Raw genomic sequence first — 55,712 nt, 5'->3', positions numbered from 1 at the left:
CGGTCAGAAGGGTGCGCAGACGATGAGCAGTGACGCAGATCACCAGGTGTGTGGCATGAGCCTGGCCATCGACGTGGTCGGTGGCAAATGGAAACTGCACCTGATGTGGGTGCTCGGCGAAGGGCCGCAGCGATTCGGGAACATCCGGCGGCTGCTCGACGGTGTGAGCGAGAAGGTACTCACCGAGAACTTGCGCCATCTCGAGGCGGCCGGGGTGGTGCGTCGTGAGATCTTCCCGGAGATCCCGCCGCGCGTCGAATACTCGCTGACCCCGCTCGGCGAAACGCTGCGCGACGCGCTCGCCCCGCTCGAGGCGTGGGGCGACCGGCATCGCGCCGTGCTGGTGTGACCGGCGGCTACAGGTATTCGCGGGCGATGCGCTCGCCGATGCGTTCGAGTAGTTTCCCGGCGGTCAGCATCGACCGCGCCGCGTCGGGTTCCAGTTCGCTGAGCGGATAACAGGCGGCGAACCCGGCGGCGCGAATCTCGCCCGGCGACAGCATCGTTCGGCCAACCGCCGCCACTACCGGTACCCGCGCCGCGTTGGCCGCCGCCGCGACCCCCACGGGCGCCTTGCCGTGCATGCTCTGGTGATCGAGCGACCCTTCACCCGTCACCACCAGCGCCGCCCCCTTGACCAGCGCGGTGAATTCGAGCAGCTCGAGCAGCACGTCGATGCCGCTGCGCACCTCGGCGCCGAGGACGGCAAGCGCACCGAAACCGGTGCCGCCCGCCGCGCCAGCGCCCCCGATCTCGGCATAGCCGGTGCCGAGGATGGCAGCCCAATTGGTGAGTGCCGCTTCGAGTTTCACCATCATGTGCCGGTCGGCGCCCTTCTGCGGCGAGTACACCGCCACCGCACCGGCCGGGCCGAGCAGCGGGTTGTCGACATCGCAGGCAAGGGTGAAGCGTGCCCGCGCGACAGCGGGATGCAGGCCGGCCCGATCGACGGCCGCCACCCGGCTCAGCAGGGTGACGACATCCATCGCGGTGCCGTCCAGTTCGTCGTTGTTCTCGTCGAGCAGGCGCAGGCCGAGCGCGCGCAACAGCCCAGACCCGCCATCCGTCGACGCACTCCCACCGAGCCCGAGCACGATCTCGCTCGCCCCCGCGTCCAGCGCGTGCGCCACCACGACGCCGAGACCGAAGGTGTCGGCCCGCAACGGCGCGAGCCTGCCACCGGGAAGTTTCACCAACCCCACCGCCGCGGCCAGCTCCACCACCGCGGTCTCGTCGCGTATCGCGTACACCGCCCGCGAAGGCTCGCCCGTCGGCCCCGGCGCGTCGATCTCCACCCGCTGCCAACCGGCTGCGGCGAAGGCCTCGACCATTCCGTCCCCACCGTCGGCCACCGGCACCGCCCGCACATCGGCCCCGGGCGCCCGGCGCCTGATTCCCACCCCCAACGCGGCCGCCACCTCGGGCGCGGTCAGCGAACCCTTGAACTTGTCAGGGGCAAGCACCACTCGAGGACCACTCATCCCGACATTCTCCGGGCAAACCTCCGAACCCGCCACCGTCTTCGACAACCCCACTGCGCGAGTACGCACCACCCCCGCCTTCCCGGCCCCGCACTCCCCGACCTCGAGGAGGGGACGTCGCGAAGCGGCGGTTCGCGACGGGACCGGCGGGGCCGCGAACTCGAGCGCGCCAGCGCTCCAACAAACACTGTAGCTTCTACACATGGCGACCGAGGTCCGCGAAAATACCGCGCTTGAGCGGTTCGAACTCATCTCCGACGGTACCCCCGCCGGCTATATCGAATACCAGGACACCGGTGCCGAACGCGCCCTCGTCCACACCGAGATCTACCCGGAGTTCCAGGGCCGCGGGTTGGGGAACACGCTGGTCGAGTCGGCGCTCACGACCAGTCGCAAGGAAGGGTTCGAGGTGCTGCCGATGTGTTCGATGGTGCTGCACTTCATCACCGAAAACCCCCGCTACATCTCCCTGGTCCCACAGGGAGCCAGGGAGATGTTCGGGCTGCCTCAGTAGTTGGCGACGGCCCCGTCGACGGCGGCTTGCAGTTCGTCCTTGACAAGGCGGGCGATATCGCCCGGTCGCGCGGGTAGCTCGAGCACGGGTGTTCGGAAGTAGAAGCTCGACGACACCACCTCGTCGGCGCCGGGTTCGATCGCGTCGGCGGGGCGCGGCCCGTAACTCAAGCCGATGGCGACGAGGGCGGGCGGGGCGCCGAGTTTGGCGGCGCGGAAGGCGATGTGCCCGATACCGCTGCCGACCGGCTGCACCGTCTTGTGGTCGACGAGGTTGCAGGTGCCCTCGGGGAAGACCGCGAGGTGGTCGCCGTCGGCGAGGCGCTGGGCGCACACGTCCATCATGCGCTGACCTGCCGCGTTCACCGCGCGTATGCCGTGGTCCTTGCCCCGGAACACCGGGATCCCACCCATCATGTCGACCTTGCGGCGCTGTTCTGGATCGGCGAACAGTTCGTCCTTGGCCAGCACACGTACCCGGCCGATCTTGGCGCGCAGCGGTGACCGCCAGGCCGCGGCGGCGACGGTGTACGGGTCGCTCGTGGACAGGTGGTTGATGGCGTAGATGATCGGCCGCTTGCCGCGCACCAGCGCGGCGACCTGCGCCTTGGCGCCCTCGGCGTAGCTGATCCTCGGCCGGAATCGCCGGGCGAGCACCGCGTAGGAAGCCAGCGCCTTCCACCGGTTCTGCCGATGTCGCAGGTAGTAGTCGTACACGGCGTCGCTGTCGTCGAGCAGGACTTCGGGCGTGTGCATGCCGCGACCCTACCGGGCATCGCCGGGCCGGTCGGGATGAGATATTTCCGGTTCTCCCCGGGTCGAGGGAAGCGCGGGACACCCATCCAATGCGATGATGGGCCGGTGGCACGCGGAGACGACCCGGACGAACGCCGGACTCGCGACGGGCACGGCGACGACCGACGGCGCGGACAGCTCGGTGCCCGCATCCGTGCCGGTAACCTGCTGGTGTCCGCGATCGACCTGGTAGAACCTACTTTTCGGCGGACAGTCGTGTACGTCATCGAGCACAACGACGCGGGCAGTCTCGGCGTGGTACTCAACCGCCCGAGCGAGACCCCGGTGCGCGATGTGCTGCCGCTGTGGGCGGATCTGGTGGCCGAGCCGACCGAGCTCTACATCGGTGGACCGGTGAAACGCGACGCCGCGCTGTGCCTCGGCGTGCTCCGGGTCGGCGCCGAGATCGGCGAGGTGCGCGGGCTGCGCCGGGTGGACGGGCGGGTGGTGCTCGTGGACCTGGACGCCGATCCCGCCGAGATCGCCCCGCTGGTGGAGGGCATCCGCGTGTTCGCCGGGTACGCGGGCTGGTCGATGGGGCAGCTCGAGGGCGAACTCGACAACGACGACTGGGTGGTGGTGTCGGCATTGCCCTCGGACCCGGTCGCGACCGATCGCCACGACCTGTGGGCAGGGGTGCTGCGGCGTCAGCCGCTGCCGCTGTCGCTGCTGGCAACCCACCCGATCGAGCTGGAACGCAACTGAAGTCCGGCCACCCCTGGCGAGGTGGCCGGATCTTGCTGTCTCTCAGCGGGTTTGTTTGCGGAAGATCGACTTCGACCAGAGGAACCCGCCACCGGCGATCGCCGCGCACCAGGCCAGCGACACCCAGCCGTTCACCCCGATCTCGGTGCCCATCAGCAGTCCGCGCAGGGTTTCGGTGATGGGGGTGAAGGGCTGGTACTCGGCGAACTGACGCAGGCCGACCGGCATGGTGTCGGTGGCGACCAGGCCACTGCCGAGGAACGGCATCATCACGATGGGAAACGGTGCGTTGCTGGCACTTTCGGCGTTCGGTGACAGCAGACCGAGGGCGATGGCGAGCCAGACGAAGGCGAAGGTCACCAGCGCGAGCAACCCGAAGGCCGCCACCCATTCCAGAGCGTTGGCGTTGGGCCGGAATCCGATCAGCAGCGCCACAGCGGTCATCACCGTGATGCCCGCCATCGCTTGGATGAGCGCGCCGAGCACATGGCCGGTGAGCATCGAGGATTGCGAAATCGCCATCACCCGAAAGCGGTTCACGATGCCTTTACTGGCGTCGGTGGCTATCGACACCGCCACCGACACCGTCATGTAGGCGGGCAGCAGCAACAGCATGCCGGGGGCCAGGTAGTCGATGTACTCACCGCCGGAAGACTTTTCGAGCGCGCCGCCGAACACGTAGTTGAACACGAGCAGCAGCACGATCGGCATGATGATGATGCTGAACGTCATGCTCGGGTAGCGCTTGGCGTGGGTGATGTTGCGGCGCAACATCGTCATGGTGTCGGCGAACGTGTGATCGCGCCGGACGGTCTGGGTGGTCATCGCACGGTCTCCTGGATGGTCGGCTTGCCGGTGAGGGTGAGGAATACGTCGTCGAGGTTCGGGGTGTGCACCGAGATGCCACCCGCCTCGATGTGATGGGCGTCGAGCACATCGAGCACCGCGCGCAGCGAACGCACGCCGCCGTCGCCCGGCACGGCGAGAGTGAGGCCGTCGCTGCCTTCGAGCACCTGCGCCGAGGAACCGAGGGCGAAGCGCGCCGCGTCGAGGCGGGCACGGTCGGCGAAGTCGATGCGGATGTGTCCGCCGGGAATGAGCCGTTTGAGTTCTGCCGCAGTGCCTTCGGCGACGATGCGGCCCTGATCGAGCACCGCGATGCGGTCGGCCAGCTGGTCGGCTTCCTCCAGGTACTGGGTGGTGAGGAAGACGGTGACGCCGAGGTCGTCGACGAGCGTGCGGATGATGTCCCAGATGGAGCGGCGGCTGCGCGGGTCGAGACCGGTGGTCGGTTCGTCGAGGAAGATGATGCGCGGATTGCCCACGAGGGTCATGGCCAGGTCGAGCCTGCGGGTCATCCCGCCGGAGTAGGTGCTCGCCGGCTTGTCGGCGGCCTCGACGAGGTCGAACCGTTCCAGCAGTTCGGTGGCCAGACTGCGGATCTCCCGCTTCGGAAGGTGGTTCAGGGCGCCCATGAGCTCGAGGTTCTCGCGGCCGGTGAGCAACTCGTCGACGGCGGCGAACTGACCGGTGACGCCGATGAGTTCCCGCACGTCGTCGACCGAGGCGCGCACGTCGTGGCCGCCGACCCGGATCTCGCCGTCGTCGGCGCCGATCAGGGTGGTGAGGATCTGCACGGTGGTGGTCTTGCCCGCGCCGTTGGGGCCGAGCAGGGAGAAGATCGTGCCCTCGGCGACGGTGAGGTCGATGCCGTCGAGAACCGTGTGCTCGCCGTACGCCTTACGCAGGCCGCGGGCGGTGATGGCCGGGTGAACCATGGTCGTCCCTTTCCAGAAGATTGCATTCATTGGTGCGAATAAGTGCATGTTTTAACCACACCGCCCCCTCGGGGCTGCGGTGTCGGTGGGAGTTGTTGTGGTGCGCTAGATGTCGAGGTCTTCGATGCGCGGGTGCGCGGTGACTTCTTCGACCTTGCGGTACAGGTTGTCGGGGATGCGGTCCTTCAGGTCCTTCAGATCGTCGAGGATCTCGTACTCGTAGTCGCCCCAGTCGGTGGCCTGCTCGCCGATGCCGAGCAGGCGCCGCCAGTTCTTCCAGTCCTTCAGATCGCCGAGGTCGTCGGACGGGTAGTCCTTCCACTTCGCGGTATGGGTGGCGAGCACGAACTTGCCCTTGCGGCTGCGATACACCTGCTGATGCAGCGTTCGCTTGTCGGTCATATCGCGCCATTCGCCCAGCAGAACGCCCTGGAAGCGCACCTGCCGCACGCCGTCGCGACCGACCCGGAGCACGACCTCGTCGAACCCGGCCGCACGACCCTCCTCCGACTCGATGAGTTTGCGCAGTGCGCTGACCACCGTGCTGGAGAGGTTGCCGCCGACGAGCTCCTGTGCCCGCTGGAACACCGGCAGATCGTCGTCGGATACGTAGATCGTCTTGTTGGGCATGAACTCAATATACATAGATGTATACGTACACACAAGGGTTGGTATTCGCCCACCCTCTGAACTCGGCGTCGGCGTGCCACGTAATCCCAGGTGACAGCGGTGATCACCGCTGTGGATCTTCGTGGCGGAGAAGGAGTGCCGATGCCGGACCGTGTGGTGGACTACCTGGTGCGGGCGGTGGCCGACCGGGGCATCGGCCAGATCTTCGGCGTCGACGGCGCCAATATCGAAGACCTCTACGACGCGATCTTCGACGCGGGCGGCCACCCGGCCGGAATCATCGCCAAACACGAGTTCTCGGCGGCGACCATGGCCGACGGGTACGCGCGCAGCACCGGTGGACTCGGAGTCGTCGCCGCGACCTCGGGCGGCGGGGCAGTGAATCTTGTTGCCGGGCTGGCTGAGTCGTTCGCATCGCGGGTGCCGGTACTCGCGCTGGTCGGTCAGCCGCCGACAAGCCTGGAAGGTCGCGGCGCGTTCCAGGATTCCAGTGGACTGGCCGAATCTCTCGACGCGGCAGCATTGTTCGCGACCGTGAGCCGATACTGCGCGCGGGTCACCGAACCGGCGCAGGTGCCTGGGCAAATCGCCGAGGCAATCGCGGCAGCCGAGTCCGGTGGGCCTGCGGTGTTGTTGCTACCCAAGGATATTCAGCAGCAGATGATGCCGGACCTGATCGCGGCACACAGCAATGGTCAACGGCCCGCGCCGGTCGACCGGGCAGTCACGGTACCGACCACCTCGGCCATCCACCAGCACAGCGCCCTTGCCGAGGTCGCCACTCAGCTCGCCGCCGCCCGCAGGTTGGGAAAGGTCGTGGTCATCGCGGGCGATCAGGTCGCCCGCGACAATGCCCGCATCGAACTCGCGGAACTGGTCGAGGCACTCGATGCCTCGATCGGTGTGGCACCGGACGCGAAGGACGTGTATTCCAACACCGGCCCCGGCTTCTGCGGTGTCGCGGGCAGCATGGGTCACGCCGACCTGCTCGATGCGCTCGAATCGGCGAGTGCCTGCCTGCTGGTCGGCACCCGCCTGCCGGTGACCACCCGTGCGGGCCTCGGCACCGCTCTCGCGGGGCTTCCCCTGCTCAGCGTGGGCGCGCTCGCGCCCCATTTTCCCGCCACGCACGCCACCAGCACCGACCTCGCCACCGCGCTGACCGTCCTTCGTCCCGAGCGACACCGCCCCGTGGTCGGCCACGACTCAGCCGTAACCACACGCACCGAACCGCACAACACCGACCTCACCCTCATGTCCGTTCCGGCCGCCGACGGCCCCGGCCTGCGCTACCGCGCAGTCGTGGAGGCGATTCAGCGCGAACTCCCCGAGGGCGCCGACATTTTCGCCGACGCGGGTAACACCGGCGCCTCGGTGGTGCATTACCTACGGGTGCCCGAGGGTGGACGATTCGTCGTCGCGCTCGGCATGGGTGGCATGGGTTACGCGTTCGGCGCCGGAATCGGTTCGGCGTTCGCCCGCGGTGCCGCCCACCGCACCGTCGTGATCGCCGGCGACGGGTCGTTCTTCATGCACGGCATGGAGATCCACACCGCCGTCGAATACGACCTGCCGATCACCTTCGTGGTGTTCAACAACAACGCGCACGCCATGTGCGTCACCCGTGAACAGATCTATTACCGAGATCGGTACAGCTTCAACCGTTTCCGCACCACACATCTCGGGGCGGGCATCGCCGCCATGTTCCCCGGACTACCCGCCCACACCATCGACGAACCAACCGAACTCGACGCGACCCTGCGCCGTTGCCTGACCATCGACGGGCCGTCGTTCGTCGAAATCCGCTGCGACCCCGACGAAATCCCGCCGTTCCTGCCCTTCCTTTCCTGACCGACGAGGAGAACACCGTGACAACAAGTGCCCTGCCCGCACTCAGCGACATTCCCGACCGAATGGTGCCCGGCGTGCTACGCATCGAGAACTCGGATCGGGAGGCGACCACTCCGATCATCATGGACATGCTGCGTTCGGTGTACCCGCACGACCAGATCTTCGGTGACTACTGCCCGGTCCAGACCTATATCGACGCACCGCCACGCGAGGTCTTCGAGTACCTCGCCGACACCCGCTCGCTCGTGGAATGGACCTACAGCCTGCGTGGATTCACCGAAACGGCCGAACCGGGGCTGTGGCTTTCCTACGACCGGCTCGGTGACGAGACGAAGTGTTTCACCCGCACCGTCGCCCACGCCGACGCGATGACCGTCGATTACCACTGCGCGTGGGACCAGTCCGAACACCTGTGGATGATCTACCTGATGCGGGTGGTCGACGCGAAACTGGTGTTCGACAAGCCCGGTTCGGTGGTGCTGTGGGTGAACTGCAAGCACCCCTTCTACGACGAGAACGGTTATCCGGAGACCGCGCCGCCGAAGCGGCCGGTGTGGGTCGGCGATTTCTGGGAGATGTTCTCCGCCGGTCACCAGCTGGAGCTGGACAACCTCAAGGCCATTTGTGAATACCGCGCGGCCAACGGGCTGCCGATCAAGCCGGAGTGGATGCAGTGAGTATGCCGTCAGTGAGTCTGGTCGATGTCGCGAGTTACCTGCCCGGTGACCCGGTGCCGACCGAATACTTCACCCAGTTCTCCCGCTCGGAGCGGATGGCCAAGAACGTGATGTTCCGTTCGCCAACCGGCCGCCACCATGTGGGGCGCGACGAAACCGCCGTCGACATGGCCGAACGGGCCTTCGACGTGCTGCGCGAACGCCACGGCGCCGACCTCGCCGCCGAGATCGACATCATCATCACCCACACCCAGCTGCCCGACAATCCGGTGCTCGGCGCCGCACCCGAGCTGGCCCGCAGGCTCGGTGCGCGCCCCACCCAGGTGCTCGACGTGCACAACAGCGGCTGCGCGGCCTTCGTGCACATGATGGCGATGGCGCGGATGATGATGGCGACCAGCGACGCGAAGACCGCGCTGATCGTCGCGGCCCAGAATTGCGCGGGCCCGGTGTTCACCCAGCCCGATATCCGCAAACTCGCCCAGGCGCCGGTGCCCGGCGACGGTTGCGGAATCGGCCTGCTGCGCAAGGACGATTCGGCGCCGATTCTGGATATCGAATGCCGCACCTACCCCGAATTCGCCGGCGACATGGACTTCACCACCAACGGCACCCGCAAGTACTGGGAACCGGGCGAGGGCCAGGGGTGCGTGAGTTTCTCCGAATCGAAGATCACCAAGGTGTTCGCGCGCGGCAACCGGCTCGTCCCGGAAGTGGCGCTCGCGGTGTGTGATCGGATCGGGGTGAAGAGCCGCGATATCGATACCTTTGTCACCAATCAGCCCAATCGGCTGTTCCTGCGCAATTGGCACGACGCGCTGGAATTGCCCGCCGAACGCCACCCGGACACCTTCGACCGGTGCGGCAACCTTTTCGCCGCGGGCATTCCCGTGACGCTCGATGTGGAGAACCAGGCCGGACGATTGCGCAACGGTTCGGTTGTTCTGCTGTCGGCGTTCGCGCACGCGGGTGACTTCGCCGGTGCCGCGGCGGTGCGCTGGGGAGCGGCGCGATGAGTGTGCGGTTGGTCGAGCCGACCATCCCGTCGCAGCGGTTCGGCAGCGAACCGGTACCGACCACGTTCGACCTAGGACTCAGCGAGAATCCCTTTCCGCCTTTGCCTTCTGTTCTCGCGGCGGTGAAAGAGACGCTCGCCCAGGCCAATCGGTACCCCGAGTTTCTGCCGCAGGAACTGCCCCGGATCATCGCCACGCATCTCGGTGTCTCCTCCGCCGACGTGGTGGTCGGTGCCGGGGCCACCGGGGTCGCGATGCAGGTGATGCGTGCCCTGGGTGGCGGTGAACTCGTCACTGGCACACCGACATTCGACGGGTATCCGATCATGGCGGAGATGGCCGGGATGGCGGTCGTCCCGGTGCCGCTCGATCTCTCCGGCAACCAGGATCTCACCGCCATGCGGCGGGCGGTGAACCGGCGGACGGCGCTCGTCGTGCTGTGTAGGCCGCACAATCCGACCGGAACGGTGCTCGACGCGGGCGCCGTTCGCAAGTTCGTCGCGGCGGTGCCGCAGCGGGTGCCGGTGTTGCTCGACGAGGCCTACGTCGAATTCCTCGCGGCGGGCGATCGGCTCGATCTGCATGCTCTGCTGGCCCGGCATCCGAACGTGCTCGTTCTTCGCACGTTCTCCAAGGCGTACGGGCTCGCGGGGCTGCGTATCGGCTACTGCGTCGGGCGCGGTGCGCTCATCGAGCGGGTCCGCGCGCAGCAGTTGCCGTTCGGCGTCACCACCGCCTCGGTCGCCGCCGTGCGGGCCGCCTACGCGGCAGGCGAGGAACTGCGCGAGCGGGTGGAGCGCATCAACCGGGAACGCGATGTGTTGCGCTTGTCGTTGCGGGCATGCGGTTTCGACATTCCGGAGAGTCGAGCGAACTTCCTGTACCTTCCGGGCCCCGGCGTGGCGACGGCGCTGCGCCGGGCCGGGATAAAAGCCAAGGCCTATCCCGACGGCAGCGCCCGCATCGCGGTAGGCGATCCGGCGGCGGGACGCGCCGTGCACGCTGCCCTCGCCTGGCTGCGTGGAGGTGGTTTCATGACGACATGATCCGCAGGTGCACCCGAGAGTTCGTCGCCAACCCGGCTCCGGCGGTCGGCACCGCCAGCCGTACGCTGCTGCGCCTGCGGCTGGCGGGCCGCGACATCGTCGTCCGCCGCACCCGTATCGTTCCCGGCGGCACCAGCGGCTGGCATTTCCACGACGGAACACTGTTCGTGCTGGTCACCCGTGGTGTGCTCGATCATCCCTACCTTGCTCGCGGCCCCGCCGAATATCGCCGGTTCCGGCTGTTCCGGGAGCCGAGCGGGCCGGACAACGCCCACGTCGCCCGCAACAACGGGACCACCGAAGTCCGCATCCTCGTGCTCTACGTGAACCCGGCGGGTGCGCCGCTGTCGCGCCAGGTGCCTCCCCCACCCAACGGCTGACATCAGCAGCCGCCGCCTCCACCGCAACTGCTGCCGCCGCCCCCGCCACAGCTGCTGGACGAACTCGAACCGGAGTCACAGCTGCTGCTCGACGAACCGCCGTCCGACCAGCCGCCGGACGAGCCACCCGAATAGCCGCCGCTCGAATAGCCGCCGTTGTAGGTCCAGTCGCTACCACTGGACCAGCGGTCGTTCCGGTTCCGGCGCTGACGCGGGCCCGGCCGGTACTGCGGAGACTGCCGAGATCCCGAATCGAGTGCCGCCTGCAAGATCGCGGCGAGAATGGCCAGCGGAACGAATACCACCATCGCCACAACCAGTACAGCGACGCCAACACTGAGAACCGTGCCGACGAGATCGACAAAACTCATGGCTCCTCCTGATTCGGGATCTGCCTCTCGATCCCGAATCTAGGTGCGCCACCTTGCGATTCACTTACCGCGAACTAGCAGCGCCACCCGGTCAGCTGCCGCCTCCGCAGCCACCACCCCCGCCGCAGCCGCCACCACCGCCACCGCCATCTCCGGAGTGACCACCTCCGCCACCGCCCCAGTCGAAGAACCCCGCCGCCGACCAACCGCCACCAGTGGCACCCGCCGCGCCGGCACGACGAGCCTGCGGCTTCGTCAACAGGACCCGCTCACGCCTGCTCTGCACGATGCCGACGACGAACAGCACCCCCGCGAGCACGAACAAGGCGATGCCGAGCCAAGGAATGAAGCTGACGGCGACCACGCCACCGAACGCTACGAGAACCACCACTCCGAAAATCATCATGAACCCCCCGGTAAGTACCTACTTCCGTTGTACCGGAAGGGCGGCGGCGGGACCAGGAATCAGTTGGCGGGGGCGCAGGTGTCGCGTAGGGAGCAGCTGCCGCAGGAGGAGCCGCAGCCGCCGGCCGGGGCGGGGGGCATGAGGGGCTCTACGGTGCGGGCGGCGGCGTTCGCGCCTGCGCCGAGGGTGAAGATCGCGATCACGGCGACTGCGGCGGCTACGCCGAGGGCGGCGAAACCGCCCGCGACCAGGACCACGAGGCCGCCGGCGAACAGCAGGGCGCCCGCGCCGACGGAGGTGGGGGCGGCGATGCGGTTGGCGATGCGGAAATTGTCGTCGCTGTGCAGGGCCGCCTCGGTGGTGACACCGAGGAAACGATTGCGGGGCAACTTGCCGAGCAGTCCGAGCACACCGGTCGCGATGGCGACCGCGGCCAGCGCGAACAGCAGGAGAGCGACGACGACCATTCATGCAGGCTAGCGCACCCTTGTCGAGTACCGATCCGGTGCTCCCCACGGAGGTGACCCGCCGCACAGCGCGCCCCGCTACACGGCCCTTCGGAAATGAACTGGCCGCAACGTTCTACCCTGTTAGACGATGTTTACCCCTGATCGGCGAGAACAAGAAGGCGGGACCGTGCAGGACACTCGTGCGACCGAGAGTGACGTACCTCAGCACCGGTACAACGCCGAGCTGGCGGGGCGGATCGAACAGCGCTGGCAGCGCAACTGGGCCGAACGCGGCACCTTCGACGCGCCCAACCCGGTCGGGCCGCTCGCGGGCGACACCCCCGACGACAAGCTGTTCATCCAGGACATGTTCCCGTTCCCGTCGGGCGCGGGTCTGCACGTGGGCCACCCACTCGGCTACATCGCCACCGACGTGTTCGGCCGCTACCACCGCATGCGCGGGCGCAATGTGCTGCACGCGCTCGGCTACGACGCCTTCGGCCTGCCCGCCGAGCAGTACGCCGTGCAGACCGGTGCGCACCCGCGCGTCACCACCGAGTCGAACATCGCGACGATGCAGCGTCAGCTGGACCGGCTCGGCCTGGGCCACGACCCGCGTCGCTCCTTCGCCACCACCGATCCCGAGTACTACCGGTGGACGCAGTGGATCTTCCTGCGCATCTACAACGCCTGGTACGACCAGGAGGCCGGTCGTGCCCGGCCGATCGCCGAGCTCGAAGAGCAGTTCGCCAGCGGTGCGCGTCCGGTGGCCGAGGGCGACTGGGCGTCGCTGAGCGCCACCGAGCGGGCGGCCCTGCTCGATTCGTATCGCCTGGTCTACCAGTCGGATTCGATCGTCAACTGGTGCCCCGGCCTCGGCACGGTGCTGTCCAACGAAGAGGTCACCGCCGACGGGCGAAGCGAACGCGGCAACTTCCCCGTGTTCCGTAAGCGCATGTGGCAGTGGATGATGCGGATCACCGCCTACGCCGACCGCCTCGTCGACGACCTGGACGAGCTGGACTGGCCCGACAACGTGAAGTCCATGCAGCGCAACTGGATCGGACGTTCGCGCGGTGCGCAGGTGCGTTTCGACGCGCCCGAGAGCGAGACGATCGAGGTGTTCACCACCCGGCCCGACACCCTGTTCGGCGCCACCTATGTGGTGCTCGCGCCGGAACACGAGCTGGTCGACAAGCTGACCGCCGCCGCCTGGCCCGCCGACACCGACCCCCGCTGGACCAACGACAGCGCCACCCCGGCGGAAGCCATTGCGGCGTACCGCAAGTCGATCGCGGCCAAGTCTGATCTGGAGCGGCAGGAGAACAAGGAGAAGACCGGCGTCTTCCTCGGCTCCTACGCCACCAACCCCGCCGACGGCAGCCAGGTGCCGATCTTCATCGCCGACTACGTGCTGAGCGGCTACGGCACCGGCGCCATCATGGCGGTGCCCGGCCACGACCAGCGTGACTGGGACTTCGCCACCACCCTCGGCCTGCCGATCGTGGAGGTCATCTCCGGCGGCGACATCACCGAGGCGGCCTGGTCGGGTGAGGGCGAGCTGGTGAATTCCGGCTTCCTGAACGGTCTTTCGGTCGACGAGGCGAAGGCTGCCATGATCGGCCATCTCGAAGCCGAGGGCCACGGCACCGGAACCATCCAGTACAAGCTGCGCGACTGGCTGTTCGCGCGGCAGCGGTACTGGGGTGAGCCGTTCCCCATCGTCTACGACGCCGATGGTGTCGCGCACGCCCTGCCGGAATCCATGCTGCCCGTGGAACTTCCGGAGATGGCGGACTTCGCGCCGGTCACCTTCGATCCCGACGACGCGAACTCCGAGCCGTCCCCGCCGCTGGCCAAGGCCACCGACTGGGTGAACGTGGAACTCGACCTGGGTGACGGCCCCAAGCAGTACCGCCGCGACACCAATGTCATGCCCAACTGGGCGGGTAGCTCCTGGTACCAGCTGCGCTACGCCGACCCGACCAATACCGAAACGTTCTGCGCCGAGGAGAACGAGAAGTACTGGCTCGGCCCGCGCACCGACAAGCACGGCCCGAACGACCCGGGTGGTGTCGACCTGTACGTCGGCGGTGTCGAGCACGCGGTGCTGCACCTGCTCTACGCGCGGTTCTGGCAGAAGGTGCTGTTCGACCTGGGTGATGTGTCGAGCAGCGAGCCGTACCGCCGCCTCTACAACCAGGGTTATGTGCAGGGTTACGCCTACACCGACGAGCGCGGTGCGTACGTGCCCGCCGCCGAGGTGGTGGAGCGGGACTCGAAGTTCTTCTGGACCGGTGCCGACGGTGTCGAGATCGAGGTTTCCCAGGAATACGGCAAGATCGGCAAGTCGCTGAAGAACGCCATCTCCCCCGACGAGATGTGCGACCTGTACGGCGCCGACACTTTCCGGTTCTACGAGATGTCGATGGGCCCGTTGGACACCTCGCGTCCGTGGGCGACCAAGGACGTCGTCGGTGCGCACCGGTTCCTGCAGCGGGTGTGGCGACTGGTGGTCGACGAGGAGTCCGGCGCGGTGAAGGCCACCGAGGCCGCGCCGTCCGACGAGACGCTGCGCCTGGTGCACCGCACCATCGCCGGTGTCGACGAGGATCTGGCCGCCCTGCGCGACAACACGGCGGGCGCGAAGCTGATCGAGCTGACCAACCACCTGACCAAGAACTACCCCGACGGCGCACCGCGCGCGGCCGTGGAACCCCTGGTCCTGATGCTCGCTCCGCTGGCGCCTCACATCGCCGAGGAACTGTGGGAACGGCTGGGCCACAATGCCTCCCTGGCTCACGGTCCGTTCCCCACCGCCGATCCGGCGCTGCTCGTGGCGGATTCGGTGGAGTACCCGATTCAGGTGAAGGGCAAGGTGCGCAGCCGGATCCAGGTACCCGCCGACGCCGACCCGGCCGCGATCGAGGCTGCCGCGCTGGCCGACGAGAAGGTCGTGGCACTGCTCGAGGGCGCGGCCCCGCGCAAGGTGATCGTGGTGCCCGGCAAGATGGTGAACATCGTGCCGTAGCCGATGAGCTACCGATGGGCCGGCGAGTTCTGTTCTCGCCGGCCCATTTTCGTCAGGCTCGGACCTCGAGAACGTCGTTCAGCGTGACCAGCGACAGGTTGCGCTCGCGGATGATGTCGACGAGTTGTCCGTAGCAGTGGGTGACCGGCGGGAAGTTGGCGTGGCCGATGATGATGGTCTGCGCGGCGAAGTACTTTCGGGCGCACTCCATCAGGTACTCCTCGGTGATGAGCCCCGAGTCGGACAGGGAGCCGTACCACATGGTCGGCACGGTGTAGCCGAGGTCGGCGGCGATCTTGTCGACCGTGGCGTTGTGATAGCCGAAGGGCGGACGGTAGTACGGGGTGCCGTCGACACCGAAGTTGTTGTGCAGGAAGGTTTTCGTACGACTCAGCTGGTCGACGACCCCGTCGGCGCCGATCTTGGTGAGTGCCTCGTGGCTCCAGGTGTGGTTGCCGAGCTGGATCTGACCGGAGTCGACCAGCGGGCGCAGGGCATCGCGGTGGATGGTCCAGGCCTCGAACGAACCGGTGACGAAGAAGGTGAAGCGGGCGCCGGTGTCTTCGGCCCACTTGATGTAGGCGCCGACCACCTCCGGGCTCGCGCCGTCGTCGACGGTGAGGGCCATGCTGGTGCCCTGGCCTGGCAGGGCGGTGATGGTCTCGGCGCCGATGATCGACTTCGGACCGCTCGGCGGCGGAGGCAGCACCGGTTGCTTCGGCGCCGGTGCGGGCGGCGGTGGGACGGGCACGACCGCCTCGCCGACCGGCGCGGTTTCACCGCCCGCGCTGGCGCAACCGGCCAGTGCCCCGACCGTCCCCGCGGCGAGCAAGGTCAGCATTCGACGTCTGTCCATCCACTCCTCCTCGAGACCACATCGGCACAGCTCAGCGGACCGTAACCCGAGATTCCCTCGAGCAGAAGAACCAGGGAGCACATTTGGACGAACACCCATGCTCAGCAGGCCTGTCCTGTTCTCGGCGCGCCTCCGACTCTGGACTGACCGGGGGGCGCGACGAAGGAGTGCCCGGAGGGAGGGAAGAGGCGGAGGCGAGCGCCGAGAACCGCGGCGCCAGCCGCCAATGTTTCAGCGCGGGCGAAGAACGATCTCCGTCGGATGCGCGTCGCGCGGAGTGTCGACGGCGTTTCGTACCGCCCGCGCCACCGTCTCGGCGGTCAGGAATTCCTTCGGACGGTACTCACGCCCTTCATCGGCCACGATCGCCTGCTGCATATCCGTATCGATGCGCCCGGGAAACACCGAGGTGACGCGCAACTGCGGCTCCTCCAGACGCAACGCGTCCGCGAAGGCCCGCAACCCGAACTTGCTCGCCGCGTACGAACCCCACCCCGCGTTGGCCCGCAGGCCCGCACCCGAATTGATCAGCACCACATGCCCGTTCGCGGCGCGCAGCGCGGGAAGCAGCAGCCTGGTGAGTTCGGCGACGGCGATCAGATTCACCTCGAGGGTGTTTCGCCACTGGTCGAGCGAGGACTCGGCGACGGTGCCGAGGTCGGCGATGCCCGCGTTGTGCACGAGCACGTCGAGCCGCTCGATGCGCGCGGCGGCCTCCGCGACAGCCGGATAGTCGGTGAGCGGCACCGGCCAACCGGTCGCGCCCGGCAGCTCGTCCAGGATCGGCGTGAGCGAGTCGGCGGAGCGGGCGCCGAGCAGCAGATCGTAGGTCGGGGCGAGGTCGCGGGCGATGGCGGCGCCGAGGCCGCGGCTCGCGCCGGTGATGAGGGCAATCGGGGCGGGAGTACTTGTCACCGTCATAGGCCCCACGCTAATCCGGCGCGTCGACGCCGACACCTGTGCGTTCCTCGGGCGGATGTCGGCGTGCACTAGTACCGTCGCACTATGACCGATCCCCGGTACAACTACGGACCCTCGGACCCGCAGTATCCGCAGCAGCAGGGCCAGCCGCACTACGGCCAGGGCCAGTACGCCCCGCAGCCGGGCGAACCCCAGGAGCCCAAGGTCAATGTGGGCAAGCTGTGGGCGGGCGGCATCGGGACGGCCGTCGTCGCCGCGCTGCTCGCGGTCGTCGCGATCATGCTCGTGCGCGGTGTGCTCGGCATCGCGATCCTCTCCCCGGAGGGTGCCGGCGCCTACGGCACCGTCTCCACCACGTCGTATGCCGTCGCCGCCGCCGGTGCCGCCCTGCTGGCCACCGCGCTGCTGATGGTGCTGCTGCTGGCGATGCCGAGTCCGATGACGTTCTTCACCTGGATCTGCCTGTTGCTCACGGCCGTGGCGGTGATCCTGCCGTTCACCTTCGTCGCCGATATCGAGGCCAAGATCGCGACCGCGGTCATCAACCTGGTGCTCGGGTTGTGCATCACCACCATGCTCAGTTCGGTCGGCACGGCGTCGCAGAATGTCACCCGCGAGACCGGGTACTGATCGTCACAGTCATGTCGGGATGCCATCGGTGCTGCTCCGCCGCAGAATAGGGAGATGACCGACCCGGGTTTCACCCCCACGCAGCTCGCGGCACGCGCCGCCTACCTTCTGCGCGGCAACGACCTGGGCACCATGACCAGTGCCGCGCCGCGCCTGTATCCGCACATGTGGAGCTGGGACGCGGCCTTCGTCGCGGTCGGGCTCGCGCCGTTGAGCGTGGAGCGGGCGGTCGTCGAACTCGACACGCTGCTGTCGGCGCAGTGGAAGAACGGGATGATCCCGCACATCGTGTTCGCCAACGGTGTCGACGGGTATTTCCCCGGGCCCGCGCGTTGGGAGTGCCGCAGGCTGGCCGCCAACGCCCCGGAGGGGCCCGACACCTCCGGCATCACCCAGCCGCCGGTGCATGCCATCGCCGTGCAGCGCATTCTCGACCATTCGCGCAGGCACGGGCGTTCCACGCGGGCGGTGGCGCAGGAGTTCCTGAATCGGCGGTGGCCGGATCTGGTGCGCTGGCACCGGTGGCTCGCCCATGCGCGCGACCCCAAGGAGAACGGCCGGATCACGCTCTACCACGGGTGGGAATCCGGCATGGACAACTCGCCGCGCTGGGACCGAGCCTACGCCAATGTCGTTCCCGGCGTGGACCTTCCGCCGTATCGCCGGGCCGACACCGTCGTCATCTCCGACCCGACCCAACGTCCGAGCGATCGTGAGTACGACCGGTACCTGTGGCTGGTCGAACAGATGCGGCGCGCCAACTACGACGACTTCCAGCTCACCTCGGTGATGAGTTTCGCCGTGGAGGACGTGTTCGTCTCCGCGATCTTCGCGCTGGCCTGCGAGGTGCTCGCCGATATCGGCGAGGAGTACAAGCAGCCGCATGCCGACGTGCGGGAACTGCACGGCTGGGCGGCGCGCTTCCGCAAGGGTGTGGCGGCCACGGCCGATGAACGGACCGGTGCCGCAAAGGATTACGACGTGCGGTTGGGCCGGTGGATCAGTACCGAGACGCTGGCCATGTTCGCGCCGCTGATCTCGGGCGGCCTGTCCCGGCCCGCCGAACGCGCCTTGCTCAACACCTTCGAGGGCCCACGCTTCTGCGGCCACCCCGACCTGCGCTACGCCCTCCCGCCCTCGACTTCCCCTGTCGCCAAGGACTTCCGGCCCCGGGAATACTGGCGCGGCCCCGTCTGGCCGGTCATGAGCTGGCTGTTCTCGTGGGCCTTCGCCCGCCGAGGGTGGGCCGAACGCTCCTACCTTCTGCGCGCCGAGGGTCTGCGCCAAGCCGCCGACGGCTCCTTCGCCGAGTACTACGAACCTTTCACCGGCGCCCCGCTGGGCAGCATGCAACAGTCCTGGACGGCCGCCTCGGTCCTCGACTGGCTGGGCTAGCTCCCGAGCTCCACCGTGATGCCGAGTTCGCGGGCCAGCGTGGCGGCCAGCGTTTCGAGGTCGCCACCCTGAATCGTCGCGCCACGCAACGCGGTGACCCCGTAGATGCCGGTGAGATCGCAATCTTCGAAACGAAGATCCTGCTGGATGCGGGCTCCGGTGAACCGCGCACCCGCGAGATTGCAGCGTTCGAAGCGAACATTGCGGAAGTCGGTGCGCTGGAAGTCGGCCTGGCGCAGATCGCAATCACGGAAAACGACCTTGCTCAAACGGGATTCGGCGAACGAGGCCATGTCGGCCCGCGTCGACTCCACGAGCACGTCACGAAGAACCCCTGCGGTCCACGACAACCCGGTGATCCGGCCGTTGCCGACCACACTCTCGAACATCGAGGAATCATCGGCCTGCACATTCGCCAGATCGCACACCTGCAATTCCGATTCCGCGATGGTGGCCTGCCGCAACAAGGTCGGGAACCGCACACTCACGAACCGGCACCCCTCGGCACCGAACCCGTGCACCTGCGCATCGGCGAAATCGACGTCCCGATACTCGACCCCGGAAACCTCACCTTCCCCGACCGGATCGTCATCAGGCGAAACCGCGGCCCGCAACTCCCCCAGCACCGCCACCCCTGGCTCGAACCGCACCCGCCTACCCACCACACTCCCATCGCCGCCGTGCGCCCCAACATACGTCCACCCACCGACGAATCCTGATTCGGCGGTGACATGACAAAGCCGCTACCCGCCCAGTCGGGTAGCGGCTTCGTCAGCAAATCGGGTGTCGGCGCGGGTCAGACGCCGATGCGACCGCCGTTCTTCTTCCAGACCACCGCGACCGACGGGCGGGGTTGGGTGGTGCCGCCGTCGGGCCAGTTCGACAGGGGCTTGTCGACCGTGGCGTCGTCGGACTCGCCGGGGTGCTGGACGGAGACGATGACCTGCTTCTCGGTGATGATCGGACCGCAGGTCTCGCCGCCGCGGGGGACGGTGAGGAACTGTTTGGTCTCACCGCGGTTGGGGCCGTCGAGGACCACGGCGAACAGGCCGTCGTTGGACTTCAGGGCATTGCCGTCGGTGGAGATCCACAGGTTGCCGTAGGGATCGAAGGCCAGGTTGTCGGGGCAGGAGATGGGGCTGACCTTGGACTTGTCGAAACCGCTGAAGTAGGTGTCGGCGGCGGCGGGGTCACCGCAGACCAGCAGCAGGGTCCAGGTGAACTCAGTGCCGGTGTGGTTGTCGGTGAGCTCGAGGACCTGACCGTTCTTGTTCAGCTTGCGCGGGTTGGCCTCGTCGGGACCCGGCTTGCCTTCCTCGCCGCGCTTGGTGTTGTTGGTCAGCGCCACGTACACCTTGCCGGTCTTCGGGTTGGTCTCGAAGTCCTCGGGGCGGTCCATCTTGGTCGCGCCGACCTTGTCACCGGCCAGGCGGGTGTACACGGCGACCTCTTCGGCCGACATGCCGTCGACGAACGACTTGCCCTTGCCGTCGGCGCCGGTCTCGAGCAGGCGGATCCACTCGCCCTTACCGGTGAATCCGCCGGTGGGGACCTTGCCGGAACCGTCGATCTCGGCGGCGTGGTCGCCGGTGAGCTTGGCGACGTAGAGGGTGCCCTCGTCGAGGATGGTCATGTTGTGGCGCATGCTCGACGCACCGACGCCCGGCTGCACCTTCTTGGCCGAGACGAACTTGTACATGTAGTCGAAGCGCTCGTCGTCACCGCTGTAGGCGACGACGCTGCCGTCGGCGGTGACGTGGATGGTCGCGGCCTCGTGCTTGAAGCGGCCGAGGGCGGTGTGCTTCACCGGCGCCGACGAGGCATCCCACGGATTCACCTCCACGACGTAACCGAAGCGGTTCACCTCGTTGAGTTCCTGGGTGAGATCGAAACGGGGATCGAAGTTCTCCCAGCGACGCTCCGACGCGCCACCCTCGATGCCATAGCGCTTCAGCTTCTTGGCGACATCGGCGTCGGTCACCTTCTCGGCGTTGCCGAAGTACTGGTTGAAGTTCTCTTCACCGGAAAGCACGGTGCCCCACGGGGTTACCCCACCGGAGCAGTTGTTCAGGGTGCCGAGCACCTTGGTACCGGTCGGGTCGGCCTTGGTCTTCAGCAGCGCGCTCCCGGCAGCCGGACCACGCACCTCGAACTCGGTTGTCGCGGTGATGCGACGGTTGTACTTGCCGAACACCGGCTTCAGCTGACCCGAGCCGGCCTGCCCGTGCACCTCGACAACACTCAGGCCGTGCGAGGCGAGGGCGATCTCGAACTGCTCGCGGGTCGGCGCGTCCTTGTTGTAGCCGCGGAACATCATCGGCTCGGTGCTGTACTCGTGGCTCACGACCAGCACGTACTTGTCGGCCTCGCCCTCGATGGGCAGCAGGCCGGCGAAGTCGCAGTTGTAGCCGAATTGCTTGGCGGCGGCGGCCGGAGTCTGCTTCTCGAAGTCGAAGGCGGGTGCGCCCTCGATCACCGCGTCACCCCAGCGGATCAGCACCGACTGCTCGTAGCCCTCGGGGACGACGACGGCGTCTTCCTTGTTCGGCGCGACGGGGGTGAAGCCGGTGCCGGTGCCGGGCGAGCCGGCCGAACCGGTGTCGGAGCTGTCGTCGCCACAGGCGGCGAGCATGCTCGCGGCGCCGACGGCGAGCACTGCCGCGGCGCCGCCCTTGATGAGTCCGCGACGGTTCAGCCGGGCGACGATGTCACCGAAGTACTCGCCGTCGGAGGTGTTGGGGACCTCGTGGAAGCAGGCGTTGCCGCACTTGTATTCGCAGGTGATGGCCGAGCGTGACGACTGACCGTCGTGGGTGACGAAAAGGGCGAGCGGTTTCAGACTCACGGTTACTCCTGATTAGTGCGGTTTCCGGCACGGTAGGCAGCGCAGGCGAGCCGTCGGGAACGTGAAGGTGAACGCACGACCAAAACTCGGCGCGTGGGCAGCACGCGCCGAGTGGGTGGTGGGTCAGGCATTGATGGGCAGTGAGATCACCACCTCCTGTTCGTCACCGGGCAGGTAGTGGACGCCGATGATGCGTCCCACCTGCACCGATCCGATCGCGGTTGGCGGCAGGTACTTCTCGGCACCGGTCTGGAAGGTGCTGCCGTCGGGCCGGGTGACCACCAGTCCGAGCACCACCTCGGTGTACCCGCCCCGGATCCGACCGGGCACATCCAGGCTGCGGACCACCGCCTGGGCGGCGATGCCGCGTTCGGCGATGTCGAGCTTGTCGCGGGTGGTGATGCCCTTGCGGATGAGCGATTCGTTCATGGCGCGCTGGGCGGCGCCTGCATCGCCGGAGCGGTCGACCTCCACCTTGTCGGTGCGGCCGGGCAGGTATCGCACCGGCAGCACCACACCGGGTCGCAGCAGTGCCAGTTCGGTGAGCGGCACGATCATCTTCGCGTGGGAGTCGAAGGTCTTGCCGTCGGCGCCCTCGACCCGGAATTCGATCCTGACCTGCGGTTGGTCGTTCACCGACACTCCGGTCTGACGGTACGAGGTGATGGTGCCGATACCGATCTCACCGCCCCGGAACTCCGAGCTGTTGCGCCCGGTGAAGGCCTCGAAGATGCCGTCGCCGGTGAAGGCGAAGACCATCGGCACGATCGTCAGCGCGATGATGGGCAACGCCATCTGCGGGCCGACCCAGCCGAGCATGGTGCCGGTGAATTCGTCGGGGGTGTAGGTGAGGCCGTAGTAGAGGTAGTAGCCGATGGCCAGGATTCCGAAGGCGACCGCGGCCGCACGCAGCTTGGATTTCATGATTCTCCTCGGGATGGATGCGACCGGATCGCGATCAGGGGGTCAGGTCAGCCGACGATGGTGGAGCAGGCGAAGGTGATGTCGAACTTCACCGTCGACGGGCCCGCCAGCGGGTTGGTCATGTCGGGGGCGCCGACGCCCTCACCGGTGACGCGGAAGGTGTTGCCGTCCTTGGCGAGGGTGGCCGAGCCGCCGGGCTGGCCGTTGCCGTAGCCGACGGCGTACGGCATGCCGCTGGACCCGCCCTGGCTGCCCGCGATGGCGACGGCCTGCACCGTTTCACCCTCCAGCGTCGCGCTCACCGACAGGCTGCCGTAGGTGGCGTTGGCCGTGTCGGTGAGGGCGAGTGCCAGTGTTCCGGCCTGCTTGGCGCAGGTGGTGTCGAACTTCGCGGTCAGTTCCTTGCCGTCGACGCTGGCGGTGGACTTGCCCGCGGCCGGTGCCGGGGCGGCGGTGCTCGACGGGGTGCTGGTGGAGCTGCCGGTGTCGCTGCAGCCGGTGACGAACAGGGCGGTCGCGGCGGAGGCGGCGGCGAGGGTGGCGATCAGCTTGGTGTTCATGGTGTTTCCGTTCTCTCTCGGTGTGAGCGGGTCGGTGAACCCGTTGCGAGAAAGGTAGAAATCGCGCGCAGCCTACCGATCCCAAGTTTTCCCTCGGACAGTCGGCTGACCTGCGGTTACCCTGGTCGAATGCGAAGACCCCGCGCCATGGTGCTCGACGAGGTGTGGCGCGGGCTCGACGGTGTCGACGCCTTGAGCGGACCACAGGGTGCGCCGTTGCGGCGCACCGTGAAACTGATCCTCGACCCGCTGGTGATCCGGCCGGTGCAGCATCCGCGGTGCGCGGGCAGCGTCCTCGATGCCGACGGCGTCACCTTGCTGACCTCCCTGGTACTCGCGCGTTCCGATGCGCTGCGGGCGTGCGCGAGCTGGTTCACCGTGCTCAAGCAGGCGCGGCGCGCCTTACGGATCACCGAGGGCAACGCGCAGGATCTGTACTTCCAGCGGTGCTTCGAACTGGCGACTCTGCACGGTGAACCGGGAGCGGATGCCCGCGAGCGTGCCGTCGCGGTGCTACGCGAGGTGCACGAGGGAACGGGCGGACGCACGACGACGGCGCTGAAAAACCTGGTGACCGAACCGAACCGGCTCGCCGAACTGACATCGCTCATCGAGTCCGCTTGGCGCACACGGCCATTGGCGAACTCTGGTGCGCGCGACCTCGCCTCCGCGCTGATCGAACTACTCGACGCGAGCACTCTGGCCCGCGAGGGTGACCCCGCCGACGCCGGCCCGCTGCTCGACGAGCTGATCGAGGACAAGGTCGGCACCCACCGAGGAATCGCCCTGTGGCGCCCGCATCCCAGGCACGGTGCCGACGACCTGGGCCTGACCGTGCACGAATGCCCACCACGCCCCGTTGTCGGCGCCACCGCATCGACCGCCACCCTCGCGCTCCCGTTCGACCGGAGCATCTACGAACGTGTCTTCACCGTTCTGCAGGGCAGCATCGACCGGACCGATCTGCCCGACCTGCCGACGTTGGTGAGCACCGAGGTGACCCGGAGCTGTTCGCCGTGGGGGTTGCTCGACGAGTCTCTACGCGTGACAGCGGCGGCTGGTTGCGAACTGGCCCTCGGGCTTTCACCGTTGGGTGCGATACCTCTCGTGCGGGCCCTGGTCGGGACAGAGTCGTCCGGCGCTCGTGGCGAACGATCTGCGGAATCGGAGCAGGATGGGCCGGAAGCGGGACTACCTACCGGCACCACACCTTCGGCGGAGAGCAGCGTAGGGGCGCGGGTTCCTATCGGCACGGATGGCGGGGCTGCCCAGTGCGGCTCGAAGGGGCAGTGGGCGGACGCCGGCGAGCCCGGTACCGGGTCGCGGGCGCACGCGGTGGTGAACGCGCGATGGCGGCGGGAAGCGTACGTCCTGCAAGCACGACGCTACTCGGTGCACCTCGGTGAGGCGGTGAACGGACCGCTGGCGGTGGTCGCCGCTGAACTGCGGACACCGTGGCGGCCCTACCTGCGCAGACTGTGGGTTCGGTTGCACGGGCGTGACGTTCGGGAACTGGCGGTATTCGATCCGGTCGAGCTGTGGGATCTGCTCGACGGGGTCGCGCGGTCGGTGATGCTCGATCATCGGACGCGAGTGAAACAGGCGCTCACCGTGGCAGCGGACGACATCGAGGAAGCGAGGGCCAGTTGATGATTCGGCTCAGTCGCTCCGCCGGTCTGTCGACCGTCACTCCTGGTGAAACTCCGCTGGTCACCGACACCCTGGCCGCCTTGGACGCGATGGTGCTCGAAGTCCTTGGTGGGCATATCAGTTGGAGCGTGCTCGATGATCCGCAGGTGCCTGCTGCTGTGCTCGACGATCCCGAAGCGGCGCAGGACTGGTTGTGGGCAATCTATGGGGAGAATGTCGCGCTCGCAGTGGCCGACGGCGCGGAGGGGGAAATCACCGACGAACCGACCCGACCCGATCTCGTTGCCGCCCTGCGGCGGCTTGCCTACGCACACTGGGCTTCTCGATGGTGGCCCGCATCGACTGTCGACGGCATTCCGGCCCTCGACCCGCTCCTGCTGGACGAGGAAATCGGGCAGCTCGGCGAGATGTGTGAAATGGTGCTCGCGGATTCGGAGTTACTCTCACTTACTCCGAGAGATGCCGACGGGCCGATCGACAATTCTGCGGAGCTGAGTCCTCGACGTATCGCAGGCCCAGAGGCGAGCTCCCAGCGATCTCGCCCTGTCGTCGACTCCTCCGCTCGCGCCGATGATTACGCGCTTGCCGCAGGCGGAAAGCAACCCGGCGACGGGCTGATCGTCGCACACGGGAGCGGCGACTGGGACTGGCGGCGATGCCCGCCCGGCATTCTCGACGCGGGCGCCGACGCGCTGTCCTGGACGGTCACCCGGACCTCGGGCATTTCGACAGCGCGGGTCACAGTGGTCGCCGCGCCGGACTGCCCACGGCACGTTCCCGAGCACCTTCGTCCACATGTCCGGCTCGATGTGGACACCCGAACCGAGGGCGCCGTCACTACCGAGTTGCATCTGCGGACGGACAGCTGGTCGGCGGAGATACGACTACCCGAGAGCGTCGAAACCTTCACCACTCTCTCGGTTTTCGTCCCCGGTGTCGGCCCCGCGACCACCTACCCCGGCGAGTCCGACATGCGTGCACGCATCCGCGATTTCGCCCGCAGCCGACTCACCGGGCAGGCGGGTGGCCAGTTGCTGGCTGCCGAATCCGCGGCCGCCGAATCCGATGACGACTTCTGATGCGCGCACGGATCGCCGAGCGCGCCCGGACGACAAGGAGCCGATGCGATGGCAGCGACCGGTAGAACATCGGACGGCGACGACGACCAGCTCACCGCGGGCTATGCGGCCTATCAGCGCGGTGACGTGCTCGGGGCGCTGGAGATCTTCGAACGCGCCGCGCGGGACGCGCCGCCGAGGTTGCGCAGCGCCGCGCTGATCAATGCGGCGAGCATGGCCGACGAGCTGGGCGAGCATCGACGGTCGGTGAGTCTGATGCGGACCGCGCTTGCCGTGATGCCGGCCGAGGCGGCGCATCAACGACCGGCCGCACTGGTCAATCTGTCGCAGGCATACCAGCATCTGGGTGAACTCGATTCCGCCCAGGAGACGCTGGAAGAAGCCCGGCTGCTGCTCGCCGACGGCACCGACCAGGGCTTGTTGCCGGTGGCGTGCCTGCTCTCGCTGACGGCTGTCGCGCTGCACCGCCAGCAGTGGGCGCGGGCCAATGAGCTCGCCGCCGAGTCGCTCGAGGTGACGCGCCGGCTGGCGCCCGAGCTGATCGGTCATCCGCTGATGAATCTGGCGGCCGCGTCGTTCGAGATCGGTCGTCGCGAACTGGCCGTCGACTTCGCGCAGCAGGCGCTGGCCGCGTTCGAGGCGGCGGGCGATGCCGCGGCCGTGGCCGAAACCCAGCAGAACCTGGCCATCATGTTCGTGCGGTCGGGCCGCTTCGGCGATGCCGAGGAGCCGTTGGCGGCCAGCCAGGGATTCTTCACGGGAGCCGAGCTGGAGCATCGCGCGGGTATCGGCGCGAAAACCTACGGCTACCTGGCAGAAGGCAGGGGTGACTTCGACACCGCGCGCGCCCGATATCGGCATGCGCTCGATTGTTTCGACAAGGCCGGTGCGGTGCTCGACGCGGCCGATGTGCGGTTGCGGCTGGCCACCGTCGCCGCTGCCGAGGACGATCTCGCCCTCGCGGAGGAACTGCTCGCGATGTCGTTCGAGGTCTACGCCGAACACGGTCTCGGAATGCACTGCGCGCAGCTCGATTACTGGCACGCCGAATTGTTGCACCGGAGGATCGAGTCCGACGCTCAGCCCGATCCGGCCACACTGTCGCGCGCGCTCACCCTCGCGGTCCCTGCCGCGCTGGCCATCGATGCGGTCCGCCACACCCTGCCCAACGGGAACCAGCGCGAACACTGGCACCGCACGGTCGCCGAACCCGCCATGCGCCTGGCCTTTCAGTGCGCGGCCCGTACCGGAGACGGGCAATTGGTTGCAGACCTGGTCGACAGCCGTTGCGCGGGAACAGCTCTCGATGTCGGGTTCCTGGCCGAACCGCCCTCGGCCACTCTCGAATTCGAGCTGATCGACCCGCCCCCACCCGACGACGCGACCCCAGCCCTTCACCTCGGCACCGCCCTCGCCGACGTAGCCGCAGCAGCAGGAATCCCCGTCTCCCCACCGCCCCGCCTTTCCGATAACGGTCGACTCCTCCTGTCCGACTACATTTCCCACGCCGAGCAGCGGTACGGCCGGCTGATCCGCGACGAACGGGTGATCGCCCTGTGACCGCCGCACTCCCGAGCGCAACGAGCCGGCGCCCGCTCCCCCGCAAGCAACCAGCCGGCGCCCGGCAATCGGCAAGCCGGCGAGTGCGTGCGCGCCACGAGTCCGTGTCTGCGGCTGTCGACCCCGAGAGCAATGAGTGAGTGACCGTGAGCATTGAACAGCCGACCACGCTGATCCGGATGGCCGATGCCGGCGACGTCTACGTTTCCTGGAGGTGGGTCGGCGACACTTCGGCGCGCGGGGTGGCGATGCTGCCGCGTGATGATGTGCGTGCGGTGTTGCGACAGCTGGCCGCCGCTGTGCCTGACCCCAGCCGCCCGGACGAGTTGAGCCGGGTGATGACCGAGGGCGCACTGGTCGATCCCGAGGCGGAAAACGCACTGGCGCAGGCATTGTCGCGGGCACTGCTCCCATACGGGCTGGCGGTGCAACTGTACGAACTGTCGCAGCGGGGGACTCGACCGCATCTGCGGATTCAGCCGTCGCCTCGGCTCGCCCAGGTTCCGTGGGAGATCATCGCGCCCGATCCGGCGATCCGGCTCCTCGATATCGCCGATGTGAGCCTGCTGGCGCCGGTGTCGGTGGTTCGGGCACCGGATCGAATGGTGCGGCGCTGGAGTGAGACCCGGGACCTGCCGGTGGTGGCGGTGCTGGATCCGCGAGTCCCCGGTTACCGCGCGGACTCCGAGCTCGGGTCGGTGCTCGGCCGCCCGAGTGCGGATTCCGTTGTGGCGCAACATTTCAGTACCTACGGTGACCGCGTCGTGCCGACGGTCGCCGATCCGGTGGAACTGTTCCGTCGCACCGATCTGGACCGCGACTGGCTGTCCGACACACTCCGCGCGGGCGCGAGCCGCCTGATCTACGTCGGCCATGTCACCGCACCCGCACCGGAGTCCGGGGAAAGCGAGCACGCGCAACTGCACCTGGCGTGCACCACGGACACTCGTGGCTTCGCGGCGCCGACCCGTTCCCACCGCCCGCTGTCGGCCAAGGACCTGCTGCTCGGCACCTACACCCTCGACCCCGCCCCGGTCCCCGGCCGCGACCTGTGGCCGATGCCGAGCCGGGTAGCGCTCATCGCCTGCGAAAGCGGTGGCGACCAGCGCTTCACCGAAGCCCTCGGCCTGACAACCGCAGCGCTGTCGGCAGGCGCCGAACTAGTCACCGCCACCCGCTGGCCGCTGCCCACCGACCACGCCTTCCACACCCTCACCGCGACGACCGGCTACCCGCTGCAAGCCGCCATCCGCGCCGTCGACACCGCCCACGACTCCCCCACCCCGGTATCGACCCTCCTGAACTGGCAACGAACCCAGCTCGCAGCATGGCAAACCACCCCGACCCCCGAGAACTCCCCGCTCCTCTGGTCGGCCTTCGCCACTGTCACCGATTGACCAGCTTTCCTGGTCGGCGGCGCAACCACCGCGACCGCTCAACCGGCGATCCCGACCGCAACCCCGGTCTCGGCCGCGACGGCGATGTCTCGGTTCAGCCGCCCCCGCTTTCAGCGACATCCTCGAAGACCCGCAGTGGCTGCGGCCGCGTGCCGGGGCGGTCAGTGGTCGTCGTAATGCCCGTCGTGGGGTGCGTGGCGGTGGCCGTCGTGGATGTAGTCGACGTGGTCGTTGTGTGGGACGGCGACGTGCCCACAGCCGGGGCCGTGGACGTGGTCGTGGTTGGAGCAGGCGACGTGTGACGAGGGTTCGCACTCGTCGAAGTGGCCCTCGTGTTCGCGGTGCAAATGCCCGTCGTGGACGTAGTCGACGTGGTCCTGGTGGGGGACGGCGACGTGCCCACAGGTGGGGCCGTGGACGTGGGTGTGCTGCGGATGTTCGGCGTGCGCGGTGGTCATCTGCTCTCCTCCGGGTCGAATCGAGCTTGCAACTCTCCCGACATTAGCAGTTGCGCATACGTTGCTGCGAGCCCTTCGTGCTGGTCAGAGGACCTGATCGAGGAAGCGGCGCAGACGCGGGGTCTTGGCATCGTCGAACAGTTCGCCGGGCGCGCCGGTCTCCACGACCTGGCCCTGATCCATGAACACCACGCTGTCGGAGACGCTGCGCGCGAACCCCATCTCGTGGGTCACCACGATCATCGACATGCCGCCGGCGGCGAGGTCGGCCATGAGCGCGAGCACGCCCTTCACCAGCTCGGGGTCGAGCGCGGAGGTGGCCTCGTCGAAGAACATCAGTTCCGGTTTCATGGCGAGGGCGCGGGCGATGGCGACGCGCTGCTGCTGACCACCCGACAGCGAACCTGGTCGCGCGTCGGCCTTGTCGGCAAGGCCGACGATCTCGAGCTGCTCCACCGCGAGCGCCCGTGCCTGCTCGGTCGAGAGCCCGCGCAGTTTGCGCGGTCCGAGGGCGATATTGTCGGCGACCGTTTTGTGCGGGAACAGGTTGAACTGCTGGAACACCATGCCGATGCGCTGACGCAACCGGTCGGGGTTCTCGCGCAGCACCGATTCACCGTCGAGGAGGATGTCGCCGGAATCGGGTTCGTGCAGGCGGTTGAGCACCCGCAGCAGGGTCGACTTGCCGGAACCGGACGGCCCGATGACGGTGGTGGTCCGGCCCGCGTCGACGTGGATGTCGACGCCGCGCAGGATGTGATTGTTGCCCAGCGTCAGATGCAGGCCGGTACCGGTCAGGGATGCACTCATCGAGCTGTAACTCCTTCGCAAGCGCGGGCGGGCGTGGCGGTCATGCGCCCCGGCCTTCCGTGATGACGGCCTGTTCGAGCGGATCGACCGGGGGAACCGGTTTTCCGGTGCGCATCCGGCGGTCGATGTAGTTCACCAGGTGGGTGAGCGGGATGGTCAGCACCAGATACATCAGACCCGCCGCGACCAGCGGGGACAGGTTGCCGGTCTGGGCGTTGAGGTCGCGGCCGACCGCGAACAGCTCGCGCTGGGAAGCGAGCAACCCGAGGAAGTAGATGAGCGAGGAGTCCTTGATGAGGGCGATGAACTGGTTCATCAGCGCGGGCAGCACCCGGCGCACACCCTGCGGGATCACCACGAGAGTCATCGCCTGGCGGTACCCGAACCCGATCGCGCGGGCCGCTTCGAGCTGACCCGGCTCCACCGACTGGATACCGGACCGGAAGATCTCCCCGATGTAAGCCGCCGCCAGCAAGGCCAACGCCACCGCGCCGAGCCAGTACGGGTTGCCGCCGGTGACATTACGAACCACCGGGCCGATACCGAGCCCGATCAGCAGGATGATGACCACGGCGGGCAGGCCGCGGAAAATATCGGTGTACACGCGGGCGGGCCAGCGCAACCAGCGGGTGCGCGAGATTCCCATCACCGCGAGCAGCATGCCGAGCACGGTGCCGAGGACACCCGAAACCACGGCCAGGATCAGCGTATTCGGCAGACCGGTCTTGATGAGGTCGGGGAAGGCCTTGGTGTACAGCGACCAGTCGAAGAAGGTGTCCTTCAACTGCTGGATGGTCGATTTCTGTTGCGCCACTTCGGCTTCGCCGGGGTCTTTGCTCGCGGCGATGGCAGCGAAGTCCGGAAGCTGCGGCGCCGGTGCGGCTTTGGAGCCCGGCTTCCAGCCCGGTGGCAGCTCGCGCGGCACCCAGTCGGCGTAGAGGCGCGCGTAGGTGCCGTCGGCGATCACCGCGTCCAAGCCCGCGTTGAGGGCGTCGATGAGCGGCTGGTTGTTCTTGGCCACCGCGTAGCCGACGAAGTTGTCGAGGCTGAAGGTGTTCTCCGACACCACGATTCCGTCGCCGGGTTTGATCGCGCCCTCGGCCTGCGCCGACGGGGCGACCCAGGCGTCGACCTGGCCGGACTTCAGATTCGCGTACGCGGTGTTGTAGTCGGGGAACTTCACCGGGTCCAGGCGCAGCTGGTTCACCACGAACTCGTCCTGCACGGTGCCCTGCACCACGGCGATCCGCGAACCCGAGTTCAGATCACCGAAGCCCTTGACCGCCGAACCCTGCGGAACCACCAGCGAGAAATAGCCGAAGTCGTAGCCGTTGGTGAAGCCGACGAGTTCGCGCCTGGCATCGGTGGTGGTGATGTTGGACGAACCGACATCGAAGCGCTTGCCCGCCACCTGGGCGAGCAGCCCGGCGAACTCGGTGCCCGAGAACTCCACCTGCAGGCCGAGTTTCGCGCCGATCTCACGCAGCAGTTCGTTGTCGAAACCGGTGAAGGTGCCCTGGCCGTTCACACAGATGCTCGGCGGCGCGTCCGAGAGAGTGCCGACGCTGAGCTTGCCCGGGCTGAGCAGGCCGAGCTTGCTGGTGTCGATCGACTCGAGCGGCACCGTGGTCGGGGTCGTGTAGCGGTCGGTGCCCGCAGTCTCGGAGGAGGCGAGATTGGTCGGCGCCGCGGCCGCCGCGCTCTGGCCCGGAGGCGAGCACAGGTCACCCGTCGACGTCTCGCCACCGGAGCCACCGCATCCGGTCGCGGCCACGCCGACGAGGAGCAACAGCGCGGCAATCCGCGCCCGGGTTCGCACAGCACGCACACCTGCCATGCCGATAGACCCTAATGCCCGCCCGTGTCCCCACTCGCCACCCGCGCCTGGTGTGGTGCATCCGGGCAGGTCAAAGATTTTATGCGAGGCCTTCCAGTAATTCCGGGTTCACTTCGTCGCGCCACTCGATCGCGCGGCGCACCTCGGCGAGGTCGTAGTCGGGACCGGAGACGCCGATGGTGAACAGGCTCACACCCGCCGCGCGCAACTGTTCGGCCTGCGCCCGGCCCTGCCACTGCACCGACCGTTCGATGCGGCTCTCGTCGGTGCCGACGGCGGCGGCGTGCTCGGCCAGGATCTTGTTCTTGTGCGCCAGCGTCTCCACGTCGACGAAGGAATGCCAGATGTCGGCGTACTCGGCGACCAGGCGCAGCGTTTTGCGCTCGCCGCCGCCACCGATGAGGATCGGGATATCACGCACCGGCGGCGGACTGAGCACGCGCAGGCGGGCGGTGAGCCGGGACATGTTGTCCTTCAACAGGTTCAGCCTGCTACCGGCCGTACCGAATTCGTACCCGTACTCGGTGTAGTCGCGCTGGAACCAGCCCGCACCGATGCCGAGAATCAACCGGCCGCCGCTGATCCGGTCGACCGTGCGCGCCATATCGGCGAGCAGATCGGGATTGCGATAGCCGCCGCCGGTGACCAGCGCACCGAACTCGACCCGCTCGGTCTGCTCGGCCCACGCGCCGAGCATGGTCCAGCATTCGAAATGCGCGCCCGCCGGATCACCGGTGAGCGGATAGAAATGGTCCCAGTTGAAGACGATGTCCACCCCGGCGTCCTCGGCCCGCAACACCGCATCACGAATCAGCCCGTAATCCGGTGCGTGCTGGGGCTGAAGCTGGACTCCGATACGAACTGGACGACTCATACCGCGCTCCTCGGTACTCGGTGGGCTCGGGAACCGAGGCTACCGCAGCACGTCCGGAGCACCGGGCCGCTACGATCCGAGCCGACCCTGTTCTCGGATCGTCCGGCACGTTCCTGCCGGGATGGGAAGAATGATCTACGCATGGCTACCGTGACCTTCGAAGGCGCCACCCGGCTATACCCCGGTGCGGGCAAACCCGCCGTCGACGCCCTCGACCTCGAAATCGCCGACGGCGAATTCCTCGTCCTCGTCGGCCCCTCCGGCTGTGGCAAGTCCACCTCGCTGCGCATGCTCGCCGGCCTCGAGGAGGTCAACGGCGGGCGCATCCTCATCGGCGACAACGATGTGACCCACGCCGAACCCAAGGATCGCGACATCGCGATGGTGTTCCAGAACTACGCGCTCTACCCGCACATGTCGGTCGCGGAGAACATGGGTTTCGCGCTGAAGCTGGCCAAGGTGTCCAAGACCGAACGCGATGAAAGGGTGCGCGCGGCAGCCGAATTGCTCGACCTCACCGAATACCTGGACCGCAAGCCCAAGGCACTCTCGGGTGGTCAGCGCCAGCGCGTGGCGATGGGGCGCGCGATCGTGCGGCAGCCGCAGGTGTTCCTGATGGACGAGCCGCTGTCGAACCTCGATGCCAAGCTGCGCGTGCAGACCCGCACCCAGATCGCCCAGTTGCAGCGGCGGCTCGGGACGACCACGGTGTACGTCACCCACGACCAGGTCGAGGCCATGACCATGGGCGACCGCGTCGCCGTGCTCAAGGACGGCCTGCTGCAGCAGTGCGCGTCGCCGCGCGACCTGTACCGCGACCCTGCGAATGTTTTCGTGGCCGGGTTCATGGGCTCGCCCGCGATGAATCTGTTCACCCTGCCAGTCACCGACGGCACCGTCACCATCGGTGGCTACCCCGTGCCGGTGCCGCGCGCGGTGGCCGACGCGGGTGAGGGTTCGGTCGTGCTCGGCATCCGCCCCGAGCATCTCGAGGTCGGCGGTCAGGGGATGCAGATGGAGGTGGACGTGGTGGAGGAACTGGGTTCCGACGCCTACGTCTACGGCCGAGCACTCTCCACCGGCGCGAGCGGCACGTCCGGGGAAACCCTTGTGGCGCGGGTGGATTGGCGCAACCCACCGGCCAAGGGCGAACAGCTTTCGCTCACCACTGATCCGGCGAACCTCTACTTCTTCAGCACGGAGAACGGTCAGCGGCTGCGCTGATCGGCCTGACCTGCCGACCGCATCATCGGTGCGGTCGGCTTCCGTCGTCGTACCGATCAGGCACCGGTGCCATCCGGTCGGCGGCCCGCCTTCTTGCGGGCACGCAGGTAGTCCGGGTTGACGCGAACGGTGAGCTGTTCGAGTTCGACCGGTGTGCCGGTGGGTGTGGTGAGCCGCGCCCGGACCGGTTCGCCGGTTTCGGTATCGACGCGCAGTAGCGGCGCCGGGCCCGGCTGGAGGTAGGTGTCGCCCCACTGCCACAGCGCCACGACCGCCGGGAGTAGGTCCCTGCCCATCTGGGTGAGGATGTACTCGTGCCGGGTGCGCTTGCCTTCTTCCTGGTAGGGGCGCTTTTCCAGGATGCCCGCCGCGGTGAGTTTGCGGAGCTGGCTCGCCGCAGCCGCATCGGTGATGCCGACGCGGCGGGCGAAGCCGTCGAAGCGGGTGGTGCCGTAGTAGGCCTCGCGCAGGATGAGGACGGCCGAGCGGGTGCCGATGAGCTCCATGGCTCTGGCGATCGAACAGCCTTCGGTCTCCCACCTGCTCAGATCGGCCAAGGGTCCTTCCATCACCGCTGCCATAGCCGTCATCATACGCCTCCCTGACTTGAGCAAATGATAGTTAGCGTCTAATCTGGCTATTGTCTGATATAGCCAGAGGGAAGAGGACTCCCATGCGAGACGCGGTCATCGTCGAAGCGGTACGCACCCCCATCGGCCGGGGCAAACCCGACGGCGCACTCCACGACGTCCATCCCGTCGACCTGCTCGCGCACAGCCTGCGCGCGGTGATCGAGCGCAGCGGCATCGACCCGGCGCTGGTCGACGACGTGATCGGCGGCATCGTCACCCAGGTCGGCGAGCAGGGCGTGAATATGACCCGGCGGGCCGCACTGGCCGCCGGGTACCCCGAGTCGGTGCCGGCGACCACCGTCGACCGGCAGTGCGGAAGCAGCCAGCAGGCCATCCACTTCGCCGCGCAAGGCGTCATCGCGGGCGCGTACGACATCGTCGTCGCGGCAGGCGTCGAGTCCATGGGGCGAGTCCCGATGGGCGCCAGTGCGGTCGGGGCCGCCGATCTGTCCGGGGTCGCCTTCGCGCAGCGGTATCCGGAGGACCTGGTCCCGCAGGGCATCAGCGCCGAGCTCATCGCCGCCAAGTGGGGGCTGAGCCGCACCCAGCTCGACGAGTTCGCGCTGAACAGCCACGAAAAGGCCGCCCGCGCAACGAAAGATGGGCTCTTCGCCGACGAACTCGCCCCGCTGAACGGGTTGACCGCCGACGAGGGCATTCGCGTCGGCTCCACCCTCGAAACGCTGGCGAAGCTGAAGCCCGCCTACTACGACCCGGCCATGGCGGCGCGCTTCCCGCAGATCGGCTGGGAGATCACCGCCGCCTCCGCCAGCCAGGTCAGCGACGGCAGCTCGGCCGTGCTCATCATGTCGGGTGAGCGGGCCGAGCAGCTCGGCCTGCGCCCGCTTGCCCGGCTGCACAGCTTCGCCGTCGCGGGCGACGACCCGTTGCTCATGCTCACCGCGGTGATCCCCGCGACCGAGAAGGTGCTGCGCCGGGCGGGCCTCGACCTGTCCGACATCGACCTGATCGAGATCAACGAGGCGTTCTCGCCCGTCGTCCTGGCCTGGGCGCAGGAAACCGGCGCCGACCTCAGCAAGGTGAACGTCAACGGCGGTGCCATCGCCCTCGGTCACCCGCTCGGTGCCTCCGGGGCACGTCTGATGACCACCCTGGTACACGCCCTGCACCAGCGTGGCGCGCGTTATGGCTTGCAGACCATGTGCGAAGCGGGCGGGCTCGCCAACGCGACCATCATCGAAAGATTGTGAGTGCGGTCGTCGGCGGCGTCCACGCGGATGCCGCCGCCGACGGTCGTCCTCGGCTACGGCCGAGACCCGTCACCGGTGCGACGTATCCGACCGCGCTCGTTTCTGTGGTCTGGCCTGCGCCCTGACTTCTACGGTCCGGCGGACAAGTAGGCAGCGCAGGTCACCCTGTCCGATACTGCGCAACGCTTAGGGTGATGGCGTGGACTTCGAGACCTTCGTTTATGCGATTCCGCTGCGTACGCGGTTTCGGGGGATCACCGTGCGCGAGGGGATGCTGATTCGGGGGGAGAACGGGTGGGGAGAGTTCTGCGCGTTTCCCGAGTACGACGATCGGGAGGCGGCGGGGTGGTTGGCTACCGCTGTCGAGCAGGCGACGATCGGGTGGCCTGCGCCGGTGCGGGAGCGGGTGCCCGTGAACTGCATTGTGCCTGCCGTAGATCCCGAGCGTGCGGCGCGAATCGTCCGTGAATCCGGTTGTGCGACAGCGAAGGTTAAGGTCGCCGATCATCCTGATTCGTCGGCCGAGGATCTGGCGCGGGCGGCGGCGGTGCGGGCGGCGCTCGGGGATTCCGGCGCCGTCCGGGTCGACGCCAATGCGGCGTGGGATGTCGAGACAGCGGTGCGGCGAATTCGGGAAATCGATTCGGCGGCGGGCGGATTGGAGTACGTCGAGCAACCGTGCCGGAGCATCGAGGAACTCGCTGAGGTGCGGGCGCGGGTCTCGGTGCCGATCGCGGCCGACGAGTCGATCCGGCGGGCGGAGGACCCGTTGCGCGTTGCGGTGGCAGGCGCGGCGGATGTTGCGGTGCTCAAATGCACGCCGCTGGGTGGGGTGCGGCGGGCGCTCGCGGTCGCCGAGGCCGCCGGGCTGCCGACGGTGGTGTCGTCGGCACTGGAGACGAGTGTGGGGCTGGCAGCCCAGATCGCCCTGGCCGGGACGCTGCCGGAGCTCGAATTCGCCTGCGGTCTCGGCACTCTCGCGCTGTTCGAGGGCGATCTCGTTGCCGATTCGCTGCGACCGGTGGACGGGTGGTTGGCGGTGCCGACCAGTGCGCCGGAACCCGATCCCGCGGCGATGGATCGATACCGGCATCCGGATGCCGAGCGGGCCCAGTGGTGGATGCGGCGGTATGAACGGGTACGCGCATTGCTCGAGGACGGTTCAGCTGCCGACTCCGGTCCGTAGGCGCCACTCCTAGCCGCCTCGGCCACCGAGGGTAGCCATCGACCTATTTGATTGCACACAACTTAATTGTGCGCTATGGTTTTTCTCATGACCGACGGACTCACCCTCGACGAGCAGCTGTGCTTCCCGCTCTACGCGGCCTCGCGAGCGATGACGGCGGTCTACCGTCCGAAACTGGAACAACTAGGGCTCACCTACCCGCAGTACCTGGTGATGCTGGCGCTGTGGGAACGCGACGGCCGCAGCGTCGGCGAGCTCGGCAGGGCGCTCGATCTGGACTCCGGCACTCTGTCACCGCTGCTCAAGCGGCTGGAAGCAACCGGGTTCGTGCAACGCAGGCGCGCGGCCGACGACGAACGCCGCGTCGACATCGTGCTCACCGATCACGGGCGGGCTGTGCGCGCCCGAGCTTGCGCCATCCCCACGGAAATGGCGCAAGCCGCAGGTCTGACCGGCGACGAAGCCGCAGCCCTTCGCACTCTGCTCCGCAAACTGACCGATTCCCTCATCGAGAAATGAGACTCCCCATGCAGGTTCTCTACACCGCCGAAGCCCTTGCCACCGGCGAAGGCCGCACCGGCTCCGCCCGCACCACCGACGGCAAGCTCGACGTGGTGCTCGCCCCGCCGAAGGAAATGGGCGGCGACGGCGCAGGGACCAACCCCGAGCAGCTGTTCGCGGCAGGCTACGCCGCGTGCTTCCACTCCGCGCTGCGCCTGGTCGGTAAGAAGGCAGGCGCGAATATCGCCGATTCCGCTGTGGGCGCGCAGGTTTCGATCGGCCCGAACGACAAGGGCGGCTTCCAGCTCGCCGTCACCCTCGAGGTCACCCTTCCCCACCTCACCCGCGAGGAAGCGCAGCAGCTGGCCGACCAGGCACACCAGGTGTGCCCGTACTCCAACGCGACCCGCGGCAATATCGACGTCGACGTCCAGGTCACCGAGGACTGATCGGCAACACCCGTCCAATCGAGGTCCCGGTGCGCATGCACCGGGACCTCGAGCCTTATCTACAAGCGGCCGTTGAGAATTCATTAGCCCCCATCCCGCACGATCGACTCGTAGCCGAGAACGAAGGGGAAACAATGAGAACAGCAATTGCCGCCGCGATGATCGCCGCGTTCAGCGTGATGGGGGTCGGCGTGGCCGCCGCAGCGACACCAGACCCCGCGCAGTCGAGTTTCGTCGCTGCTCGGGGATCGCTCGGCGGTGGCGGGAGTGGCGGTTCGACGAGCGGTTCACCCTGCACGGACAGCAAGTCCTGCACCTCGACCGGTCCGCGCGGAAGCGGACAGGGCGGGCGCGGCAGCGCCCCGGGCAGCACCGGGGGCCGGTAATCGAGGCTTACCCGAAGCGGACTCCGCAACCGGCGAATGTCGCCCGGATCAGCAGAGCCGCTTCGGGACCGATCACGCCGTCGGCCAATTCCGCATAGCGAGTGCAGAATTCGGGTCCGTGCACCACTTCGTCGGGGGTCGGCGCCAAATGATGGGCGAGTTCGTGCAGAACAACCAGTTCGCGCAACGCCCATGCGGTGGCGCCGGTATGGAGTGGGACGGCGAGCACGGCAGCAGCACGTTCGTAATGTGCTGCGGCCGTGCCCGCCCGCGCACGGACCCGCACGGAAACCACCGCCCGATCCCATCGGGCTCGAACCCAATTCAGCGCGAGCACCTTGTCGACATAACTCTGCACCGATTCCACCGACGCGAATCGCCGCTCGACCGGCAAGGTCACCTGCGAACCATAGATATCGACAGTGCGATGCCCGAATTCCTCGGCGCGATCGAAGACACCACGCACCAACTGCTCGGCGTCGTACACCCGCGCCCGCTGCGTGTCGCGCCGCGGAGCCGGACGGGAAACATCGTCGCGATTCATCGTCCCGTGAGCTTGCCGCGAGCGGCAGGTAGTTCGGTGGCGGGGCCGAGGCGGGCGTTGCGGCCCGCCCGGTCGCCCGCTTGCCGGGCGGCGGCCGAGTGGCCGGTGGAGGTCTGCGGTCCACGCCAGGTGCCGCGCGCTTCCGAGGTGGCGGTGTAGAAGTCGGTGAGGGCGAGTTCCTTGTCGCGCAGGGCGAGTGCGGTTCCGGTCGACTCGACCGCCGATTCCTCGGCGACCACCTCGGCCTTCACCTCGGCCAGTCGAGCGCCGATCCGCGCCGCGAACGCCATCTGGAAATTCAGTCGCGCCGTCACACCGGCGACCGGGGCCTGCACCCTGCGACGGACCGTGCGGCCGAACCGCTTCTCGGCGACCACCTTCACCACCGTGGCCTCGCGATACGCACCCGACTTGATGTAGTGATCCGAGGCCCGCACCATCTGCACCAGCAGACTCGCGTACAGCGCCTCGCACGCGTCGATATCGGCTTCGAAACCGTAGGCGTAGACCTGCGTGGAGGTGCGCGCGACATCGCAGCGCACGTCGTTGGCCGTGGCGATGGCGACGAACAACTGCACGTAGGTGCGCAACCCCTTCCGCCCCGGCTCCCCGATCGGGATGATCCGCTGCACCGGGGTGGACCTGCGTTCGCGCCGCGCCACATGCGAGCGCGCCACCGCCAGATCGATCGACGACTTCGTCGCGAGCCGCTGCGCTGCCGCGAGAAAGGCCTCGGCCTCGTGTTCGTTGTCGGTGGCCTCGGCCTTGCGCAGCAAACCACCGATCCGGGAGAGCATCCGGTCCGGCCCCGCCGACGATGCAATGGTCACCCGATCGAGGGTAGGCCACCACACCGACACACTTCAGCACGCATAACCGCACTCCCCGCCACCACATCCCGACCTCGAGGAGGGATCGCCGCGCAGCGGCGGTTCGCGGCCGTCCCGACGATCAGGTGCCGTTGCGTAGGCGACGAAGGAGCAAGCAACGGTACCTGATCGTCGGGACCGGCGGGGCCGCGAACACGCGGCGCCCGCGCCGCCACAAATCCTGTATGTTTGCCCCTGCACCGACGCACTGTGCTGCTGCTCACTGTCTCGACCCTGGAGTGTCTGCGATGGCCTTGAAGTTTGTCCCCAGAGCGACGATGGCTGCTGCCTCGATTGCGTTGCTTACCGCATCGTTCGCCAGCGCCTGCTCGAGTGACAACGGCGGCAACGCCCTCGACCAGAACCTGACCGGGCGTGGGCCGATCACCTACGTCGAGGGTAAGGACGTCTCCGAGACCGGCATGGTCAAGCAGCTCATCGACCGCTGGAACGCCGCGCACCCGAACGAGCAGGTGACGTTCAAGGAGCAGTCGGCCGACGCCGACCAGCAGCGCGACGACATGGCCGAGCACTTCCGCTCCAAGCAGGACGGCTACGACGTGGTCGCCCTCGACGTGCCCTACACCGCGGAGTTCGCCGCCAAGGGCTGGATCCAGCCGCTCGAGGGCAGCTTCGCCATCGACACCGCGCCGCTGCTCGCGCCGACCGTCGCCAGCGCCACCTACAACGGCAAGCTGTACGCGGCACCGCGCAACACCAACGGCGGCCTGCTGTACTACCGCAAGGACCTGGTTCCCAACCCGCCGCGCACCTGGTCCGAGATGCTCGCCCAGTGCCAGATCGCGCGCGACAACAACATCGGCTGCTACGCCGGTCAGCTGTTCCCCTACGAGGGCCTGACCGTGAACACCTCCGAGGTCATCAACGCCTACGGCGGCAGCTTCGTCGGCGCCGACGGCAAGACCCCCACCGTGAACAGCCCCGAATCCAAAGAGGGGCTGAAGGTTCTGGTCGATGCCTACCAGCGCGGCGACATCCCCAAAGAGGCCATCAGCTTCAAGGAAGGCGAGAGCGCGAACGCGTTCGAGTCGGGCAAGCTGCTGTTCCTGCGCACCTGGCCGTACCTGTACGGCCAGGCCAACGGCGAGGGCTCGTCGGTGAAGGACCGCTTCGGCGTGGCACCGCTGCCCGGCAAGACCGATGTCGGCGCCTCGACCCTCGGCGGCTACAACGTCGCGATCAGCGCGTTCTCCAAGAACAAGGCCACCGCCGCCGACTTCGTTCGCTTCATGGTCAGCGAAGAGGCACAGCAGATCGTCGCCCAAGGCGCCTTCCCGCCGGTGCGTACCTCGCTCTACGACGACCCGGCACTGATCGCGAAGATGCCGTACCTGCCCGCGTTGAAGGAGTCGATCGCCAACGCGGTGCCGCGACCGGTCTCGCCGTTCTACGAGGCGGTGTCAAAGGCCATCCAGGACAACGCATATGCTGCCCTGAACGGCACGAAGTCCGTCGACGACGCAGTCGCAGGCATGCAAAAGGGCATCGAGACCGCTGGTTCGTAGCGGTACGCGCAGCGGACCCGACCAGACCGTAGGAGAGTAGAAACGGTGTCGGATCCTTCGGGAGCCAAGCAGCGCGGGCTAGCGCTGCAACTGAGGCAATCACGGCGGGCGTGGCTGTTCGTGACGCCGGTGATGGTGGCGCTGGCCGTGGTCATCGGTTATCCGGTGTTCCAGGCGCTGTGGATGTCGTTCCGCAAGGACGCCGGCATCGACCCCGCCACCGGCATGTTCGTCGAGGGCGGCAGCGCGGGTTTCGACAACTACACCCATTGGCTACTGCAGCAATGCAATTCGCTGATGGGTACGGTGTCGTGCCCGACCGGCACGCTCGGGTCGCAGTTCTGGGCGGCGGTCGGGGTCACCCTGTTCTTCACGGTGGTGACCGTGACGATCGAGGCGACCCTCGGCCTCGGCATGGCCATGGTGATGGGCAAGACCTTCCGTGGCCGGGCGCTGTTGCGAGCCGCGGTGCTGATCCCATGGGCCATCCCCACCGCTGTCACCGCGCGGCTGTGGGAGTTCATGTTCCAGTACGACGGCGTGGTGAACCGGGTGCTCGGCACCGAGATCCTGTGGACCTCGGATGTGTGGGCCTCGCGGTTCGCGGTGATCGTGGCCGACGTGTGGAAAACCACCCCGTTCATGGCGCTGCTGATCCTGGCCGGGCTGCAGGTGATCCCGAACGACGTGTACGAGGCGGCCAAGGTCGACGGCGCGTCGGCCTGGCAGCGGTTCGTACACATCACGCTGCCGCTGCTCAAGCCCGCACTGCTGGTCGCGGTGCTGTTCCGCACCATGGACGCGCTGCGCATGTACGACCTGCCCGCGATCATGACCGGCGCGAACCCGGCCACCAGCACCCTGTCGATCCTGGTGGTCGACCAGGTGCGCCAAGGTCCCAACAGCGCGGCCGCCCTGTCGACGATCACCTTCGTGCTGGTGTTCGCGATCGCGTTCCTGCTGGTGAAGGTGTTGGGCGCCAACGCCGTTCGCACGCAGGAAGAGCAGCGGAAGGCGAACTGATGAGCATCTCGATGACCAAAGAGCCCACCGTCGAACGCAAACCCGTTGCGGAACAGTCGGTTTCGTGGCGGAAACGGCTCGGAACAGTTCGCCTGTACCTCGGTGTGGCGATCGTGCTCGTGTGGGGGCTCGGACCGTTCTACTGGATGGCCGTTGTCGCGTTCCGCGACCCGGCCCACACCTTCGACAGCACTCCGTGGCCGACCCACGTGACGCTGGAGAACTTCCGCAACGCCTTCGACACCAGCCGCGGCAACGACTTCGGCAAGGCGCTGCTCAACAGCGTGATCATCGGCTCGGTGACGACGGCGGTCGCGTTGGTGCTCGGCGTGCTCGCCGCGTACGCGCTCGCCCGGATGACCTTCGCGGGCAAGTACCTGGTTTCGGGGCTGATCCTGTCGGCGTCGATGTTCCCCGCCGTCGTGCTGGTGACGCCGCTGTTCCAGCTGTTCACCGACCTCGGCTGGATCGGCCAGTACCAGGCGATGATCATCCCGAACATCTCGTTCGTACTGCCGATGACGGTGTACATCCTGGCGTCGTTCTTCGCCGAACTGCCCTGGGAGCTCGAAGAAGCCGCGCGCATCGACGGTGCGAGCAAGCTGCAGGCGTTCCGGCTGGTCATGCTGCCGCTGGCGGCGCCCGCGGTGTTCACCACCGCGATCCTGGCGTTCATCGCCTCGGTCAACGAATATCTGCTCGCCCGGTTGCTCTCCGGTGAGCAGACCAAGCCGGTGACGGTCGCCATCGCGAGCTTCTCCGGCAACGACCCGCTCGTCCAGCCGTACGCGGCGATCATGGCGGCCGGTGTGATCGTCACCGTACCGCTGGTGATCATGGTGCTGATCTTCCAGCGCCGCATCATCTCCGGCCTCACCGCGGGCGGCGTGAAGAGCTGACGGGCGCGCTCCTCCCGGGTTGTGCCGGTGCAGGCGGGTAAAGTCGCCTGCACCGACGGGAGGAGATGGTCGTGGCCGGCAGGCGCGGGCGTTCCGACGAGGACGTGCCGTATACCTCGATCGCGGGCTTCCGGGATCCTCTGCGCGAGCAGCAGCCGCGCAAAGGGGCGGCCCGGCGAGCCCAGGCTGCCCGGCTGGCGGGCGACGACGACCCGGAACCCCGCCCGCCGCGCACCAGGGCACAGCGGATCCGGCGGCTGGTCTTCGCGCTGTTCGTGATCTTCGTGTGTGTGCCCGCGCTGCTGTTCTTCGCGGTGTACTGGAGTTCGGAGATCCCCGAACCGGGCGAAGTGGCCGTCGAGCAACCGGCGACGGTGCTGGCCGCCGACGGCACCACGGTGCTGGCGAAAATCATTCCGCCGCAAGGCAACCGGATTCCGATTCCGCTGACCGAGGTGCCGATGCACGTGCGGGAGGCGGTGCTCGCGGCCGAGGACCGCACCTTCTACACCAACGCCGGATACTCCACGAGCGGGTTCCTGCGCGCGGCGCGGGACAACCTGGCCGGGCACGACAACGCCGGTGGCGGGTCGACGATCACCCAGCAGTACGTGAAGAACGCCTTCCTGAGTTCCGAACGCACCGTCACCCGCAAGATGCGCGAGCTCATCATCGCGGCGAAGATGTCGCGGCAGTGGAGCAAGGACGAGATCCTCGCCGCATATCTGAACACCATCTACTACGGTCGCGGCGCCTACGGCATCGCGGCGGCGGCCAAGGCGTACTTCGGTAAGCCGGTGCCGGAACTGACACTGGCCGAAGGCGCCGTGCTGGCCGCGGTGATCCGTTCACCCTCGGTGCTCGACCCGGAAACCCACTTCGACCAGTTGCGCGCCCGCTGGCAGTACGTGCTCGACGGGATGGTCGAGATGCGCGTGCTCGCCCCCGGTGACCGTGACGCGACGGTGTTCCCGCCGATCCTGGCCCTCGACGACGTGGCGACCGAGCCCGAGACATCGGGCCCCGAGGGCCACATCCGCACCATGGTGCTGCGGGAACTGCGCGCCGCCGGACTCACCGACGCCGACATCAATACCGGCGCCCTGCAGATCACCACCACCATCGACCCGGTCGCGCAGGCAGGCGCCGTCGACAGCGTGCGAGCCCGATCCTCTTGGCAGCCACCGGAATTGCGGGCGGCCGTAGTGTCGATCGATCCTCGAAGCGGTGCGGTGCGCGCCTACTACGGCGGCGAGGACGGCACCGGATTCGACTTCGCCCAGGCGCCGCTGCAAACCGGTTCGGCCTTCAAGGTTTTCGCGCTCGTCGCCGCCCAGATGCAGGGCATCCCGGTGACGCGGGCGATCGACAGTTCACCCATCACCGACCGTGGCACGACCATCACCAATGTGGACGGTGACTCGTGTGGGCGGTGTTCGCTGGCCGAGGCACTGAAACGCTCCCTCAACACCAGTTTCTACCGGCTCACCATGACGATGGCCGACGGTCCGCGCTCGGTGGCCCAGGCCGCCCATCTCGCTGGCATCCCCGAGCACATCCCGGGGGTGGAGGGCGAGACGCTCACCGAGAACGGCGAGCCGCCGCTCAACGGAATCGTGTTGGGGCAGTATCTTGTTCGGCCGATCGATATGGCATCGGCGTATGCCACCCTCGCCGCGTCGGGGGTGTACCGGCAGCCGTACTTCGTGCAGCGGGTGACCACCGGCAACGGCCGGGTGCTGCTCGATCGTGGACCGCCGGAAACCCGCAGGGGCAAACAACTTCCGGAGCCGGAACAGCGCATCAGCCCGGCCATCGCCGACGCGACCACGCGGGCGATGGAGCCGATCGCCAACTACTCCAACGGGCACGGCCTGGCGGGGGGCAGGCCGTCGGCGAGCAAGACGGGGACGACCCAGCTGGGTGAGACCAAGGCCAACAAGGACGCCTGGATGGTCGGGTACACGCCGTCGCTGTCGACAGCGGTGTGGGTGGGCACCGAGCATCCGCAACCGCTGCGCGACGGACGCGGCAACCCGATCTGGGGTTCGGGGCTGCCCGCCGACATCTGGAAGCAGACGATGGACTCCGCGCTCGCCGGTTCGCCGGTGGAGGAGTTCCCGACTCCGCCGTTGGGCGGCAGCGGGTCACTGGTACCTGCCCCGCCGCCCTCGTCCGGTGGCGGCGGTGGCGGTGGCGGTGGCGGTGGCTTCGACATCCTCAACCCGCCGAGCGACACACCACGCAATCCGGCGCCGATCATCATCATCCCGCCCGCTCCGAGCCCCAGTACACCCGGCGAATGGTTCCCCGGACTGGGTGGTGAGGCGCCGCGATAGATCACGGATTGGACAGGCGTGACCACACATCTGCACGAACATGGCAACATCGTTGGCCAGTGCGCATCCGGAGTCGGGCGCCGGCGGAATCCCGGCGCGGAACCTGTCGTATCCATGCGGGAAGATGTGCGCTCGAGCGACGACGAGACTAGACATAGGGGCTACGCAGGTGGATTTCAATGTCGTTGACCGTCCCGAGATGCTGATCGCGGGCACAGTGCTGCGCAGTCCGGCGCTCGCTGTGGAGGGGCCGCGACGCGCCAAAGTGGTGGAAGCGTGGCAGCGGCTACGGGCACGACAGGACTTACCCGGACCGTTCGCGACGGGCTACGTCGACTTCGCTCCGGAGATCAACTCCTACCTCACCCATATCGTCGGCTACGAATGCAAAACCCTTGCCGACCTGCAGGTAGGCGATGTGCTCGCGCGGATTCCGGCGGGCCGCTACGCGCGGTTCGTGGCGCACGGTGACGAGATCGGCGACACCATCGTCGCCCTGTGGCGGCAGGTGTGGGACGCCGAGGCCGCGGGCGAGTTCGTGCGCGCCTACACCGGCGACTGCGAGCAGTACCCCGACGAACGCACCGTCGAGATCTTCGTTTCCTTGACCGACGACGCGCAGAGCGGGGAATAGCCGATGACCGCCGACTTCGAGATCGTCACCCTGGACAACAGCCTGATCGCCGGACTCACCGTGCCGCTGGCCGGTCGCGAGGTCACCGCCCGCGATCTCGACCTGGTGAACTTCACCTGGGACCGCTACCTGTCCCGCGAGAAGCCGGTCACCCGTGCCGCCGCCTACATCGGCCAGAACGACCACGCCGTGGCCGTCCTCGGCTACGAGGTCGCCGGCCTCGACGACGTGGACGAAGGCGACGTCCTGACCCGCATTCCCGCGGGCCGCTACGCAAAATTCGTCGTCTCCGACAAGCCCTACGACCTCCTGCGCACCGCGTGGGCCCAGGTGATCAAGGCCGAGAACGCCGGGACCATCACCCGCTCCCACACCGCGGAACTGGAGCGCTACACCGGCCCGACCAGCGTCGAGGTGTACGTCTCCCTCGATTGAGCAGACAAAAAAGCCGGGCGCACCGATGTGCGCCCGGCCTTTCTGTTCAGTGACTAGTCGGCACCGATGATGAAGGCCTCGAGCTGCTTGCGCGCGACATCGTCGGCGATCTGCTCCGGCGGGGACTTCATCAGGTAGGCCGAGGCCGGGATGACCGGCCCGCCGATGCCGCGGTCCTTGGCGATCTTGGCCGCGCGCACCGCGTCGATGATGATGCCCGCCGAGTTCGGCGAGTCCCACACCTCGAGCTTGTACTCCAGGTTCAGCGGCACATCGCCGAAGGCGCGACCCTCGAGGCGCACGTAGGCCCACTTGCGGTCGTCGAGCCACTCCACGTAGTCCGAGGGACCGATGTGGACGTTGCGGTCGTGCACCTTGCCCGCCAGCGAACCGCTCAGGTTCGAGGTGACGGCCTGGGTCTTGGACACCTTCTTGGACTCCAGGCGCTCACGCTCGAGCATGTTCTTGAAGTCCATGTTGCCGCCGACATTGAGCTGGTAGGTGCGGTCCAGCGCCACGCCGCGGTCTTCGAACAGCTTGGCCATCACGCGGTGGGTGATGGTCGCGCCGACCTGGGACTTGATGTCGTCGCCGACGATCGGCACACCGGCATCGGTGAACTTCTTGGCCCACACCGGGTCGGAGGCGATGAACACCGGCAGCGCGTTGACGAACGCGACACCCGCGTCGATGGCGCACTGGGCGTAGAACTTGTCGGCCTCTTCCGAACCCACCGGCAGGTAGGACACCAGCACGTCGACGTTCGCGTCCTTCAGCGCCTTCACGACGTCGACCGCGGGGGCCTCGGACTGCTCGATGGTCTCGGCGTAGTACTTGCCGATGCCGTCGAGGGTCGGGCCACGCAGGACCGTCACGTCGGTGGGCGGCACGTCGGAGATCTTGATGGTGTTGTTCTCGCTGGCGAAGATGGCCTCGGCCAGGTCGAAGCCGACCTTCTTGGCGTCGACGTCGAACGCGGCGACGAACTTCACGTCCTTGACGTGGTAGGGACCGAACCGGACGTGCATCAGACCCGGAACGACCGCGTTCTCATCGGCGTCCTTGTAATACTGCACGCCCTGCACCAGCGACGATGCGCAGTTGCCGACACCGACGATCGCGACGCGTACTTCGCCGGATCCAACCTTGTTGACATCACTCATGGCCGCTCTTTCCCTCTTTCTGTGGTGCCGCCTTCGTCGATTGCTCCGCCGCAATCAACTCGTTGAGCCAGCGCACTTCGCGCTCGCTTGATTCCAATCCGAGCTGGTGGAGCTGGCGGGTGTAGCGATCCAGCGAGCCGCTGGCCTTCTTGATCGCTTCCCGCAGACCCTCTCGGCGCTCCTCGACCTGGCGTCGCCTGCCCTCCAGGATCCGCATCCTCGCCTCGGCGGGGGTGCGGCTGAAAAAGGCCAGATGAACACCGAAGCCGTCATCGGTGTAGTTCTGCGGACCGGTATCGGCGAGGAGTTCTTTGAACCGTTCCCGCCCGACCGGCGTGAGCCGGTAGACGCGGCGCGCACGGCGCGCGGTCGCGCCCTCCGGTATCTCCTCGGCGATCAACCCGTCGGCCTGCATCCGGCGCAGCGTCGGGTAGAGCGAACCGTAGGAGAAGGCCCGGAACGCCCCGAGCAGGCCCGTCAACCGCTTGCGCAGCTCGTAACCGTGCATGGGCGCGTCGAGGAGCAGGCCGAGAATCGCCAACTCGAGCATGCCGACCTCACTCCCTGACTATGACGGCCTGACAGGCCGAACGGACCTAACCGATGGATGCGACTTCCCACTATATCGGAGCGATACATCAGGGCGTAGTCGTATCCCTCACATGAGCAGGGGACCGACTGCCCGGTTCGGGCGAATCAGCAGGTCAGGCGTCTGCCGGGTGCACCGCGATGGGTTCACCGCTGAGCCGGATCTTCAGATATCCGCTCTGTTCCGCCTCGTTCTTGACGTAGATGCTGATCTCGGGTTCGGCATCTTTGCCGCCGGCCGGTGGGAACCGGACGAGTACGTGTGACACCCAGCCGCCGGGCACGCGGGTGGTCTGCGGAGCACCCGACATCATCCGCGCGTACTTCGCCAGGTCGACGGTGGCCAGGTCGAACGAGCGGGTGTCGGGCGGTCGCGAACCGGGCGAACCCCACCGGTCGAAATCGCCACGATATTGCAGCTCGTCCTGCTTGCCCGGCTTCCCGGAATCACGCTCGACCAGCGCGTACTCCGGGTAGAGCGTCAACTCGTCGGCGAGCGCGCTTCCGTATTCGGCGCGGTAGTCGGCGAGGAAATGGGCGAAGCCGTTGCCGGTCGTGAGATCGGGCAGCGGCGGCGCGAGGACGGTACTGCGCCCGAGCAGACCGGCACCCGCGCCGACCAGGCCGGCGAGGATCACCGCGCCCACCGGGAGCCACCAGCGGCGCGGGGCGCGGGGGATACCGCGCGCGACGGGGGTGGCGGCCAGGCCGTCGGGGATCTGCAGGTCGTCGACGAGGCGGTCGAGGTCGCCGAAGGTCTCGGCGCGCATGGCGGTGGCGGTGCGCCTGCCGTGCTCGGCCTCGGTGAGCTGACCGTCGGCCAGGGCGGCGTCGAGCAGGGCGCACACGTCGGCGCGGTCGGCGTCGCGGGCCCGCAGGTTCTTCGCCGGGGAGGTGGTCTTCATGCCGTCATCTTTCGTACGGGTAGGTCTTCAGCACTTCGCCCGAGAGCGCGAGGACGAGATGCGCGGACTGGGAGACCTCGTTGCGCACGTAGACCGTGATCGAGGGCCTGCCGGCCCAGCTGTCGTTGGCGATCCGGTAGTGGGAGACCACACCGTCGGGGACGCCGAGGGTGGTCGCGGCGGTGTTCAGCACCGCGCCGAGAGCATCGGTGTTCACCTGTGCCAGGTCGATGTCGACTGCCTTGCGGTCACGGGTGGTGACCTGCGAATTCGAGCGTTCGAACCCGCCACGATAGGTGTAGCTCACCGTCCAGTCGCCGTTGTCGGGTGCGCGGCGGACCGCCGAGGCGTGCTCGTCGTGCAGCACGGCCTCGTCGACGACGGCGTCGCCGAACTTGGTGCGGTAGTCGTCGCGGAACTGCACGAATCCGGCGATGGTGTTGAGGTTCGGGGTGGGGATCACCAGGGGTGGGGCCGCGTCGTAGTTGATCGATGCGGCGGCTTCCGCCGCGGCCGGTTCGTCGGCCCGGATCGTCCAGGCGAAGCCGCCGACCGCCGCGAGCACGACGGCCGCGATCGTCGCGATGCGGAAGGTGTTGCGCGCCTTGGGCTTCACCGGCGCCGCCGGGCGCTGCTGCAACTCGGCGACGAGGGTGGCCAGCTCACCGAGCGTGCGCGCTTCGGCGGCCAGCTCGGTCATCGCCGTGTGCTCCTCGGCGTCGAGCTGACCGTCGGCGCGGGCCGTGTCGAGGGCGGCGATCGTGCGTGCCCGGTCGGCGTCGCGCGCCTTGGTCCTGGTCGGGTACTCGCCGGAATGCCTGCGGCCGAAGCGCTTCCGTTCGGTGGTCGGGCCGAATACCGCGGGCGACTGCAGATCGGCGGTCAGACCACGCAATTCACCGAGCGTGCGTGCCGAACCGGCCCGTTCCACCCGGTCGTGGTACTCCTGGGCACCGAGCTGGCCCTCGGCGTAGGCCGCGTCAAGCACGGTCGACACCTCGGCGCGATCGATATCACGCGCCCTCGTCCGGGAATCGGCGGCGGAATGCGCCTGCGGGGGATCTGCCATCTGCTTGCCACGCCTCACCTGCGAAAAGACCCGGAAAGTACCCGGTATCGGGAGTCTAAGGCCGCAGGGGGCAACAAGCGGTGGCACCGGCGGTGAAAATCAATCCCGGCTACTCTGGTGATCGTGCGAATTCAGCGGCAGGTGGTGGACTATGCGCTCCGGCGCAGGTCGCTGCTCGCCGATGTCTACGCGGGGCGGGTCGGCGTCGCCGAGGTGTGCGATGCCAATCCCTACCTGCTGCGGGCCGCGAAGTTCCACGGTCGCGGCAGTGAGGTGACCTGCCCGATCTGCCGAAAAGAGCAGCTGACGTTGGTGTCGTGGGTGTTCGGCGACGGGCTCGGCCAGGCGGCCGGGTCGGCGCGCACACCCGACGAATTGACGCGGATGGCAGAGTCGAACGAGGAATTCTCGGTGCATGTCGTCGAGGTGTGCCGCTCGTGCAGCTGGAACCACCTGGTGCAGTCGTACGTGCTCGGGTCGGCGCCCGCGCCCGCCCGCCGCCGGGCGAGCCCCAGAGCGGGACGTCGCTCTGCCGCCGAATGACGGCGGCCGCATGATGCGCCGCAGTTCGGGGTGCAAGATATCCGCGCCGGTTCGCCGGCGCGGATGTTGTGTGCCGGTTGAACCTTACGAGTTATGGAGATCTGGTCAGTGAGTTCGCCCTACGAGCCCTCCCCCTACGGTGACGATCCGCGCGGCGGCCGCCCGTTGCGGGGCGCACAACCAGGTCCGCAGTCCGGTGATCGTCCCGTGGGGCCGCCGCGTCGGCCGACGCCGCCTGCCGGTCCGCCGCGTCCGCAGGGTGGACCCGGTGGGCGTCCACCCGCGCCGGATGGGCGTCCGCCCGCCCCGGGTGGGCGTGGGCCTGTGCCGGGGGCGCGTGGTCCGCAGCCGCAGAACCGTCAGCCTGCGCCGCCGCCGGGTGGGGTGCCGCCGCGTCGGCCGGGTCAGCCCGGTCAGCGTCCCGGTGCGCCGCAAGGCAGGCCCGCGCCGGGACGTCCGGCTGCGCCCGCCGCGGGGGCTGCCGGCGCCACTCAGAAACTTCCCCGTCCCGGTGTCGACGAGTCGACGGTGCGGGCGAATCATCCGCCGCGGACCGTGCGCGAGGAGGCAGGTCGTCCGCGGACCGGTGGCACTCCAGTCGCCGCGCGACCCGGCGCGGGTCGCCGCCCGGGCGGACCGAACACCGGTGAACGCCGCGCCACCGGTGCGGGCGGCACACCGCCGCCGGTCGGGCCACGCAATCGCCGCGATGGTGGCGGGGGCGACGACGGCTCGGGTAGGGATGGTTCGGTGACCAAGAAATCGCCGTGGCGTGCCGTGCGCCGGACAATGTATGTCCTGATGGCCTTGGCCATCGTCGTGCCGAGTGCCGTTTTCCTCGTCGCCTACACCACCGTTTCGGTGCCCAAGCCGGAAGACCTCGAGACCAATCAGGTCGCCATGATCTACGCCTCCGACGGGACGAGCGTGATCAGCAAGGTGGTGCCGCCGCAGGGCAACCGCACCGAGGTCTCCATCGACCAGATCCCGCCGCATGTGCGCAATGCCGTGATCGCCGCCGAGGACCGCGACTTCTACACCAACCCGGGCTTCTCGGTGTCGGGCTTCGCCCGCGCCGCCCGCGACAACATCCTCGGCAAGGAGAGCGCCGGTGGTGGTTCGACCATCACCCAGCAGTACGTGAAGAACGCGCTGGTCGGTGACGAGCGCTCGATGACCCGAAAGATGCACGAGCTGGTGATCTCGGCCAAGATGGCCCGCCAGTGGAGCAAGGAGGAAATCCTTGCCGCCTACCTGAACACCATCTACTTCGGTCGTGGCGCGTACGGCATCGACGCCGCCGCCAAGGCCTACTTCGGCAAGCCGGTGCAGGAGCTGTCGGTGTCCGAGGGCGCCGTCCTCGCCGCGACCATCCAGCTGCCCTCGCTGCTCGACCCGGAGAAGAACCCCACCGGCGCGAAGTCGCGCTGGAACTACGTGCTCGACGGCATGGTCTCGGGCGGCAACCTCGCCGCGGCCGAACGTCAGTCGATGCAGTACCCGGCCGTGGTGCCCGCCGCGTCGCTCGGCGAGAACAGCCTGGACTCCGGGCCCGAAGGACACGTGAAGAACCGGGTGCTCGAAGAGCTGTCGGCCGCGGGGATCAGTGAGCAGCAGCTCAACACCGAGGGTCTGCAGATCACCACGACCATCGACCCGAAGGCGCAGGAGGCCGCGGTGAACGCCGCGCGCAACAAGCTCGACGGTGAACCCGAGAACCTGCGCACCGCGGTGGTGTCCATCGACCCGCGCACCGGTGCTGTCCGCGCCTACTACGGCGGTGAGGACGGCCAGGGCTACGACTTCGCCAACGCGGGTCTGCCGACCGGTTCGTCGTTCAAGGTGATCGGTCTTGCCGCCAACCTCGAGCAGGGCATTCCGCTGTCGCAGATGTACGACAGCTCGCCGCTCAAGGTCAACGGCATCGAGATCAACAATGTCGAGGGCCAGTCGTGCGGTATGTGCACGATCGCCGAGTCGCTGAAGCGTTCGCTGAACACCAGCTTCTACCGGATGCAGCTCGACATGCAGAACGGTCCGCAGAAGATCGCCGACATGGGTCACAAGCTCGGTATCGCCAAGGAACTGCCGGGCGTCGGCCCCACGCTTACCGAGCCCAACGGTGCGGGCCCCAACAACGGCATCATCCTCGGCCAGTACCAGTCGCGTCCGCTCGACATGGCCTCGGCCTACGCCACGCTGGCCGCCTCCGGCATGTACCACGCACCGCATTTCGTGCAGCGCGTCGTCACCGCCGACGGGCAGGTGCTGCTCGATCGCGGCGAACCGGCCGGTGAGCAGCGGGTCAGCGCGGCCGTCGCCGACAACGTCACCGCGGCGATGAAGCCGATCGCGGCCTACTCCAACAACCACAACCTGGCCGGTGGCCGGGAATCGGCCGCCAAGACCGGTACCCACCAGCTCGGCGACACCGGCAACAACCGCGACGCCTGGATGGTCGGTTACACGCCGTCGCTGTCGACTGCGGTGTGGGTCGGTACCGAACAGGGTGACCCGCTGAAGAACTACGGCGGCTCGCACATCTACGGTTCCGGCCTGCCGTCCGACATCTGGAAGGCCACGATGGACGGCGCCCTGGCGGGCACCCCCACCGAGACGTTCCCCAAGCCTGCCGCGATCAAGGGCCAGGCCGGTGTGCCGGAATGGTCGGCGCCCTACACGGCGCCGGAAACCACCGCGCCCACCATCGCGCCGCCGGTGATCGTGCCGTCGCAGGTGGAAATCCTGCCCGGCATCCGCATCCCCGTGCCCGGTGTTCAGCAGCCCGCCGTGCAGCAGCCGCAGCAGGCGGAGCCGACCACCGGCCCGCTGCCCGGTCAGCCGACCGCGACTCCCGGTGAGTCCCCCGGCAACGGCAACGGTGGTGGCAGGCCGGGTGGCGGCGGCGGCAACGACGACGAGGAGAGCGGCGGCGCGGGAGCCACACCGACGCGCTCCCGATAGCCACCGGTAGCCTCGGATGTCGTGACCGATCAGCAACTCGCGGACCAGCCGGCGCCGAATGACACCTGGCCCGGCCGCGAGCCGCAGTACGTGTCGCCCGCACCACTGGCACCGGACCTGCGTTCGATCGACGCGCGAGACCGCCCGAGCCGCAACGATTCCCTCACCGCGCAACTGTCGACGGTGATCGGCGGCCCGGTCGGCGAGCACGCGCTGATCGGGCGGGTCCGGTTCTGGACGCCGCTGCGGGTGCTGTTCGCCTTCACCGTTGTCTTCCTCGCGCTGGGCTGGGCGACGAAGGCCGGCTGCATCCAGCAGACCGACGACGGCGCGGGCGGGCTGATGCTCGACTGGAACAACGGCCGCCAGTACGTGGCGATGTGCTACTCCGACACGGTGCCGCTCTACGGCGCCGAGCGGCTCAACGAGGGCGCGTTCCCGTACAAGAAGTATTGGCTCGAGTCGACCCCCGACGGTGGCACCGAGGTCAGATACATGGAGTACCCGGTGCTTTCGGGGCTCTACCAGTACGCGGCCATGCAGGTCGGCAATGTGTGGGATCACCTGCCGCTGCCCGGTGCGCTGTCGGTTGTCGTGTACTTCAATGTGGTCGCGCTCGGGTTGGCCGTCGGGTGGTTGATCACGGTGTGGGCGTCGTCGCGACTAGCCGGGCGACGGGTCTGGGATGCCGCGTTGATCGCGGTGTCGCCGTTGGTGATCGTGCACATCTTCACCAATTTCGACGCCCTGGCAACGGCTTTCGCGGCCACCGGCCTGCTGGCGTGGGCGCGGCGGCGGCCGGTGCTCGCGGGGGTGCTGCTCGGTCTGGGTGGTGCCGCGAAGTTGTATCCGCTGCTGCTGCTCGGACCGATCATTGTGCTGTGCCTGCGCACCGATCCGATGCGGCGTCTGCCCGCCGCCCAGGCCGGTCTGCGATTACGCGATATCGACAGCCTCGCCGCGGCCCGCGTTTGGCTGCGCGCAACACCGACGCGGACACAGGTTTTCGCGCAGCGTCCGCTCGGCTCGGCCACGCTCGCCGTGGCGGCGGCACTCGGCACGTGGGGTGCGGTGAACCTGCCGATCGCGGTGTTGTTCCCGAACGGGTGGCGAGAGTTCTTCCGTCTCAACACCACCCGTCACGCCGACCCCGACTCGATCTACAACGTGATCTCCTCGTTCACCGGCTGGGAGGGCTTCGACGGTCCGCTGTCGCACGGTGAACCCCCGACAATCCTGAACACGGTCTCGCTGCTGCTGTTCGTGCTGGCCTGCGCGGGCATCGCCTATCTGGCACTCACCGCCAACCGCCGTCCCCGCCTCGCCCAGCTGTGCTTCCTGGTGGTCGCCGCGTTCCTGCTCACCAACAAGGTGTGGAGCCCGCAGTACTCCCTGTGGCTGGTCCCCCTCGCCGTCCTGGCGCTGCCCCACCGCCGAATCCTGTTGGCCTGGATGACAATCGATGCCCTCGTCTGGGTACCGCGCATGTTCTACTACCTCGGCGAAGACAACAAGGGCCTGCCCGAACAGTGGTTCACCAGCACGGTTGTACTGCGTGACCTGGCCGTCGTCGGCCTGTGCGCCATGATCATCTACCAAATCCTGCGCCCCGAAACCGACCTGGTCCGCCGCGACCACGTAGACGACCCCGCCGGCGGCATCCTCGACCGCGCCCCGGACCCCCTCCTCCCCTGGCT

55 protein-coding genes are annotated in these 55,712 nt (G+C 67.8%); 30 read left to right on the top strand and 25 right to left on the bottom strand.

Annotation, left to right across the window (positions count from 1 at the left end; all coding sequences use genetic code 11):
* Nucleotides 1-22 precede the first annotated feature (22 nt).
* Nucleotides 23-349, top strand: a complete 327-nt coding sequence (locus tag HYG95_RS19740; RefSeq protein WP_067497730.1) for a helix-turn-helix domain-containing protein — start codon at nucleotides 23-25, stop codon at nucleotides 347-349.
* A 7-nt stretch (nucleotides 350-356) separates the two neighbouring features.
* On the opposite strand, the gene HYG95_RS19735 is transcribed toward HYG95_RS19740, so the two are convergent.
* Nucleotides 357-1,481, bottom strand: coding sequence for a glycerate kinase (locus tag HYG95_RS19735; RefSeq protein WP_181699835.1), 1,125 nt, complete (start codon nucleotides 1,479-1,481; stop codon nucleotides 357-359).
* 202 nt (nucleotides 1,482-1,683) lie between these two features.
* On the opposite strand from HYG95_RS19735, the gene HYG95_RS19730 reads away from it, so the two are divergent.
* On the top strand, nucleotides 1,684-1,995 hold the full coding sequence (locus HYG95_RS19730) for a GNAT family N-acetyltransferase (protein ID WP_067497724.1): 312 nt from the start codon (nucleotides 1,684-1,686) through the stop codon (nucleotides 1,993-1,995).
* Here HYG95_RS19730 and HYG95_RS19725 read toward each other — a convergent pair.
* Nucleotides 1,989-2,750: a 1-acyl-sn-glycerol-3-phosphate acyltransferase gene (locus HYG95_RS19725; RefSeq protein WP_067643509.1), complete on the bottom strand. Its 762-nt coding sequence runs from the start codon at nucleotides 2,748-2,750 to the stop codon at nucleotides 1,989-1,991. The two genes, HYG95_RS19730 and HYG95_RS19725, sit on opposite strands and share 7 nt — an antisense overlap.
* A 105-nt stretch (nucleotides 2,751-2,855) precedes the next feature.
* Between HYG95_RS19725 and HYG95_RS19720 the strand changes: the two genes are divergently transcribed.
* Entirely contained in the window at nucleotides 2,856-3,494 is a 639-nt protein-coding gene (locus HYG95_RS19720) for a YqgE/AlgH family protein (protein ID WP_181699833.1), read from the top strand.
* 42 nt (nucleotides 3,495-3,536) lie between these two features.
* On the opposite strand, the gene HYG95_RS19715 is transcribed toward HYG95_RS19720, so the two are convergent.
* From HYG95_RS19715 to HYG95_RS19705, 3 genes are all read right to left on the bottom strand, one after another.
* Nucleotides 3,537-4,319 carry an ABC transporter permease gene (locus HYG95_RS19715; RefSeq protein ID WP_181699830.1) on the bottom strand — a complete coding sequence of 261 codons (783 nt, stop codon included), beginning with the start codon at nucleotides 4,317-4,319 and terminating at the stop codon, nucleotides 3,537-3,539.
* Complete coding sequence (locus HYG95_RS19710) at nucleotides 4,316-5,272, bottom strand: ATP-binding cassette domain-containing protein (RefSeq protein ID WP_181699828.1); 957 nt, start codon at nucleotides 5,270-5,272, stop codon at nucleotides 4,316-4,318. The genes HYG95_RS19715 and HYG95_RS19710 overlap by 4 nt, the downstream gene beginning before the upstream one ends.
* 105 nt (nucleotides 5,273-5,377) lie before the next feature.
* A complete protein-coding gene (locus HYG95_RS19705) occupies nucleotides 5,378-5,902 on the bottom strand; it encodes an EXLDI protein (RefSeq protein ID WP_067643858.1) in 525 nt (174 codons plus the stop codon).
* A 141-nt stretch (nucleotides 5,903-6,043) separates the two neighbouring features.
* On the opposite strand from HYG95_RS19705, the gene HYG95_RS19700 reads away from it, so the two are divergent.
* The 5 genes from HYG95_RS19700 to HYG95_RS19680 are packed head-to-tail and all read left to right on the top strand — an operon-like array spanning nucleotide 6,044 to nucleotide 10,872.
* The gene (locus HYG95_RS19700) at nucleotides 6,044-7,753 is read left to right on the top strand and encodes a thiamine pyrophosphate-binding protein (protein WP_181699825.1); all 1,710 of its coding nucleotides are present in this window, start codon (nucleotides 6,044-6,046) and stop codon (nucleotides 7,751-7,753) included.
* Between the two features lie 17 nt (nucleotides 7,754-7,770).
* Nucleotides 7,771-8,430, top strand: a complete 660-nt coding sequence (locus HYG95_RS19695; protein WP_181699823.1) for an SRPBCC family protein — start codon at nucleotides 7,771-7,773, stop codon at nucleotides 8,428-8,430.
* A 2-nt stretch (nucleotides 8,431-8,432) separates the two neighbouring features.
* Complete coding sequence (locus HYG95_RS19690; protein WP_181699821.1) at nucleotides 8,433-9,446, top strand: 3-oxoacyl-ACP synthase III family protein; 1,014 nt, start codon at nucleotides 8,433-8,435, stop codon at nucleotides 9,444-9,446.
* Entirely contained in the window at nucleotides 9,443-10,492 is a 1,050-nt protein-coding gene (locus HYG95_RS19685) for an aminotransferase class I/II-fold pyridoxal phosphate-dependent enzyme (RefSeq protein ID WP_181699819.1), read from the top strand. Before HYG95_RS19690 ends, HYG95_RS19685 begins: the two co-directional genes overlap by 4 nt.
* Entirely contained in the window at nucleotides 10,489-10,872 is a 384-nt protein-coding gene (locus HYG95_RS19680) for a hypothetical protein (protein ID WP_181699817.1), read from the top strand. The genes HYG95_RS19685 and HYG95_RS19680 overlap by 4 nt, the downstream gene beginning before the upstream one ends.
* A 2-nt stretch (nucleotides 10,873-10,874) precedes the next feature.
* On the opposite strand, the gene HYG95_RS19675 is transcribed toward HYG95_RS19680, so the two are convergent.
* The 3 genes from HYG95_RS19675 to HYG95_RS19665 all read right to left on the bottom strand — a co-directional run bounded on the left by HYG95_RS19675 (nucleotide 10,875) and on the right by HYG95_RS19665 (nucleotide 12,116).
* Complete coding sequence (locus HYG95_RS19675) at nucleotides 10,875-11,243, bottom strand: hypothetical protein (RefSeq protein WP_181699814.1); 369 nt, start codon at nucleotides 11,241-11,243, stop codon at nucleotides 10,875-10,877.
* Nucleotides 11,244-11,334: 91 nt separating this feature from the next.
* Entirely contained in the window at nucleotides 11,335-11,649 is a 315-nt protein-coding gene (locus tag HYG95_RS19670) for a hypothetical protein (RefSeq protein ID WP_067643487.1), read from the bottom strand.
* A 59-nt stretch (nucleotides 11,650-11,708) separates the two neighbouring features.
* The gene (locus HYG95_RS19665) at nucleotides 11,709-12,116 is read right to left on the bottom strand and encodes an SdpI family protein (protein WP_181699812.1); all 408 of its coding nucleotides are present in this window, start codon (nucleotides 12,114-12,116) and stop codon (nucleotides 11,709-11,711) included.
* Nucleotides 12,117-12,285: 169 nt separating this feature from the next.
* On the opposite strand from HYG95_RS19665, the gene leuS reads away from it, so the two are divergent.
* Nucleotides 12,286-15,129 (top strand): leucine--tRNA ligase, encoded by a 2,844-nt coding sequence (leuS, locus tag HYG95_RS19660; protein WP_181699809.1) that lies wholly within the window; start codon nucleotides 12,286-12,288, stop codon nucleotides 15,127-15,129.
* A gap of 52 nt (nucleotides 15,130-15,181) precedes the next feature.
* On the opposite strand, the gene HYG95_RS19655 is transcribed toward leuS, so the two are convergent.
* Both HYG95_RS19655 and HYG95_RS19650 read right to left on the bottom strand, forming a co-directional pair.
* Complete coding sequence (locus tag HYG95_RS19655; RefSeq protein ID WP_181699807.1) at nucleotides 15,182-15,985, bottom strand: polysaccharide deacetylase family protein; 804 nt, start codon at nucleotides 15,983-15,985, stop codon at nucleotides 15,182-15,184.
* A 231-nt stretch (nucleotides 15,986-16,216) separates the two neighbouring features.
* Nucleotides 16,217-16,906 (bottom strand): SDR family oxidoreductase, encoded by a 690-nt coding sequence (locus HYG95_RS19650; RefSeq protein ID WP_181699805.1) that lies wholly within the window; start codon nucleotides 16,904-16,906, stop codon nucleotides 16,217-16,219.
* A gap of 84 nt (nucleotides 16,907-16,990) precedes the next feature.
* Here HYG95_RS19650 and HYG95_RS19645 point away from each other — a divergent pair, with 84 nt between their 5' ends.
* Entirely contained in the window at nucleotides 16,991-17,536 is a 546-nt protein-coding gene (locus HYG95_RS19645; RefSeq protein ID WP_067497675.1) for a DUF6069 family protein, read from the top strand.
* A 54-nt stretch (nucleotides 17,537-17,590) separates the two neighbouring features.
* Nucleotides 17,591-18,931, top strand: coding sequence for a glycogen debranching protein (locus HYG95_RS19640; protein WP_181699803.1), 1,341 nt, complete (start codon nucleotides 17,591-17,593; stop codon nucleotides 18,929-18,931).
* Here the strand turns inward: HYG95_RS19640 and HYG95_RS19635 are convergent.
* The 4 genes from HYG95_RS19635 to HYG95_RS19620 form a co-directional block, all read right to left on the bottom strand.
* The gene (locus HYG95_RS19635) at nucleotides 18,928-19,581 is read right to left on the bottom strand and encodes a pentapeptide repeat-containing protein (protein ID WP_370465848.1); all 654 of its coding nucleotides are present in this window, start codon (nucleotides 19,579-19,581) and stop codon (nucleotides 18,928-18,930) included. The genes HYG95_RS19640 and HYG95_RS19635 overlap by 4 nt on opposite strands.
* Before the next feature lie 146 nt (nucleotides 19,582-19,727).
* Entirely contained in the window at nucleotides 19,728-21,776 is a 2,049-nt protein-coding gene (locus HYG95_RS19630; RefSeq protein WP_181699799.1) for a PhoX family phosphatase, read from the bottom strand.
* 123 nt (nucleotides 21,777-21,899) lie between these two features.
* Complete coding sequence (locus tag HYG95_RS19625; RefSeq protein WP_181699797.1) at nucleotides 21,900-22,700, bottom strand: hypothetical protein; 801 nt, start codon at nucleotides 22,698-22,700, stop codon at nucleotides 21,900-21,902.
* A gap of 47 nt (nucleotides 22,701-22,747) precedes the next feature.
* On the bottom strand, nucleotides 22,748-23,260 hold the full coding sequence (locus tag HYG95_RS19620; protein WP_181699795.1) for a lipoprotein LpqH: 513 nt from the start codon (nucleotides 23,258-23,260) through the stop codon (nucleotides 22,748-22,750).
* Between the two features lie 129 nt (nucleotides 23,261-23,389).
* On the opposite strand from HYG95_RS19620, the gene HYG95_RS24925 reads away from it, so the two are divergent.
* The 4 genes from HYG95_RS24925 to HYG95_RS19600 all read left to right on the top strand — a co-directional run bounded on the left by HYG95_RS24925 (nucleotide 23,390) and on the right by HYG95_RS19600 (nucleotide 28,946).
* The gene (locus tag HYG95_RS24925; RefSeq protein ID WP_255495552.1) at nucleotides 23,390-24,910 is read left to right on the top strand and encodes a hypothetical protein; all 1,521 of its coding nucleotides are present in this window, start codon (nucleotides 23,390-23,392) and stop codon (nucleotides 24,908-24,910) included.
* Nucleotides 24,910-25,989 (top strand): hypothetical protein, encoded by a 1,080-nt coding sequence (locus tag HYG95_RS19610; RefSeq protein WP_181699793.1) that lies wholly within the window; start codon nucleotides 24,910-24,912, stop codon nucleotides 25,987-25,989. Before HYG95_RS24925 ends, HYG95_RS19610 begins: the two co-directional genes overlap by 1 nt.
* 48 nt (nucleotides 25,990-26,037) lie before the next feature.
* Nucleotides 26,038-27,549 (top strand): lipopolysaccharide assembly protein LapB, encoded by a 1,512-nt coding sequence (locus HYG95_RS19605; RefSeq protein ID WP_181699791.1) that lies wholly within the window; start codon nucleotides 26,038-26,040, stop codon nucleotides 27,547-27,549.
* Nucleotides 27,550-27,728: 179 nt separating this feature from the next.
* Nucleotides 27,729-28,946: a CHAT domain-containing protein gene (locus HYG95_RS19600; RefSeq protein WP_181699865.1), complete on the top strand. Its 1,218-nt coding sequence runs from the start codon at nucleotides 27,729-27,731 to the stop codon at nucleotides 28,944-28,946.
* 161 nt (nucleotides 28,947-29,107) lie between these two features.
* Here the strand turns inward: HYG95_RS19600 and HYG95_RS19595 are convergent, their stop codons facing one another.
* The 4 genes from HYG95_RS19595 to HYG95_RS19580 form a co-directional block, all read right to left on the bottom strand.
* Entirely contained in the window at nucleotides 29,108-29,404 is a 297-nt protein-coding gene (locus tag HYG95_RS19595; protein WP_067497651.1) for a hypothetical protein, read from the bottom strand.
* 84 nt (nucleotides 29,405-29,488) lie between these two features.
* Nucleotides 29,489-30,214 (bottom strand): amino acid ABC transporter ATP-binding protein, encoded by a 726-nt coding sequence (locus HYG95_RS19590; protein WP_181699789.1) that lies wholly within the window; start codon nucleotides 30,212-30,214, stop codon nucleotides 29,489-29,491.
* Between the two features lie 40 nt (nucleotides 30,215-30,254).
* The gene (locus HYG95_RS19585; protein WP_181699787.1) at nucleotides 30,255-32,051 is read right to left on the bottom strand and encodes an ABC transporter substrate-binding protein/permease; all 1,797 of its coding nucleotides are present in this window, start codon (nucleotides 32,049-32,051) and stop codon (nucleotides 30,255-30,257) included.
* Nucleotides 32,052-32,130: 79 nt separating this feature from the next.
* The gene (locus HYG95_RS19580; protein ID WP_067497643.1) at nucleotides 32,131-32,925 is read right to left on the bottom strand and encodes an LLM class F420-dependent oxidoreductase; all 795 of its coding nucleotides are present in this window, start codon (nucleotides 32,923-32,925) and stop codon (nucleotides 32,131-32,133) included.
* Nucleotides 32,926-33,066: 141 nt separating this feature from the next.
* Between HYG95_RS19580 and HYG95_RS19575 the strand changes: the two genes are divergently transcribed.
* Nucleotides 33,067-34,149, top strand: coding sequence for an ABC transporter ATP-binding protein (locus tag HYG95_RS19575; RefSeq protein ID WP_181699785.1), 1,083 nt, complete (start codon nucleotides 33,067-33,069; stop codon nucleotides 34,147-34,149).
* 56 nt (nucleotides 34,150-34,205) lie between these two features.
* Here HYG95_RS19575 and HYG95_RS19570 read toward each other — a convergent pair whose 3' ends face one another.
* Complete coding sequence (locus HYG95_RS19570; RefSeq protein ID WP_255495551.1) at nucleotides 34,206-34,730, bottom strand: helix-turn-helix domain-containing protein; 525 nt, start codon at nucleotides 34,728-34,730, stop codon at nucleotides 34,206-34,208.
* Nucleotides 34,731-34,822: 92 nt separating this feature from the next.
* On the opposite strand from HYG95_RS19570, the gene HYG95_RS19565 reads away from it, so the two are divergent.
* From HYG95_RS19565 to HYG95_RS19545, 5 genes are all read left to right on the top strand, one after another.
* Entirely contained in the window at nucleotides 34,823-35,992 is a 1,170-nt protein-coding gene (locus HYG95_RS19565) for a thiolase family protein (protein WP_181699781.1), read from the top strand.
* Nucleotides 35,993-36,191: 199 nt separating this feature from the next.
* On the top strand, nucleotides 36,192-37,178 hold the full coding sequence (locus HYG95_RS19560) for an o-succinylbenzoate synthase (RefSeq protein WP_181699779.1): 987 nt from the start codon (nucleotides 36,192-36,194) through the stop codon (nucleotides 37,176-37,178).
* An 87-nt stretch (nucleotides 37,179-37,265) separates the two neighbouring features.
* Nucleotides 37,266-37,697 (top strand): MarR family winged helix-turn-helix transcriptional regulator, encoded by a 432-nt coding sequence (locus tag HYG95_RS19555; RefSeq protein ID WP_181699777.1) that lies wholly within the window; start codon nucleotides 37,266-37,268, stop codon nucleotides 37,695-37,697.
* A gap of 8 nt (nucleotides 37,698-37,705) precedes the next feature.
* Entirely contained in the window at nucleotides 37,706-38,128 is a 423-nt protein-coding gene (locus HYG95_RS19550) for an organic hydroperoxide resistance protein (protein WP_181699774.1), read from the top strand.
* A 134-nt stretch (nucleotides 38,129-38,262) separates the two neighbouring features.
* Nucleotides 38,263-38,514 carry a hypothetical protein gene (locus HYG95_RS19545; RefSeq protein WP_181699771.1) on the top strand — a complete coding sequence of 84 codons (252 nt, stop codon included), beginning with the start codon at nucleotides 38,263-38,265 and terminating at the stop codon, nucleotides 38,512-38,514.
* A 7-nt stretch (nucleotides 38,515-38,521) separates the two neighbouring features.
* Here HYG95_RS19545 and HYG95_RS19540 read toward each other — a convergent pair whose 3' ends face one another.
* The gene (locus HYG95_RS19540) at nucleotides 38,522-39,058 is read right to left on the bottom strand and encodes a TIGR04338 family metallohydrolase (protein WP_181699769.1); all 537 of its coding nucleotides are present in this window, start codon (nucleotides 39,056-39,058) and stop codon (nucleotides 38,522-38,524) included.
* On the bottom strand, nucleotides 39,055-39,855 hold the full coding sequence (locus HYG95_RS19535; protein ID WP_181699864.1) for a DUF2786 domain-containing protein: 801 nt from the start codon (nucleotides 39,853-39,855) through the stop codon (nucleotides 39,055-39,057). The genes HYG95_RS19540 and HYG95_RS19535 overlap by 4 nt, the downstream gene beginning before the upstream one ends.
* Nucleotides 39,856-40,175: 320 nt before the next feature.
* On the opposite strand from HYG95_RS19535, the gene HYG95_RS19530 reads away from it, so the two are divergent.
* From HYG95_RS19530 to HYG95_RS19505, 6 genes are all read left to right on the top strand, one after another.
* The gene (locus HYG95_RS19530; RefSeq protein WP_181699767.1) at nucleotides 40,176-41,453 is read left to right on the top strand and encodes an ABC transporter substrate-binding protein; all 1,278 of its coding nucleotides are present in this window, start codon (nucleotides 40,176-40,178) and stop codon (nucleotides 41,451-41,453) included.
* 45 nt (nucleotides 41,454-41,498) lie between these two features.
* Entirely contained in the window at nucleotides 41,499-42,476 is a 978-nt protein-coding gene (locus HYG95_RS19525; protein WP_181699764.1) for a carbohydrate ABC transporter permease, read from the top strand.
* A complete protein-coding gene (locus HYG95_RS19520; RefSeq protein WP_370465847.1) occupies nucleotides 42,476-43,375 on the top strand; it encodes a carbohydrate ABC transporter permease in 900 nt (299 codons plus the stop codon). The genes HYG95_RS19525 and HYG95_RS19520 overlap by 1 nt, the downstream gene beginning before the upstream one ends.
* A 65-nt stretch (nucleotides 43,376-43,440) precedes the next feature.
* Nucleotides 43,441-45,714: a transglycosylase domain-containing protein gene (locus tag HYG95_RS19515; RefSeq protein WP_181699762.1), complete on the top strand. Its 2,274-nt coding sequence runs from the start codon at nucleotides 43,441-43,443 to the stop codon at nucleotides 45,712-45,714.
* A 169-nt stretch (nucleotides 45,715-45,883) separates the two neighbouring features.
* Nucleotides 45,884-46,348, top strand: a complete 465-nt coding sequence (locus HYG95_RS19510) for a GyrI-like domain-containing protein (protein ID WP_181699760.1) — start codon at nucleotides 45,884-45,886, stop codon at nucleotides 46,346-46,348.
* A gap of 3 nt (nucleotides 46,349-46,351) precedes the next feature.
* Nucleotides 46,352-46,783, top strand: a complete 432-nt coding sequence (locus tag HYG95_RS19505; RefSeq protein WP_067643408.1) for a GyrI-like domain-containing protein — start codon at nucleotides 46,352-46,354, stop codon at nucleotides 46,781-46,783.
* Nucleotides 46,784-46,836: 53 nt separating this feature from the next.
* Here HYG95_RS19505 and HYG95_RS19500 read toward each other — a convergent pair whose 3' ends face one another.
* From HYG95_RS19500 to HYG95_RS19485, 4 genes are all read right to left on the bottom strand, one after another.
* Entirely contained in the window at nucleotides 46,837-47,946 is a 1,110-nt protein-coding gene (locus HYG95_RS19500; RefSeq protein ID WP_181699757.1) for an inositol-3-phosphate synthase, read from the bottom strand.
* Nucleotides 47,939-48,496 (bottom strand): PadR family transcriptional regulator, encoded by a 558-nt coding sequence (locus HYG95_RS19495; RefSeq protein ID WP_067497596.1) that lies wholly within the window; start codon nucleotides 48,494-48,496, stop codon nucleotides 47,939-47,941. The genes HYG95_RS19500 and HYG95_RS19495 overlap by 8 nt, the downstream gene beginning before the upstream one ends.
* Before the next feature lie 154 nt (nucleotides 48,497-48,650).
* On the bottom strand, nucleotides 48,651-49,439 hold the full coding sequence (locus HYG95_RS19490; protein ID WP_181699754.1) for a DUF1707 domain-containing protein: 789 nt from the start codon (nucleotides 49,437-49,439) through the stop codon (nucleotides 48,651-48,653).
* Nucleotides 49,440-49,443: 4 nt separating this feature from the next.
* Nucleotides 49,444-50,508 carry a DUF1707 domain-containing protein gene (locus tag HYG95_RS19485; RefSeq protein ID WP_181699751.1) on the bottom strand — a complete coding sequence of 355 codons (1,065 nt, stop codon included), beginning with the start codon at nucleotides 50,506-50,508 and terminating at the stop codon, nucleotides 49,444-49,446.
* 123 nt (nucleotides 50,509-50,631) lie between these two features.
* Between HYG95_RS19485 and HYG95_RS19480 the strand changes: the two genes are divergently transcribed.
* The 3 genes from HYG95_RS19480 to HYG95_RS19470 form a co-directional block, all read left to right on the top strand.
* Nucleotides 50,632-51,051: a DUF5318 domain-containing protein gene (locus tag HYG95_RS19480; protein WP_181699749.1), complete on the top strand. Its 420-nt coding sequence runs from the start codon at nucleotides 50,632-50,634 to the stop codon at nucleotides 51,049-51,051.
* 789 nt (nucleotides 51,052-51,840) lie between these two features.
* A complete protein-coding gene (locus tag HYG95_RS19475; protein ID WP_220139617.1) occupies nucleotides 51,841-54,015 on the top strand; it encodes a transglycosylase domain-containing protein in 2,175 nt (724 codons plus the stop codon).
* A gap of 21 nt (nucleotides 54,016-54,036) precedes the next feature.
* Nucleotides 54,037-55,712, top strand: a 1,676-nt coding sequence (locus tag HYG95_RS19470; protein ID WP_181699747.1) for a glycosyltransferase 87 family protein, incomplete at its 3' end; no start/stop codon positions are given.

Origin of the sequence: Nocardia sp. GTS18, from assembly GCF_013839555.1 — a bacterium.
Classification (GTDB): domain Bacteria; phylum Actinomycetota; class Actinomycetes; order Mycobacteriales; family Mycobacteriaceae; genus Nocardia; species Nocardia rosealba.
This window is presented reverse-complemented; position numbering and strand designations above follow the sequence as displayed.

Coding starts and splice junctions, on each gene's coding strand:
- HYG95_RS19740 (WP_067497730.1), top strand. CDS start 23: ATGAGCAGTGACGCAGATCACCAGGTGTGTGGCATGAGCCTGGCCATC.
- HYG95_RS19735 (WP_181699835.1), bottom strand. CDS start 1,481: ATGAGTGGTCCTCGAGTGGTGCTTGCCCCTGACAAGTTCAAGGGTTCG.
- HYG95_RS19730 (WP_067497724.1), top strand. CDS start 1,684: ATGGCGACCGAGGTCCGCGAAAATACCGCGCTTGAGCGGTTCGAACTC.
- HYG95_RS19725 (WP_067643509.1), bottom strand. CDS start 2,750: ATGCACACGCCCGAAGTCCTGCTCGACGACAGCGACGCCGTGTACGAC.
- HYG95_RS19715 (WP_181699830.1), bottom strand. CDS start 4,319: ATGACCACCCAGACCGTCCGGCGCGATCACACGTTCGCCGACACCATG.
- HYG95_RS19710 (WP_181699828.1), bottom strand. CDS start 5,272: ATGGTTCACCCGGCCATCACCGCCCGCGGCCTGCGTAAGGCGTACGGC.
- HYG95_RS19705 (WP_067643858.1), bottom strand. CDS start 5,902: ATGCCCAACAAGACGATCTACGTATCCGACGACGATCTGCCGGTGTTC.
- HYG95_RS19700 (WP_181699825.1), top strand. CDS start 6,044: ATGCCGGACCGTGTGGTGGACTACCTGGTGCGGGCGGTGGCCGACCGG.
- HYG95_RS19690 (WP_181699821.1), top strand. CDS start 8,433: ATGCCGTCAGTGAGTCTGGTCGATGTCGCGAGTTACCTGCCCGGTGAC.
- HYG95_RS19685 (WP_181699819.1), top strand. CDS start 9,443: ATGAGTGTGCGGTTGGTCGAGCCGACCATCCCGTCGCAGCGGTTCGGC.
- HYG95_RS19680 (WP_181699817.1), top strand. CDS start 10,489: ATGATCCGCAGGTGCACCCGAGAGTTCGTCGCCAACCCGGCTCCGGCG.
- HYG95_RS19675 (WP_181699814.1), bottom strand. CDS start 11,243: ATGAGTTTTGTCGATCTCGTCGGCACGGTTCTCAGTGTTGGCGTCGCT.
- HYG95_RS19670 (WP_067643487.1), bottom strand. CDS start 11,649: ATGATGATTTTCGGAGTGGTGGTTCTCGTAGCGTTCGGTGGCGTGGTC.
- HYG95_RS19665 (WP_181699812.1), bottom strand. CDS start 12,116: ATGGTCGTCGTCGCTCTCCTGCTGTTCGCGCTGGCCGCGGTCGCCATC.
- HYG95_RS19655 (WP_181699807.1), bottom strand. CDS start 15,985: ATGGACAGACGTCGAATGCTGACCTTGCTCGCCGCGGGGACGGTCGGG.
- HYG95_RS19650 (WP_181699805.1), bottom strand. CDS start 16,906: ATGACGGTGACAAGTACTCCCGCCCCGATTGCCCTCATCACCGGCGCG.
- HYG95_RS19645 (WP_067497675.1), top strand. CDS start 16,991: ATGACCGATCCCCGGTACAACTACGGACCCTCGGACCCGCAGTATCCG.
- HYG95_RS19640 (WP_181699803.1), top strand. CDS start 17,591: ATGACCGACCCGGGTTTCACCCCCACGCAGCTCGCGGCACGCGCCGCC.
- HYG95_RS19625 (WP_181699797.1), bottom strand. CDS start 22,700: ATGAAATCCAAGCTGCGTGCGGCCGCGGTCGCCTTCGGAATCCTGGCC.
- HYG95_RS19620 (WP_181699795.1), bottom strand. CDS start 23,260: ATGAACACCAAGCTGATCGCCACCCTCGCCGCCGCCTCCGCCGCGACC.
- HYG95_RS24925 (WP_255495552.1), top strand. CDS start 23,390: ATGCGAAGACCCCGCGCCATGGTGCTCGACGAGGTGTGGCGCGGGCTC.
- HYG95_RS19610 (WP_181699793.1), top strand. CDS start 24,910: ATGATTCGGCTCAGTCGCTCCGCCGGTCTGTCGACCGTCACTCCTGGT.
- HYG95_RS19605 (WP_181699791.1), top strand. CDS start 26,038: ATGGCAGCGACCGGTAGAACATCGGACGGCGACGACGACCAGCTCACC.
- HYG95_RS19600 (WP_181699865.1), top strand. CDS start 27,729: ATGGCCGATGCCGGCGACGTCTACGTTTCCTGGAGGTGGGTCGGCGAC.
- HYG95_RS19595 (WP_067497651.1), bottom strand. CDS start 29,404: ATGACCACCGCGCACGCCGAACATCCGCAGCACACCCACGTCCACGGC.
- HYG95_RS19590 (WP_181699789.1), bottom strand. CDS start 30,214: ATGAGTGCATCCCTGACCGGTACCGGCCTGCATCTGACGCTGGGCAAC.
- HYG95_RS19585 (WP_181699787.1), bottom strand. CDS start 32,051: ATGGCAGGTGTGCGTGCTGTGCGAACCCGGGCGCGGATTGCCGCGCTG.
- HYG95_RS19580 (WP_067497643.1), bottom strand. CDS start 32,925: ATGAGTCGTCCAGTTCGTATCGGAGTCCAGCTTCAGCCCCAGCACGCA.
- HYG95_RS19575 (WP_181699785.1), top strand. CDS start 33,067: ATGGCTACCGTGACCTTCGAAGGCGCCACCCGGCTATACCCCGGTGCG.
- HYG95_RS19570 (WP_255495551.1), bottom strand. CDS start 34,730: ATGGCAGCGGTGATGGAAGGACCCTTGGCCGATCTGAGCAGGTGGGAG.
- HYG95_RS19565 (WP_181699781.1), top strand. CDS start 34,823: ATGCGAGACGCGGTCATCGTCGAAGCGGTACGCACCCCCATCGGCCGG.
- HYG95_RS19555 (WP_181699777.1), top strand. CDS start 37,266: ATGACCGACGGACTCACCCTCGACGAGCAGCTGTGCTTCCCGCTCTAC.
- HYG95_RS19550 (WP_181699774.1), top strand. CDS start 37,706: ATGCAGGTTCTCTACACCGCCGAAGCCCTTGCCACCGGCGAAGGCCGC.
- HYG95_RS19545 (WP_181699771.1), top strand. CDS start 38,263: ATGAGAACAGCAATTGCCGCCGCGATGATCGCCGCGTTCAGCGTGATG.
- HYG95_RS19540 (WP_181699769.1), bottom strand. CDS start 39,058: ATGAATCGCGACGATGTTTCCCGTCCGGCTCCGCGGCGCGACACGCAG.
- HYG95_RS19535 (WP_181699864.1), bottom strand. CDS start 39,855: ATGCTCTCCCGGATCGGTGGTTTGCTGCGCAAGGCCGAGGCCACCGAC.
- HYG95_RS19530 (WP_181699767.1), top strand. CDS start 40,176: ATGGCCTTGAAGTTTGTCCCCAGAGCGACGATGGCTGCTGCCTCGATT.
- HYG95_RS19520 (WP_370465847.1), top strand. CDS start 42,476: ATGAGCATCTCGATGACCAAAGAGCCCACCGTCGAACGCAAACCCGTT.
- HYG95_RS19515 (WP_181699762.1), top strand. CDS start 43,441: ATGGTCGTGGCCGGCAGGCGCGGGCGTTCCGACGAGGACGTGCCGTAT.
- HYG95_RS19505 (WP_067643408.1), top strand. CDS start 46,352: ATGACCGCCGACTTCGAGATCGTCACCCTGGACAACAGCCTGATCGCC.
- HYG95_RS19500 (WP_181699757.1), bottom strand. CDS start 47,946: ATGAGTGATGTCAACAAGGTTGGATCCGGCGAAGTACGCGTCGCGATC.
- HYG95_RS19495 (WP_067497596.1), bottom strand. CDS start 48,496: ATGCTCGAGTTGGCGATTCTCGGCCTGCTCCTCGACGCGCCCATGCAC.
- HYG95_RS19490 (WP_181699754.1), bottom strand. CDS start 49,439: ATGAAGACCACCTCCCCGGCGAAGAACCTGCGGGCCCGCGACGCCGAC.
- HYG95_RS19485 (WP_181699751.1), bottom strand. CDS start 50,508: ATGGCAGATCCCCCGCAGGCGCATTCCGCCGCCGATTCCCGGACGAGG.
- HYG95_RS19475 (WP_220139617.1), top strand. CDS start 51,841: ATGTATGTCCTGATGGCCTTGGCCATCGTCGTGCCGAGTGCCGTTTTC.